51 protein-coding genes, 2 tRNA genes and 1 riboswitch are annotated in these 50,466 nt (G+C 34.7%); of the genes, 12 read left to right on the forward strand and 41 right to left on the reverse strand.

Annotation, left to right across the window (positions count from 1 at the left end):
* Positions 1 to 137: 137 nt before the first annotated feature.
* A complete protein-coding gene (locus ACLTBU_RS13515; RefSeq protein ID WP_412219420.1) occupies positions 138 to 1,739 on the reverse strand; it encodes a hypothetical protein in 1,602 nt (533 codons plus the stop codon).
* Positions 1,732 to 2,445, reverse strand: coding sequence for an ABC transporter ATP-binding protein (locus ACLTBU_RS13520; RefSeq protein WP_412219421.1), 714 nt, complete (start codon positions 2,443 to 2,445; stop codon positions 1,732 to 1,734). Before ACLTBU_RS13520 ends, ACLTBU_RS13515 begins: the two co-directional genes overlap by 8 nt.
* A 134-nt stretch (positions 2,446 to 2,579) precedes the next feature.
* Between ACLTBU_RS13520 and ACLTBU_RS13525 the strand changes: the two genes are divergently transcribed.
* The 6 genes from ACLTBU_RS13525 to ACLTBU_RS13550 all read left to right on the forward strand — a co-directional run bounded on the left by ACLTBU_RS13525 (position 2,580) and on the right by ACLTBU_RS13550 (position 8,261).
* Entirely contained in the window at positions 2,580 to 2,858 is a 279-nt protein-coding gene (locus ACLTBU_RS13525; RefSeq protein ID WP_412219424.1) for an autorepressor SdpR family transcription factor, read from the forward strand.
* Complete coding sequence (locus ACLTBU_RS13530) at positions 2,848 to 3,492, forward strand: SdpI family protein (protein WP_412219427.1); 645 nt, start codon at positions 2,848 to 2,850, stop codon at positions 3,490 to 3,492. The genes ACLTBU_RS13525 and ACLTBU_RS13530 overlap by 11 nt, the downstream gene beginning before the upstream one ends.
* 136 nt (positions 3,493 to 3,628) lie before the next feature.
* Positions 3,629 to 4,642 (forward strand): 3-deoxy-7-phosphoheptulonate synthase, encoded by a 1,014-nt coding sequence (gene aroF, locus ACLTBU_RS13535; protein WP_177668993.1) that lies wholly within the window; start codon positions 3,629 to 3,631, stop codon positions 4,640 to 4,642.
* Entirely contained in the window at positions 4,642 to 5,742 is a 1,101-nt protein-coding gene (locus ACLTBU_RS13540) for a prephenate dehydrogenase/arogenate dehydrogenase family protein (RefSeq protein ID WP_412219428.1), read from the forward strand. The genes aroF and ACLTBU_RS13540 overlap by 1 nt, the downstream gene beginning before the upstream one ends.
* Positions 5,743 to 5,778: 36 nt before the next feature.
* Entirely contained in the window at positions 5,779 to 7,059 is a 1,281-nt protein-coding gene (aroA, locus tag ACLTBU_RS13545; protein ID WP_412219431.1) for a 3-phosphoshikimate 1-carboxyvinyltransferase, read from the forward strand.
* 110 nt (positions 7,060 to 7,169) lie between these two features.
* Positions 7,170 to 8,261 carry a stalk domain-containing protein gene (locus ACLTBU_RS13550; RefSeq protein WP_412219433.1) on the forward strand — a complete coding sequence of 364 codons (1,092 nt, stop codon included), beginning with the start codon at positions 7,170 to 7,172 and terminating at the stop codon, positions 8,259 to 8,261.
* Positions 8,262 to 8,372: 111 nt separating this feature from the next.
* Here the strand turns inward: ACLTBU_RS13550 and ACLTBU_RS13555 are convergent, their stop codons facing one another.
* From ACLTBU_RS13555 to ACLTBU_RS13570, 4 genes are all read right to left on the reverse strand, one after another.
* Entirely contained in the window at positions 8,373 to 8,894 is a 522-nt protein-coding gene (locus ACLTBU_RS13555) for a hypothetical protein (protein WP_177669001.1), read from the reverse strand.
* Positions 8,895 to 9,045: 151 nt separating this feature from the next.
* Positions 9,046 to 10,596: a bifunctional phosphoribosylaminoimidazolecarboxamide formyltransferase/IMP cyclohydrolase gene (gene purH, locus ACLTBU_RS13560; protein ID WP_177669003.1), complete on the reverse strand. Its 1,551-nt coding sequence runs from the start codon at positions 10,594 to 10,596 to the stop codon at positions 9,046 to 9,048.
* A gap of 81 nt (positions 10,597 to 10,677) precedes the next feature.
* Positions 10,678 to 10,757: riboswitch (ZMP/ZTP riboswitch) on the reverse strand.
* Between the two features lie 32 nt (positions 10,758 to 10,789).
* On the reverse strand, positions 10,790 to 12,142 hold the full coding sequence (locus ACLTBU_RS13565) for an NCS2 family permease (protein WP_412219470.1): 1,353 nt from the start codon (positions 12,140 to 12,142) through the stop codon (positions 10,790 to 10,792).
* 147 nt (positions 12,143 to 12,289) lie between these two features.
* Positions 12,290 to 12,703, reverse strand: a complete 414-nt coding sequence (locus tag ACLTBU_RS13570) for a hypothetical protein (RefSeq protein WP_412219435.1) — start codon at positions 12,701 to 12,703, stop codon at positions 12,290 to 12,292.
* A 163-nt stretch (positions 12,704 to 12,866) separates the two neighbouring features.
* On the opposite strand from ACLTBU_RS13570, the gene ACLTBU_RS13575 reads away from it, so the two are divergent.
* Positions 12,867 to 13,478, forward strand: a complete 612-nt coding sequence (locus ACLTBU_RS13575; RefSeq protein ID WP_412219436.1) for a hypothetical protein — start codon at positions 12,867 to 12,869, stop codon at positions 13,476 to 13,478.
* Between the two features lie 54 nt (positions 13,479 to 13,532).
* On the opposite strand, the gene ACLTBU_RS13580 is transcribed toward ACLTBU_RS13575, so the two are convergent.
* The 10 genes from ACLTBU_RS13580 to tgt form a co-directional block, all read right to left on the reverse strand.
* On the reverse strand, positions 13,533 to 14,399 hold the full coding sequence (locus ACLTBU_RS13580) for a DUF4300 family protein (RefSeq protein WP_412219438.1): 867 nt from the start codon (positions 14,397 to 14,399) through the stop codon (positions 13,533 to 13,535).
* A gap of 150 nt (positions 14,400 to 14,549) precedes the next feature.
* Positions 14,550 to 15,209, reverse strand: coding sequence for a phosphate signaling complex protein PhoU (gene phoU / locus ACLTBU_RS13585; protein ID WP_177668417.1), 660 nt, complete (start codon positions 15,207 to 15,209; stop codon positions 14,550 to 14,552).
* A gap of 14 nt (positions 15,210 to 15,223) precedes the next feature.
* The gene (gene pstB / locus ACLTBU_RS13590) at positions 15,224 to 15,976 is read right to left on the reverse strand and encodes a phosphate ABC transporter ATP-binding protein PstB (RefSeq protein WP_412219440.1); all 753 of its coding nucleotides are present in this window, start codon (positions 15,974 to 15,976) and stop codon (positions 15,224 to 15,226) included.
* Positions 15,966 to 16,748: a phosphate ABC transporter permease PstA gene (gene pstA / locus ACLTBU_RS13595; protein WP_337529577.1), complete on the reverse strand. Its 783-nt coding sequence runs from the start codon at positions 16,746 to 16,748 to the stop codon at positions 15,966 to 15,968. The genes pstB and pstA overlap by 11 nt, the downstream gene beginning before the upstream one ends.
* The gene (gene pstC / locus ACLTBU_RS13600) at positions 16,720 to 17,601 is read right to left on the reverse strand and encodes a phosphate ABC transporter permease subunit PstC (RefSeq protein ID WP_177668421.1); all 882 of its coding nucleotides are present in this window, start codon (positions 17,599 to 17,601) and stop codon (positions 16,720 to 16,722) included. The genes pstA and pstC overlap by 29 nt, the downstream gene beginning before the upstream one ends.
* 49 nt (positions 17,602 to 17,650) lie before the next feature.
* A complete protein-coding gene (locus ACLTBU_RS13605) occupies positions 17,651 to 18,538 on the reverse strand; it encodes a phosphate ABC transporter substrate-binding protein PstS family protein (RefSeq protein ID WP_412219442.1) in 888 nt (295 codons plus the stop codon).
* Between the two features lie 262 nt (positions 18,539 to 18,800).
* Positions 18,801 to 19,427 carry a hypothetical protein gene (locus ACLTBU_RS13610; protein WP_412219443.1) on the reverse strand — a complete coding sequence of 209 codons (627 nt, stop codon included), beginning with the start codon at positions 19,425 to 19,427 and terminating at the stop codon, positions 18,801 to 18,803.
* A gap of 419 nt (positions 19,428 to 19,846) precedes the next feature.
* Positions 19,847 to 20,737, reverse strand: a complete 891-nt coding sequence (locus tag ACLTBU_RS13615) for a CPBP family intramembrane glutamic endopeptidase (protein WP_412219445.1) — start codon at positions 20,735 to 20,737, stop codon at positions 19,847 to 19,849.
* Positions 20,738 to 20,769: 32 nt separating this feature from the next.
* A complete protein-coding gene (gene yajC, locus ACLTBU_RS13620; RefSeq protein ID WP_249333488.1) occupies positions 20,770 to 21,159 on the reverse strand; it encodes a preprotein translocase subunit YajC in 390 nt (129 codons plus the stop codon).
* 14 nt (positions 21,160 to 21,173) lie between these two features.
* The gene (gene tgt, locus ACLTBU_RS13625; RefSeq protein ID WP_177668431.1) at positions 21,174 to 22,307 is read right to left on the reverse strand and encodes a tRNA guanosine(34) transglycosylase Tgt; all 1,134 of its coding nucleotides are present in this window, start codon (positions 22,305 to 22,307) and stop codon (positions 21,174 to 21,176) included.
* 175 nt (positions 22,308 to 22,482) lie between these two features.
* Here tgt and aroC point away from each other — a divergent pair, with 175 nt between their 5' ends.
* Entirely contained in the window at positions 22,483 to 23,649 is a 1,167-nt protein-coding gene (gene aroC, locus ACLTBU_RS13630) for a chorismate synthase (RefSeq protein ID WP_249333490.1), read from the forward strand.
* Positions 23,650 to 23,679: 30 nt separating this feature from the next.
* Here aroC and ACLTBU_RS13635 read toward each other — a convergent pair whose 3' ends face one another.
* Positions 23,680 to 24,150 carry a metal-dependent hydrolase gene (locus ACLTBU_RS13635; RefSeq protein WP_177668435.1) on the reverse strand — a complete coding sequence of 157 codons (471 nt, stop codon included), beginning with the start codon at positions 24,148 to 24,150 and terminating at the stop codon, positions 23,680 to 23,682.
* A gap of 85 nt (positions 24,151 to 24,235) precedes the next feature.
* Entirely contained in the window at positions 24,236 to 25,012 is a 777-nt protein-coding gene (locus tag ACLTBU_RS13640) for an HAD family hydrolase (protein WP_412219447.1), read from the reverse strand.
* A 147-nt stretch (positions 25,013 to 25,159) separates the two neighbouring features.
* On the opposite strand from ACLTBU_RS13640, the gene ACLTBU_RS13645 reads away from it, so the two are divergent.
* Together ACLTBU_RS13645 and ACLTBU_RS13650 are read left to right on the forward strand one after the other, a co-directional pair.
* Positions 25,160 to 25,996, forward strand: coding sequence for a hypothetical protein (locus ACLTBU_RS13645; RefSeq protein ID WP_320650115.1), 837 nt, complete (start codon positions 25,160 to 25,162; stop codon positions 25,994 to 25,996).
* A gap of 301 nt (positions 25,997 to 26,297) precedes the next feature.
* Positions 26,298 to 27,011 (forward strand): hypothetical protein, encoded by a 714-nt coding sequence (locus ACLTBU_RS13650; protein ID WP_412219448.1) that lies wholly within the window; start codon positions 26,298 to 26,300, stop codon positions 27,009 to 27,011.
* 44 nt (positions 27,012 to 27,055) lie between these two features.
* Here the strand turns inward: ACLTBU_RS13650 and ACLTBU_RS13655 are convergent, their stop codons facing one another.
* The 3 genes from ACLTBU_RS13655 to ACLTBU_RS13665 form a co-directional block, all read right to left on the reverse strand.
* The gene (locus ACLTBU_RS13655; RefSeq protein ID WP_249333495.1) at positions 27,056 to 27,880 is read right to left on the reverse strand and encodes an undecaprenyl-diphosphate phosphatase; all 825 of its coding nucleotides are present in this window, start codon (positions 27,878 to 27,880) and stop codon (positions 27,056 to 27,058) included.
* Between the two features lie 98 nt (positions 27,881 to 27,978).
* Positions 27,979 to 28,710, reverse strand: coding sequence for an acyl-[acyl-carrier-protein] thioesterase (locus tag ACLTBU_RS13660; RefSeq protein WP_412219450.1), 732 nt, complete (start codon positions 28,708 to 28,710; stop codon positions 27,979 to 27,981).
* A gap of 16 nt (positions 28,711 to 28,726) precedes the next feature.
* Entirely contained in the window at positions 28,727 to 29,503 is a 777-nt protein-coding gene (locus ACLTBU_RS13665; protein ID WP_177668447.1) for an SDR family NAD(P)-dependent oxidoreductase, read from the reverse strand.
* 437 nt (positions 29,504 to 29,940) lie between these two features.
* Here ACLTBU_RS13665 and ACLTBU_RS13670 point away from each other — a divergent pair, with 437 nt between their 5' ends.
* Complete coding sequence (locus ACLTBU_RS13670) at positions 29,941 to 30,729, forward strand: sulfite exporter TauE/SafE family protein (protein ID WP_412219452.1); 789 nt, start codon at positions 29,941 to 29,943, stop codon at positions 30,727 to 30,729.
* Between the two features lie 51 nt (positions 30,730 to 30,780).
* Positions 30,781 to 31,404: a DUF1847 domain-containing protein gene (locus ACLTBU_RS13675; RefSeq protein ID WP_177668451.1), complete on the forward strand. Its 624-nt coding sequence runs from the start codon at positions 30,781 to 30,783 to the stop codon at positions 31,402 to 31,404.
* Positions 31,405 to 31,489: 85 nt separating this feature from the next.
* On the opposite strand, the gene queA is transcribed toward ACLTBU_RS13675, so the two are convergent.
* The 20 genes from queA to ACLTBU_RS13775 all read right to left on the reverse strand — a co-directional run bounded on the left by queA (position 31,490) and on the right by ACLTBU_RS13775 (position 50,412).
* Entirely contained in the window at positions 31,490 to 32,515 is a 1,026-nt protein-coding gene (gene queA, locus ACLTBU_RS13680; RefSeq protein ID WP_177668452.1) for a tRNA preQ1(34) S-adenosylmethionine ribosyltransferase-isomerase QueA, read from the reverse strand.
* Between the two features lie 166 nt (positions 32,516 to 32,681).
* On the reverse strand, positions 32,682 to 34,328 hold the full coding sequence (locus ACLTBU_RS13685) for a SpoIID/LytB domain-containing protein (protein ID WP_412219455.1): 1,647 nt from the start codon (positions 34,326 to 34,328) through the stop codon (positions 32,682 to 32,684).
* A 73-nt stretch (positions 34,329 to 34,401) separates the two neighbouring features.
* Positions 34,402 to 35,391 carry a hypothetical protein gene (locus ACLTBU_RS13690; RefSeq protein ID WP_412219458.1) on the reverse strand — a complete coding sequence of 330 codons (990 nt, stop codon included), beginning with the start codon at positions 35,389 to 35,391 and terminating at the stop codon, positions 34,402 to 34,404.
* A gap of 134 nt (positions 35,392 to 35,525) precedes the next feature.
* Positions 35,526 to 35,744: a (2Fe-2S)-binding protein gene (locus ACLTBU_RS13695; protein WP_177668456.1), complete on the reverse strand. Its 219-nt coding sequence runs from the start codon at positions 35,742 to 35,744 to the stop codon at positions 35,526 to 35,528.
* 176 nt (positions 35,745 to 35,920) lie between these two features.
* Positions 35,921 to 36,187, reverse strand: a complete 267-nt coding sequence (locus ACLTBU_RS13700; RefSeq protein ID WP_177668458.1) for an HPr family phosphocarrier protein — start codon at positions 36,185 to 36,187, stop codon at positions 35,921 to 35,923.
* The gene (gene whiA / locus ACLTBU_RS13705) at positions 36,180 to 37,145 is read right to left on the reverse strand and encodes a DNA-binding protein WhiA (protein ID WP_177668460.1); all 966 of its coding nucleotides are present in this window, start codon (positions 37,143 to 37,145) and stop codon (positions 36,180 to 36,182) included. The genes ACLTBU_RS13700 and whiA overlap by 8 nt, the downstream gene beginning before the upstream one ends.
* Positions 37,146 to 37,175: 30 nt before the next feature.
* Positions 37,176 to 38,141 (reverse strand): gluconeogenesis factor YvcK family protein, encoded by a 966-nt coding sequence (locus ACLTBU_RS13710; RefSeq protein WP_177668462.1) that lies wholly within the window; start codon positions 38,139 to 38,141, stop codon positions 37,176 to 37,178.
* Position 38,142: 1 nt separating this feature from the next.
* Positions 38,143 to 39,015, reverse strand: a complete 873-nt coding sequence (rapZ, locus tag ACLTBU_RS13715; RefSeq protein WP_412219459.1) for an RNase adapter RapZ — start codon at positions 39,013 to 39,015, stop codon at positions 38,143 to 38,145.
* A 3-nt stretch (positions 39,016 to 39,018) separates the two neighbouring features.
* Positions 39,019 to 39,933, reverse strand: coding sequence for a UDP-N-acetylmuramate dehydrogenase (gene murB / locus ACLTBU_RS13720; RefSeq protein ID WP_177668466.1), 915 nt, complete (start codon positions 39,931 to 39,933; stop codon positions 39,019 to 39,021).
* A gap of 79 nt (positions 39,934 to 40,012) precedes the next feature.
* The gene (locus ACLTBU_RS13725) at positions 40,013 to 43,129 is read right to left on the reverse strand and encodes an SbcC/MukB-like Walker B domain-containing protein (RefSeq protein ID WP_412219461.1); all 3,117 of its coding nucleotides are present in this window, start codon (positions 43,127 to 43,129) and stop codon (positions 40,013 to 40,015) included.
* Positions 43,126 to 44,280, reverse strand: coding sequence for an exonuclease SbcCD subunit D (locus tag ACLTBU_RS13730; RefSeq protein WP_412219463.1), 1,155 nt, complete (start codon positions 44,278 to 44,280; stop codon positions 43,126 to 43,128). The genes ACLTBU_RS13725 and ACLTBU_RS13730 overlap by 4 nt, the downstream gene beginning before the upstream one ends.
* Before the next feature lie 97 nt (positions 44,281 to 44,377).
* The gene (locus tag ACLTBU_RS13735; RefSeq protein WP_177668471.1) at positions 44,378 to 44,716 is read right to left on the reverse strand and encodes a DsrE family protein; all 339 of its coding nucleotides are present in this window, start codon (positions 44,714 to 44,716) and stop codon (positions 44,378 to 44,380) included.
* A 50-nt stretch (positions 44,717 to 44,766) separates the two neighbouring features.
* Positions 44,767 to 45,135 (reverse strand): hypothetical protein, encoded by a 369-nt coding sequence (locus ACLTBU_RS13740; RefSeq protein ID WP_249333502.1) that lies wholly within the window; start codon positions 45,133 to 45,135, stop codon positions 44,767 to 44,769.
* Between the two features lie 117 nt (positions 45,136 to 45,252).
* Positions 45,253 to 46,311 carry an ABC transporter substrate-binding protein gene (locus tag ACLTBU_RS13745; protein WP_249333503.1) on the reverse strand — a complete coding sequence of 353 codons (1,059 nt, stop codon included), beginning with the start codon at positions 46,309 to 46,311 and terminating at the stop codon, positions 45,253 to 45,255.
* Positions 46,312 to 46,337: 26 nt separating this feature from the next.
* On the reverse strand, positions 46,338 to 47,129 hold the full coding sequence (locus ACLTBU_RS13750) for an ABC transporter permease (protein WP_249333508.1): 792 nt from the start codon (positions 47,127 to 47,129) through the stop codon (positions 46,338 to 46,340).
* A complete protein-coding gene (locus ACLTBU_RS13755) occupies positions 47,129 to 47,941 on the reverse strand; it encodes an ABC transporter permease (protein ID WP_249333504.1) in 813 nt (270 codons plus the stop codon). The genes ACLTBU_RS13750 and ACLTBU_RS13755 overlap by 1 nt, the downstream gene beginning before the upstream one ends.
* A gap of 5 nt (positions 47,942 to 47,946) precedes the next feature.
* Positions 47,947 to 49,005: a spermidine/putrescine ABC transporter ATP-binding protein gene (potA, locus tag ACLTBU_RS13760; protein WP_249333505.1), complete on the reverse strand. Its 1,059-nt coding sequence runs from the start codon at positions 49,003 to 49,005 to the stop codon at positions 47,947 to 47,949.
* Positions 49,006 to 49,019: 14 nt separating this feature from the next.
* Positions 49,020 to 49,559, reverse strand: coding sequence for a helix-turn-helix domain-containing protein (locus tag ACLTBU_RS13765; protein WP_249333506.1), 540 nt, complete (start codon positions 49,557 to 49,559; stop codon positions 49,020 to 49,022).
* Between the two features lie 692 nt (positions 49,560 to 50,251).
* Positions 50,252 to 50,337: transfer RNA gene (locus tag ACLTBU_RS13770), tRNA-Leu, on the reverse strand.
* A 4-nt stretch (positions 50,338 to 50,341) separates the two neighbouring features.
* Positions 50,342 to 50,412, reverse strand: a tRNA-Gly gene (locus ACLTBU_RS13775).
* Between the last annotated feature and the right edge of the window lie 54 nt (positions 50,413 to 50,466).

A 50,466-nucleotide genomic window follows, 5' to 3' on the forward strand; every position in this document is an offset into this window, starting at 1 on the left:
GACTACCCACTCATTTTACCTATTTTCATTAATATAATCAATATATTATCTTTTGAATTTTATAATGTATTTTAAATAATACTTTTCCTACTTAAAGGGGACACTTCATTTTTAAAGTGTCCCCTTTTTATTTATCATTATAAGTCTCTAAAAAGCTTATCTCCTTTAATAACCATATACCTATATGCCCCATAAATTAAAACTATCATAACAACTAGAAGCATTATTAGCTTCATTACTGTACTCACACCCGGTATTATAATTACAAGTACACCTGGTACAATAATACTTATTAGCGCTACTACCATAACTAATAATGTTGCCATACTTTGCTTAATCACAGCCACTTCATTACTCCATTCTAGATTAGGCCACTTCAGATTAATGATAACCCCCATAATAGCTATAAAAATCGTATAGACTGTAGGTATTACAAAAATTAAAAGTGCCTGCATAAAATGAGCTCTAAGTGCAATAGTCATAAGGATCGCATTCAATAAGATAGCCGGTATATTTATAGCAAGCTGAACTCCTATTTTACTTATGAAAATGGTTCTAGCCTCTATTGGACTCGATTTTAAAATCCATAAATTTTTACCCTCTAGTGAGATCGCACATGCAGTCGTACAATTTAGAGCAATACAAAAACTAGCTATGAGCGGTGCAAACTCTGCAATATACTGATGTACTCCATTAATGCCCAGCATATGTTCTAGTTCTGTAGCATCTAAGAAAAATAAGCTGACAGAAAGTATTAGCATAAATATAATCCCTACACTTGTATTCATTACATATAAAGATGAACTAAAGTATCTTTTAAGGTCCTTATAATAAAGTGCACCTAGTACAGAAGACTCCTTAACTTGCCCGCCTTCATACTGACTACGTCTAGCTGATGTCTGAAGCATAGTATGAATTATCTTAAACTTCCTTCCTATAAATGTAACAAATAACCAAAATGCCAGTATACTAAGTCCTATAAATAAGAGTGCCGCACCTATGCTATACTCACAAACAGCTTGTAAATAAAGCTGTGCAAGTGGATAAATCTTATTAATGGCACTCATTACTACTTCACCTAGCTGCCCCATATGTTCTTCTGATATAGAGTTAGCGCCAAATGACATACATATGACAACTGCAATGAATACAACATTTATCATAAGCGTTATAAAGTTTGTATGCTTAAGTCTCATAGTTATCATTGTAATAATAGCACCTACAAAAGTTGCAATAATAATTGGAATAAGTGGCACAAAGAATAAAGTCATTCCATAAATAAGATAGAATATCCCTCTAGGTCTTACTATAATGCCATAGACAAAACCTGCTGGTATCATAATCACAACTAAAAATAATAAATTCATAAGATAAAGATATAGTACCTGGGCCCCAACAATATGACTTGTTTTAATAGGTAAGGCAAGAAGCATATCATAATCCTTACCTTCAAATAGTACCCCTTTAGCCTTATAAAAAGTAGTTATTAAAATAATAAAGCTTGTTAAACTCATTACCATAGGTAGATAAAACTCTACTAATTCTATTTCTTTAAAAGACACAGCTATTAGGATATTATATAGGATACTCATTCCTATAATCATAATTGCAAGGAGACCTACACCTATCCCCGTCCACATAGCCTTCTTCTTTTCTTTAGGATCCGTCGTATGTAAAAGTTTATTAATTCCAAAAGCACTTAATAGTTGTACACGTAATACATAGCCTATATTATTCATGATTAATCAGCTCCAAAAATAGTTCTTCTAAGCTTTGGTTACCCTTTACTTCTTCTATAGCCCCACTTGTAATAAGCTCTCCATCTTTAATAATAGCAATCTTATTACACAACTTTTCTGCTACATCCAGTACATGCGTTGAGAAAAAGATAGCACATCCTTTATGGCACAGCTCTTTCATAATACTCTTTAAAGTATGCGCAGCTTTAGGGTCAAGCCCTACAAAAGGCTCATCTAAAATAAGTAATTTAGGTTCATGAAGAAGAGCAGAAATAATAGCTAATTTTTGTTTCATACCATGTGAATAAGATTGAATTAAGTCACCTAAACTAGATGTTAGTTCAAACATATCCCCATAAGTTTTAATAGTAACTTCTCTTTTATCCTTTCCTACACTAAAAATATCTCCTACAAAATTTAAATACTGTATACCTGTTAAATGCTCGTACAAATCAGGATTATCTGGTATGTAAGCAATCTTACGCTTACATGCAATAGGATCTTTTTGAATGGAGATACCGTCTATTTCAATATCTCCTTCTTCAAAATCTAGTATGCCTACTATAGCTTTAATAGTCGTAGTCTTGCCAGCTCCATTATGTCCAATAAATCCATAGAGGTCTCTTGCCTCAACTTGTAAGTTCAAATCTTTTACAGCTCTCTTGCCACCTTTGTAACACTTTGAAAAATGTTTAATGGTTAACATATTTATTCTCTCCTCTTGCTTTTTTATGCTTATTGATTTATATTCTATTTAGATATTTAGATATTTATCTAATTAACTAAAAGTATACTCTTATTTTTAGATACGTCAATATTTTGCGAAAGGAAATTTTATCTATGAACGATCTTTTTAAAGCTTTATCAGACCCTTCAAGGCGTAAAATAATTCAGCTTCTTAAAGAAGGTGATTTAACTGCTGGAGAGATTGCTGACCACTTTGATATGGCAAAACCTTCTATTAGTCACCATCTTAATTTACTTAAGCAAGCTAATCTCGTGCTGTCTCAAAAACAAGGTCAAAATGTTATTTATTCTCTGAATACTACAACTTTACAAGATGCACTTTCATTTTTCTTTGATTTAATTAATAAAGGAGATTCTGATCATGAAAACTAAAAATATATTTTTCAAAAGCATATTTATTCTTACTATTTGTTCTATATTTCTAACACTGTACTTCTATCCTAATCTGCCCAATGAAATTCCTATTCACTTTGACTATTTAGGTAATCCCGATAACTATGGCCCACGTAGTTTTACCTTCTTTACCGCTTTTTTACCACTTATAGTCTTAGTACTCTTAAAAATTATTCCTAAATTTGACCCTAAGTCTGCTTCTTATAAAGTGCATCAAAAAGCTTATAACATTTTTATAGCTTTTTTAGTGTTACTTTTTATCATCTTACACTGGGTTAGTCTCTATGTTGCTTTAGGATATAATCTGCCTATTCAAAAGGTTGTTCCTATTAGCATTGGTATGCTCTTTATTGTAATTGGTAATTATATGCCGCAAATTAGACCTAATTACACCTATGGCATTAAATTACCTTGGACACTTGCAGATGAAAATAACTGGCGTGCTACTCATAGAATAGGCGGTTATTGCTATATTGCATCAGGTATTTTATTCCTTCTTACAGGTTTTGCATCTTCTTTACTTATTTCAGCATGTCTGCTAGTCGCTTTTATCTTTCTTTTTATACCGATGCTCTACTCCTATTTTTATTTTAAACGTCATATCAGCAAATAAATATGCAATTTAAGATAAACTAAATTGCATATTTTAAACTTGTGTTGACTTTTTAAACATTGACAGAGCAAAGACCATCCTTGTACAATAAGTTAATAAAATGTAAAATAGGGTTTATACAAGGAGGTTTGTACCTATGATTATTGTCATGAAACATACAGCAACACCTGAAGATATACAGGTCGCTATGGGGGCAATTGAAAGTGCCGGATTATCTGCCCATATATCTAAAGGGTCTGAAGTAACGATTCTTGGGGTAATAGGCGATAAATCCAGGCTAAGTAGTGACTGCCTTTGTTCATTGAATGGAGTAGATAAAATCGTGCCTATAACAGAGACTTATAAATTAGCTAATCTTAAATTTCATCCAGAACCAACTATTGTCAAGTTAAACAACTGTGAGATAGGCGGTAAAAAACTTATTGTCATGGCCGGTCCATGTGCAATTGAAAGTGAATCCCAGCTTCTCGAATCTGCTGAAGCTGCTAAAAATGGCGGTGCCAAGGTATTACGCGGCGGTGCCTATAAACCACGTACTTCACCTTATGCTTTCCAAGGTCTTGAAGAAGAAGGCCTTAAATATATGAAAACAGCAAGAGAAAAAACAGGTCTTTCTGTTATTTGTGAAGTTACCAGTATTAATGCTGTACAAACAGCTATCAATTATGTAGATATCCTTCAAATTGGTGCACGCAACATGCAAAACTTTGAACTTTTAAAAGCTGTAGGTAAAACAAACCTACCTGTTCTTTTAAAACGTGGTCTTTCCGCCACTATTGATGAGTGGCTCAATGCTGCTGAGTACATCATGAGTGAAGGTAACCCTAACGTTATTTTATGCGAGAGAGGTATCCGTACTTTCGAGACAGCAACACGTAATACACTAGACATCAGTGCTATTCCCGTTATCAAAGCAAAAAGTCATTTACCTATCATCGTAGACCCAAGTCATGCATCTGGAAAACGTGCCTATATTTCAAGCCTTTCTAAAGCAGCTATTGCAGCAGGCGCAGATGGACTTATTATTGAAGTTCATCCTAATCCAAAAGTTGCACTTTCTGATGGCCCTCAATCTCTTGATCCCCATGATTTCAGCGTACTGATGGATGAGCTTAAACCTATTGCAACTGCTGTAGGTCGTGAACTCTAATGCATATTGGTATTATCGGACTTGGCCTGATTGGGGGATCAATTGCCAAGACACTTAAGAAAGTTCATGCACAAAATAGCTTCATTATAGGCTTTGATACAGATAGTCTATCGGCTACTAAAGCCTTAGAAGAAGGTGCTATTGACCACATTGCAACTGAACTTGGGGCAGAATTTTCTAAATGTAACGTTATTTTTATTTGTACACCTGTATCTTCTATTGATATGGTAGTAGAAAAGTTATTACCTTTTATAGCATCCGATTGTATTTTGACCGATATTGGCAGTACTAAAGAGAGTGTTATGAAAAAAGTAGAAGATATTTTATCATGTCATACTAAAAAGGCCTACTTTATAGGTGGCCATCCTATGACTGGTTCTGAACAATCCGGTTACGAAGCTTCTACTAATTATTTATTTGAAAATGCATACTATATTTTAACACCATCACCAGGTACACCTGATTTTATTCTATTTATTATGCAGAAAATGGTTGAACGTCTTGGTGCTATTCCTATTACACTTGAACCAGGCTACCATGACTTTGCAACTGCTGTAGTCAGCCACTTACCACATATTATTGCAAGTAGTCTCGTTCATCTTGTAAAAAATCAAGATGGTTGTGAGCATTCGCTACACACATTAGCTGCAGGTGGATTTAAAGATATTACACGTATCGCATCTTCAAATCCAACAATTTGGCAAGACATATGCCTATCTAATAAAGCACCTATTAAAGCTTGCCTTGAAAATTATATTGCATCACTTACAGCTTTCTGCCAGACTTTAGAAAGTGAAGATAGCCAAGCTATTTATAACTTCTTTAATGAAGCAGGACGCTACCGTGATACTTTCCAAGATGGCATTAAATCTGATATTGCAAAAGTATTTACTATTTTTGTAGATGCAGAAGATGAGCCTGGTATTATTGCATGTATTGCAACACTACTTAGCTCTCATAGCATTAATATCAAAGATATTGGTATTGTTAACCAACGTGAATTCGCCAGTGGCGTGCTCCGCATTGCCTTTGGTAAGAAAAGCGAAATGGAAAAAGCTAAACATCTTCTTATAAAACATAACTACACAGTCTATTGCTAAAATAGACTGTTTTTACTAAAGAAAAGGAGTTTGACTATGATTATACAACCTGCTTCTCACTTAAAAGGGACTCTCTCTATTCCAGGTGATAAATCCATCTCTCACCGTAGTATTATGTTTGGTAGTATCGCTAAAGGTACTACTAAAATTCATAACTTTCTTATGGGGGATGACTGCTTATCCACTATTGAGTGTTTCCGTAAACTAGGTATAGATATTGAAATGCATAACAACCATATCCTCGTTCATGGCAAAGGCCTACATGGACTTAAGCCTGCTTCTGAAATCCTAGACTGCGGTAATAGTGGCACAACAACACGTCTTATTTCTGGTATATTAGCAGGTCAGCCTTTTACCTCTACTTTGACTGGGGATGCTTCTATTCAAAAACGTCCTATGAAACGTATTATAGAACCACTTCGTCAGATGCATGCTGCTATAGAAGGTAAAGATGATAACTTCTGTCCTCTTACTATTTCCCCAAGCACTTTAGAGGGTATTTGTTATACCTCTCCTGTAGCTAGCGCTCAGGTTAAATCCTGTGTACTTCTTGCTGGCCTCTATGCAAACACTCCAACTACTGTATGTGAGCCTGCTCTATCGCGCGATCATACAGAACGTATGCTAAGCGCTTTTGGTGCTATTATAGAACGTAAAGATAAATGTGTAACGATTTATCCTAATCCTGAGCTTGAGGCAATGGAAGTCATTGTCCCTGGTGATATTTCTTCAGCTGCTTTCTTTATGGTAGCCGGACTTATTGTCCCAAATAGTAAACTTATACTTCAAAATGTAGGCATCAATCCTACAAGACGTGGTATTTTAGATGCCCTTCTGGCTATGGGTGGACACATTACCTGCTTTAATGAAAGAGAGCTTTGTGGGGAACCTGTATGTGATATGATAATTGAAAGCTCAGACCTTCACGGTATTACCATAGAAGGAGATATTATTCCAACTATGATTGATGAAATTCCTGCTTTTGCTGTAGCAGCACTCTTTGCACACGGAACCACTATTATTAAAGATGCAAAAGAACTTCGTGTTAAAGAATCTAATCGTATTGATACGATGTGCCATGAATTAGGTAAAATGGGTGCTGTTATTAGACCACTAGAAGATGGCATGATTATAGAAGGTAATGCAACGCTTCATGGGGCTATACTTGAAAGTTATGATGATCACCGTATTGCCATGAGCTTAGCTGTGGCTGCTCTTAAAGCAACTACACCATCCCAAATTCTTAATAGCGAATGTATTCGTATTTCTTATCCACATTTCTTTGAGCATTTAAAAGCTGTAAGTACTAAGGCTTAAGCCTTAGTACTTACAGCTTTTTACTTTTATTTTCTGTAACAAATGCAATACTTCGTATATATTTGATTAACAGTTTATTTATATGTTATAATCTACCAAGGAGGTGGATTATGAAAAATTTAGTTAAAATGCTTGTTTTCTTCTTTATATTTTTATCCACAACAACACTTCAAGCATCTACAACTTATTCACTTAAAGTCAACAATATCTTATACAACTTAGAATCTCCACTTATTCAAAAAAATGATATGCTGTACATAACAGCTGATGAACTTGCTGAAATTACTTTTGGTACCCTTACAGAACACAAAGGTACTTATACCCTCTCTGTCCAAGGTAAAGATGTCCTATTTGCTCCAAATAAGCTGTCCTTTAACCTAGAAGGTAAAAGCTATACTTTTTCAGTTAGTCCATTTATTTTAGACGATAAACTTTATATACCTATTGAATTATTAAGTTCCTTAGGCTATTCTCTTAAAACAAACTCTAATACTCAGGAAATTTTTCTAAATATCCCTACCCCTTATTCTCGTAATATGGATGATCCACAAGAACACCGCTTTATTGATTCTTTTTATAACTTAGAGAGGCTGCCAGCACATTTACTTAATCTAAGTAGTGAAGAAGTTCTTCAGTCCGCTATTACATCTGCAGTATCTTCTAAACAGTATATAAGCTTTTTAGATAATACCAATAAAGCAAAGCTTGCTGACTTTATTAGAACACGTGTTACGTATTCTCCTTATAATAATATGAAAGTAAGCTTTAGGGTTATTAATACACATACTTACCCTAATACCTTTGCAGATACAATAACGCTTCCCCTTAAGGTAAGTTTCTCGGGCGATAATCTTATTCTATACATAGGGGATACACGTATTGACTCTCCTATGTACTGGGCTACATTTTATCCTTCTAAAACTCTAACGCAAATGGATCTTCATAAAAGCTTTGATGCAACCCTTATGAGAGCCTTATATGAATATTATCGTAACACATATGGACTAAAAGATGATAAGTACTTTCAGCCGTTTACACTTATTAGTTCAGATCGTACTAACGAGATGGTTCATGATGCCTATAGCCTTTCATTTAAGTCAGATGATTCTTTAACGGAATATGAATCCACTTACACAGTTCGTGTAAACCGTATACATCCTTCAGGTTCTATACACTATATTATAGACCTTCTAGCGGAATAAGCATAAGAAATGAGGCAGCCCTCTTTATGGACTGCCTCATTTCTTATAAAAAAAAGGTAACTGCAATATATTATCGCTGCTACCTATCCATCTTTTTATATTATCCCCTATTTACTTATCTAATAGCATCTTATTTACGCTTTGCACAATATATTCTCTATCTGTAATAACGTCATAAAATCCTTTTCCACAATATAAACGTTGTATATCTACTGTGCGCATATCACTAAGCTGAAGTCTTGTAAGCATGCCATTCTTAAAGTTATTTACTGCAATATCTAATTGAAATTCTGGGTCAGGTGGTAATGAATCTGCTTTCACAGATGTCGTTGGAATTACTACAAACTTACTCTTAAAATACTTAAACACATAGCACCAATGCCCACCATAAAGTTCCTTTGGAAATCCCCTTGTTAAGTTAAAATATGCAATCTGGTGTACTTTTGGTATATGCTTAGGCCTATAAAAAGTAGTTGATGGATCACCCGTCTGCTTTGGTGTGAGCTCATCATAAAAATAGGATAATTGACCTACATGATATTCCAAGTCTGTTACAAAACCTTCAATATCTGTATAGTTTTTCAGCTCTTTTAGAGCATTTGAAATATCATTCATTCTAGCATCAATGTCCATGGTCTCCCCCCTTACAAAATAAACAACTTTAAGATTATTCTATCATGAATCAAATAAAAATTAAAGTATATTTTTATAATTTTCCCATTTTTAACCAATTATCTTCCAAAAAGAACTCCTTAAAGTTTCTCTCTTTAAGGAGTTCTTTTTCTTAATGTTTAAAATGTCTCATTCCCGTAAAGACCATAGCAATACCTGCTTCATTACATGCTTTAATGGAATCTTCATCACGGATTGAACCACCTGGTTGAATAATAGCTGTAATACCAGCAGCAGCTGCTGCTTTTACACAATCATCAAATGGGAAGAAAGCATCTGATGCAAGAACACTACCTTTTACACCTTCTTCTCCTAAGAATTCAATTCCATGTTCAATAGCTTGGTTTGTCGCCCATATACGGTTAGTTTGACCACCGCCAAGACCTACTGACATTCCATTTTTAGCTAATGCAATGCCATTTGATTTAACATGTTTTACAAGCTTCCACGCAAAACGTAAATCTTCCATCTCTTTTTCTGATGGCTCACGATCTGTTACTACCTTAAGATCTTCTTCTACTAAAAGTTCTAAATCTTTTTGTTGTACGATAAGTCCACCATCTACTTTTTTCATTGTAAGTGCATGTGGGTCGAAGTAAGTAATATTGTCTAGTTTAAGGACACGAAGGTTCTTCTTAGTTTTAAATATTTCTAATGCTTCATCAGTATAATCTGGCGCAATAACAATCTCGAAGAAAATCTTAGTCATTTCAAGTGCTGTTTCTTTGTCAATAATTTGGTTTGTTACAATAATACCACCAAAGATTGATACTGGATCTGCTTCATAAGCTTTTTGGTAAGCTTCAAGTACATTAGCCCCTACACCTACACCACATGGGTTAGCATGTTTTACAGCTACTACTGCTGGTTCACTGAACTCACGAAGTAATTCCAATGCCCCATTTGCATCATTAATATTATTATATGAAAGCTCTTTCCCATTAAGCTGAATAGCATCTGCAAGTGTACCTTTTGTTTTACCTACTTCTTTATAGAAAGCTGCTACTTGGTGAGGATTTTCACCATAACGCATATCTTGTACTTTTTCATAAGACATTGTAAGCGTATTTGGTAAGCTATAATCGCCTCTTTGTACTCTTAAGTAATTAGCAATCATTGTGTCATAGTTTGCAGTATGTTCAAATACTTTTGTTGCTAAGTAGAAGTTAGTATCTGTACTTACTTTGCCACTTGCTTTAAGCTCATCAAGAACAACAGTATAGTCTGCTGGGTCTACAATAACGCTTACATCATGATTGTTTTTAGCTGCTGAACGAAGCATTGTTGGTCCACCGATATCGATATTTTCAATAGCTTCTTCTAATTTAACGTCTTCTTTAAGTATTGTTTGTTTAAATGGATAAAGATTTACTACAACAAGGTCAATATTAGACAGGCCAAGTTCCTGCATTTGTTTTTGATGTTCTTCATTCTCACGAATGTTAAGAATACCTGCATGAATAGCTGGATGAAGCGTTTTTACTCTGCCATCTAAGCATTCTGGAAAACCTGTTACTTCTGAAATTCCGATTATATTAAGTCCTTCATTTTTAAGTGTATTATATGTTCCCCCTGTAGAAATAATTTGTACACCTAAGCTTATGAGTTCTTTCGCAAATTCTACAATCCCCGTTTTGTCTGAAACACTAATTAATGCTCTCATTTTTCTCTCTCCTTTTAGGTTTTATAATAAAATAATCTATTTTATGGAATAAAAAAGACCGTCCAGGCTTCTACCGTAATAGTAGAGTGCCCAGACGGTCGGCTTACATTCTTATACTCCTTGCAGTTAATTCTGCTTATCCGTCAGTCATATAAGAACCTTATAGTAAATGTTTAAAACAATAGAATCTGTATTAGGCAATAAGTTTAAGTACAAAAAGTAGTGCCATAATGTACATTACAATACTTACATCTTTAGCTTTACCTGTTAACACTTTTACTGCTACATAAGAGATACCACCAAATACGATACCTTCTGAAATACTTGCTGTAAATGGCATCATAGCAAGTGTTAAGAATGCTGGTAATGCTTCAGTAATATCTTCAAAGTTTACTTTTACAATACTTTCAAGCATTAAAATCCCTACTACAATAAGTGCTGGCGCTGTTGCAAAAGATGGAATAGCAATGAAGATTGGTGCTGCAAAAAGTGCTAATCCAAAGCAAACTGCTGTTGAAAGTGATGTAAGACCTGTACGTCCGCCTGCGATAACTCCTGCGCTACTTTCAACAAAAGTCGTAACTGTTGAAGTTCCAAGAAGTGCCCCTGCTGTTGTCCCTACTGCATCAGCAAAAAGGGCTTCTTTAACTCGTGGAAGTTGACCATTTTCATCTAAGTAGTCAGCTTTTGTTGCTACACCAATAAGTGTACCTAATGTATCAAATAAATCTACAAATAAGAATGAGAATACTACAGTAGCAAAAGTAAGAATGCTTTCCACACTTCCAAATACCTCGCTCATTGCTGGGAATTTGAATGCTACTTCACTAAGTCCACCAAATAATCCTTCTGCCCCCGCAAAGTTTGGAATAAGTGAGTAAACACCTGCATCAGGATTTACTACATACCATCCTGTAAGCTCTGCTACAATGCCTAAAAGATATGTTGCTACGATACCAATTAATACTGCACCTGTCACATTACGCTTCATAAGTACTACGATAAGAATTACACCTACCATACAAAGCACAGCTTGTGGTGATGTCATATCCCCAAGTGCTAAAAATGTGTCAGGATTTGTTACAATTACTCCTGCCCCTTTGAACCCAAGGAAAGCAATGAATAAACCAATCCCAGCACTTACTGAGTATTTCATACATTGTGGAATAGCATTGAATAACGCTTCACGCACATTGAATGCTGTAAGGATTAAAAAGATAATACCTTCTATAAATACTGCAAATAATGCAAACTGCCATGAATATCCCATTACACCGCATACTGTAAAAGCAAAGAATGCATTAAGTCCCATACCTGGCGCTAATGCAAATGGATAGTTAGCCACAAAAGCCATTACTACTGTTGCTATGACAGAAGCAAGTACTGTCGCTACAAACACACCGTGTTTATTCATACCCGCTGCACTTAATATATCTGGGTTAACAGCTAATATATAAGCCATTGTCATAAAGGTTGTAATACCAGCTAGAATTTCTGTTTTAACTGTGGTCTTGTTTTCTTTAAGTTTAAAAAATTTCTCCACAATAAATCCCCCTCTTATTTTTGTAATATAGAGCACGTTGTAAGTTTCTTATATCTGTATCATACATTAGAACTAAGAGGAGGTCAATAGTTTTTTCGAACATTTCACTATCCAGTCATAAATATTGTTCGAAATACCTCCTTTTATTTTCTATTTAATCTCTATATGCAATTTATTCTTTTTATGTTCAACCTTATGAATTTCAATACCTTTTAATGTACCGTATTCTATACGTTTCTTAATTCGACCTGGTTCGATAATATACATACTTGAAACAAATACTCTATATTGTTCATCTATTTTGAGTGCAACTAGTAAAGGATCTTTGTACCATTTCACAAGTTCAAATCGTCCCGTTGCAAGCCCATCTATTCCTATATAATCTGGTTCCCTAAGCACCTCCACTAACTTATCAAAGTAAAGTTTATACGTATAAGGATGGCGTCTTCTAATATGCTTTTTCGTTCTTTCATCAATAAAAATCCCCCTAATCTCACGCTCTGGGCATATGACTTCTCTTAGCTCATCATGTAACCTTCTTAAACATTGTCTAGACGCTCTCATAAGAATCCCCTCCTGCTAAACTTCTTCCCTTCTACTAATACTATACGTGCTATTTTCCCCCCTTGTGCATAGTATAAATTTCATTTAATTAAAAGACATATATTTGTCCCTTATTCCATATATATGTAATAGGACATCTTATATATTAAAAAGGAGGGTAATAATGTCTCATCCTAAATTTTTGGTCTTCAAATTAAAAGACCTCAAGATTCCATTTATTATGCTAGTTGTTGCAGTTGTAGCCTTCTCAGTATTTATGCTGTCAAGTGATGATACTACTGCGACCTTTGCACCAGATGACAGCTATGAAGACGGTATGTACATAGCGAATATTGCTTTTACAGATGCAGACATGGATTTAGTTGTTGAAGTTAAGGACAAACAGATCAAATCTATTTCATTAGATGGATTTGATGAAACAGAAAGAACTCTTTACAAAGACCTTAATGAGAGTATTCCTTTTGTAAACGACTACGTTACTTCAACACAATCTCTTGATTTGCCTGAAACAAGCACTATTTCCGCATCTACCAGTATACTTATGGACGCTATAAAAATCGCTTTATCAGATAATAAAGATGCTGTTCTTACAACGTCCTACGAAGTACCTCTTCTTGAAGCTATTACTGAAGAAACTGCTGATGGTGAATCTCTTAAAGAAGAAACACCTAACGAAGAAGCTCTTCAAGAAGAAGAGGCTACTGAAGATGTCATATCAGAAAATGTTACTTCTGATGATGCTACTGGTACGGAAGATACAACTATTGAAGAATAAAAATAAGAGAAGCAGGCTACTTGAAATAAGCAGTCTGCTTCTTTTATTTTTCTATTAATAAACGACTTTCTCATTTTCTGTAATGATAATATCTGACTCACTATCATCACCGTAGATATCCTCTCTACTTAAAAGATAATCTATTACTTCTTGCTTTTCATTAAATTTAGAAACCTGGAAAGGGTTGCTTGCTGAATATTTTTCAATGAATATAAAACTTTCCTCTAAACTAACTAATATACCACTATGCCCTACAAATCTTTTTTGCTCATAAGGATCATGCATCCATAAGTTCAGCAGAGAAATTCCTTCTACTTCTTCAAAGGAAATTCCTCTATTTTGCCATTCTTCACTAATACTTTTTATATGTTTATCTTTATCTGTAGTATCTTCTACAACTACAGGATTAAATAAAGTTATGAATTTACTTTCATCCCCTTTATCAAATGCCATTAATGGATATTGCTCCATGGCCTCTACATCAAACATTAGATAATTATCTGCTGCTTCTATAGGATGAGTAATACTTACAAAGTCTTTAAAGAGTAAAAAAGCAGTTAATCTACAGTTTATTTCAGAATATGGTATGCCTTCTTCATTCTCACGTAGTTCAAAATCTATTTCTTTGTAGTCTGCCTGTGCTGTGGAAATAGTCTGAAATCCTTTTTTTAAGTTTTCTTTTGCATCAATATGTTCATTGTAATCATTAACCCAATCCCTAAATACCTTCATAGATTGTGCTGGTACTCCTCTCTCAAGCAAATACTCTTCTACTTCTTGCTTGCCTTCCTCATCCACTAAATTTGAATAAGTAAGTACCTCTTCATTTTTTTCTTCAGACTTACTGCTACATCCTGACATAACCATCATAGTGCTACCTAGAAGCATAAGCACTCCTATAAATATTTTTTTGTATTTCATTTAATATTCCTCCCATATTTTAATCATATTTTTATGTCTAATGTGTTATCTATCTATTAGAGTTATTTTTCCTCGAAAAAGTTTCATATTTATTTATGTTTTATGAGTTAATTTTTCCCACAAAAAAAGAAGGCTATAAAAGCCTTCTTCTTATTTACTATATTCGCCTGTCAAATTATAAATAAGCCATTCTGCAATATTAGTAGTATGGTCAGCAATACGCTCAAGATATTTAATAATCATAAGGTATGCTGCTCCACTTGGTGCAAACTCTTGTTTGTTACTCATTTCAAGTACAATTTCTTTAAAGATTTTTGTAAACTCTTCATCAATTTGGTCATCGTAGGAACAAATCTCACGAATTTGGTCTGCATCTTTTTGTACGTAACTATCTAATGTTTTAATGAGCATTTTTCTTACGTTTTGTGCCATTCTTTCAATATGTCGTTTATATGCTACTTCCTTATCCCATGTGCCATCTTCTAATTTTAAGCTATATGTACAAATATCTTCACAGTGGTCTCCTATACGCTCCATATCTGTTACACTTTTTAGAATACACATAATAAGGCGTAAGTCTCTAGCTATAGGTTGCTGATGTGCAATAAGGCTAATGCATTTCTTTTCAATCTCAATTTCCATAGCATCGATTTTATCATCATTGTCAATAATCTTTTGAGCAAGTTCTTTGTTTTGTGTCGTAACAGCTTCAATCGCTTCACCTACAAGTCTTTCAACTTCACTGCCCATTTTAATAACATCGAGTCTTAATTCTTCTAATTCTTTTTCAAATACTCTTCTTGGTGACATCTCCCTAATCCTCCTTAGCCGAATCTTCCAGTAATGTAGTCTTCTGTACGTTTATCTTCCGGTTGGTCAAATAATTTATCTGTTGGGCCTACTTCTACTAATTCTCCTAATAAGAAGAATGCTGTACGGTCAGAAATACGTGCTGCCTGCTGCATATTATGGGTAACAATAACGATTGTATATTGCTTTTTAAGTTCATTAATAAGGTCTTCTATTTTTAGTGTTGAAATAGGATCAAGTGCAGAAGTTGGTTCATCCATCAGTAAAATTTCTGGATTCATAGCAATACTTCTTGCAATGCAAATACGTTGCTGTTGTCCACCAGAAAGGCTAATAGCATTCTTTTTAAGCTTATCTTTAACTTCATCCCAAATCGCAGCCTTTTTTAAACTGTCTTCTACAATAGCATCAAGGTCTGCTTTCTTTTTAATACCTTGCATACGTGGTCCGTAAGCAATATTATCATAAATACTCATTGGGAAAGGATTTGGTTTTTGGAATACCATCCCTACTCCTTTTCTAAGTTCAATAGGATCCATACTGAAAATATCTCGCTCATTATAAGTAATGCTACCTTCTACTTTTGTGCCTTCCACTAAGTCACTCATACGATTTAAAATACGTAAAAAAGTAGATTTTCCACATCCTGATGGTCCAATAAATGCTAAAACTTCATTTTTAACTACATCTATATTTATGTTTTTTAAAGCTTTAAAATCACCATAGTAAAAGGATAAGTCACGTGCTTTAATGATTTTATTTGCCATTTTTCATCTTCCTTCCGATCACATAAGTTAATAGGTTAAGTCCAAGTACTACCATTAATAAAACTATGGCTGTACCATAAGCCTGCTCTAATGAAATACCTTCTTTAGCTAACATATAAAGGTGAACTGATAAAGTTCTACCTGATTCCATTACATTTCCTGGTACTCTAAATACCATACCTGCTGTTAAGTAAATTGCAGCCGTTTCACCAATAATACGCCCTGTACTAAATACAATTCCTGTTAAAATACCAGGTACTGCACTTGGTAAAACAACTTTCATAATAGTTGAAAATTTAGAGGCCCCTAATGCAAGAGACCCTTCTCTATAACTAAGTGGCACTGTCTTTAAAGCTTCCTCTGTTGTTTTTACAACTGTTGGAAGTATCATAAGAGCTACTGTAAGTCCACCTGCTAAGATGGAATAACCAAGTTTAAGTTGTGTAACGAAGAACATCATGCCGAATAATCCGAATAGAATTGAAGGGACCGCCGCTAAACATTCTGTTGAAAATCTAATACCTTTTACAAACTTAGATGGTTTGGCATACTCATTAAGGTAAATGGCTGTTCCCATCCCGATTGGTACAGCTATAACTAAACCAATTACAACCATATATATTGTTGTAATGATAGCTGGCATAAGGCCTATTAAATCCACATTTCCAATGCCTTTAATAAAGATATAAGATAAAATCCAAATCAGCATGCCAAAAGTTGAAAAGGCAATAATTCCTAAGAGACTATAGAGTATTTTTTCCTTTGCTTTCACGGCGTTCTCTCCTTTCTGTACGAGTATTAAGCATGTGCATTGCTAAGTTAATAGCAATAATGAGAACAAATAAAACCATACCTGTTGCAAAAAGTGCCTGTTGATGGACACCTGATGCATAGCCCATTTCTATAGCAATATTAGCTGTAAGCGTTCTAACTGGGTCAGTAATACTTTGTGGGAGTAATGCTGTATTACCTGCTACTAAAATAACTGCCATTGTTTCCCCAAGAGCACGCCCAATGGCTAAAATAATTCCAGCAAGTGTTCCTGAACTTGCCGCTTTAAGCTGTACTTTGAAAATATATTGAAGTCTACTTGATCCCAATGCAAGGGCACCTTCTTTATATTCATTTGGTACAGCTCTTAAACTTACTTCTGTCATACGAATAACAGTTGGTAGTACCATAAGGGCTAAAATAAAGATTACAGCAAGCAAACTACTTCCTGCTCCTTTACCACCCCAAAGATCATTGATAAGTGGTACAACTACCATCAGTCCCCAGAAACCATAAATAACTGAAGGAATACCAGCCAGCAAATCTACTGCTGCTGATAATAATGCTGCAAGTTTAGCTGGTAGGAGCTCCACTAGAACGATGGCTGTACTCACACCTACAATGATTGCAATAACCATAGCGCCTATTGTACCGTATAAACTTGCTACAAGCATTGGGAATATCCCAAAAATCTCACCTGATGGCATCCAGTTCTTGCCTGTTAAAAATGCCCATAAGCTTGTATGTTTAAAAAAAGGGAGCCCGTTAGCTATAATATAGACTCCCATAAATGCAACCACTGTCATAGTCAGTGCTGCAAAACACCAGAATACTTTCTTCATTACTTTATCCATATTTGATCACCTTATCTCTCTCTTTGCAAGGTCTATTACTACAAAGGTCTTATTTTACTGAGATATATTTTTCACTTACAATTTCTTGACCTTCATCACCTAAGATGAACTCTAAGAAGTCTTTTGTTGTTTGTGTACCATCTTTATGTGTAATAACAAGAAGTGGTCTAGAAACACTGTACTCACCATTTTTAACTGTTTCAACTGTTGGCATAACATCATTTACACTGATTGCTTTAACTGTGTCATCAATGAAACCTAATGATACGAAACCTATTGAACCTTCTTTAGAAGCTACTGTTGCTTTGATTGTACCATTACCTTCTGCTACAAGTGCACCTTGAGAGATTGAAGATACTTTTTTACCATCGATTTCTTGTTGAAGACCGAGAATTTCTTCAAATGCACTACGTGTACCTGAACCATCTTCACGTGTTACAACGATGATATCTGCATCAGCACCACCAACTTCACTCCAGTTAGTAATTGTACCTTCAAAGATACCTTTAACTTGTTCACTTGTTAAGTTTTCTACGCCATTTGCTGGGTTAACTACTATAGCAATACCATCGTATGCAATTGTTGTTACTTCAAGGTCATCACTTTGCTCTGAATCTTTAAGTTCACGTGAAACCATACCTATATCTGCAGTCCCATCTGCTGCCGCTTTAACACCTGCTGATGAACCTACACCTTGTACTTCAACAACTACATTCGGCTCAATTTCTTTATATTTATTTGCTAACTCTTCCATTGGCACTGCTACTGTCGTAGAACCAACTGCTACAATTTTGCTGCTTTCTGTTTTTGCAGGAGCTGATCCGTCTGCTACGTTGCCCGCATTTGCAGCTGCATTACCTGCACCTGATGCACATCCTGTTAACATTGCCATTCCGAGTACTGTTATACCTAATATTCTAAATAATTTATTTTTCATTTTTTATTGCCCCCTTATTTAATTTACAAGCATAGGATAGAACCCTAATGTTCAAAACATATTTGGCTTATGTTAAATCTATGTTAAATCTGCTATTTACACACACCAAAAAAGGCGCCTTAGGGAGGCGCCTTGATTTCTTCTGTTTATATTTTATACAATTCTTATATACTTCTTCTTATATTTGTGTCATTAACTAGATTATCAAAATTTTACTAGATCAGACTTTTATCTTTGCCTTGTTCAGCTGTACCACCTGTTCTTATTTCTCCTGCTCCTGTTTCACACTCGTTTCGGATACTTGAACCGGTATCCCTACTTGCACAGGAGTTACATCGGTATCAGGATCTGCATTAGATTTTGAACCACCAACATTAATACGAATTACAAAGTTATTATCTACTTTGCTAGTACTTGGGGTGCTTATACTAGTTCTTTCTGTATCATTTTGTGAAGTTGCTTGCCCCTGAAGCTGAGCTTGAGCCTGAGCAGTAAGCTGTGCCTGAAGTTGAGCCTGGGCATTAAGTTGAGCTTGGAGTTGAGCTTGATTCTGCTCAACTGCTTGTAATTGGTTCTGAAGCTGGGCTTGAAGTTGGGCCTGAGCATTGAGTTGAGCTTGGAGCTGAGCTTGATTCTGCTCAACTGCTTGTAATTGTGCCTGAAGTTGAGCTTGAAGTTGGGCTTGGGCCTGAAGTTGAGCTTGAACTTGAGCCTGGAATTGTTCTTGCCTTTGTTCCATTTCTTGTAACTGAGCTTGAATTTGAGCTTGGAATTGTTCTTGTCGCTGTTCTAATCTAGTAAGTCGGATATCAACATCTTTCACTTGAGAGCAACAATTTCTACTTTCGTAATCATAATCATAGTCATCATAATAACAATCTTTTCTCATTAATAAACCCCTCTCTTATTATATACTAACACTATATACTATTCCTTTTTAACCTATAAGTTTACAATATTCCGATTTTTATTTCAAAACACACTAATATTTTTCAATAAGTTACTTTAAGATCTTTCTCACAAAAATAAAGAATATAGTATGTATTTAATAGACTTACTTATCCCCCATTTAAAAACCAAAAAAGGCGCCTTGGGGAGGGCGCCTTTCTTGCTTCCGTTTATATTTTTATACAAACTGAAAAAGGGATAATAATATGGGGAGATTTTAATTTAGAGTGAGTATGTAGCGTCGATTGTTAGGGAAGATTTCTGCTACATATCTTCTCTTCACGTATTATTATGCCTTGGATATTTTAACAAACTATGACGCACTGTCTAATAAATTAAGAACTTTTTATAAAGAAATCTTTATCTATTATGTTTACTTAATTGTCTTACTAACACCAGACTAGCAAGGATAAAAAATAAAGTAGTAAGTAGGCTCCCTTCAAGTCCAAAGGCTCCTCCTGACCAAATTGTATCCGTTTGTATAACTGTCTTAAAGAGACTTACGTCCATCGTATTACCGCTTATAGAAATCCCAAATACATTCCCTTGTAATAAATTCCATGCCGTATGGAACCCAAAGGCTCCCCATAGATTACCATCTTTTAATACTAACAACATAAGGGCTAAACCACATAAAAGAATGTTAATTAAACTAATGGCATTAATACCATTATTGCCTAAGTGTAGAAGTGCAAAAACAATAGCTGGTATAATAATCCCTTTATAAACGTCATAGCGTACTGTAATAGCCTGAAACATAAAGCCCCTTAGAAACAGTTCTTCTGCCGCCCCTTGAATAATCCAAGCTATTAAAATGATTAAAATAATACCAAATAAGTGAACGCCTCTATTAATTGGAATAGCACTAATCGTAAGTTCTCCTTTAAATTGTAAAAAGCTAATAATCGCTACTATTCCTAAAAAGGCTATACCTGCTCCTTTAAAATAACTTACTACCGCTTTCTCTTTAAATAAGCCTATACTTCTCCAGTTTTTCCCTTGTACCTTGCACATGAATAGTGCTACAACGGCTCCTGCTAATGCAAAAGATGCTGCATATTGAAAATACTGCATATATATCCTAAATAAGCTCTCTTCTAGATTATTAAACAATAATGAGCCTATGAGTTCGCTTACTACATTACCTATAGACAAAGTTAGCGTAAATAAAAAAGGCATCATAATGATAGAAGCTAAGCTGGGCTTATTCCCTTCATAAGATGCTTGTACCATCCTATTGTTCTCTAACATCTCTATCCTCCTTAAGAAAAAGACGAGGATGATTATTCCTCATCCTCGTCTTCGTATTCACCGTCTTCATATTCGTCATCTTCGTATTCATCTTCATCATCTACTGGTTCAGATGCTTTTGCAATAGTAAGGTTTGGCGCTGCTACTGCCGCTACCGCTACTTGTTTAACTGGAATACGAACACTTTTGTTAAGACCAAGTTCAATGATAAATAAGTCGTTGATAATGTCTACAACTTTACCATAAATTCCTGTGTTTAATAAAACTTCATCGCCTACTTTAATAGAGCTTTGCATGTCTGCAACTTGTTTGTCTCTTTTCTTTTGTGGACGAATGATTAAGAAGTACATAATTACGAAGAAAAATCCAAGATAAAGTACTGTTGACATAAGCATTCCGCCTGTTGAAGCTGTTGGTGCCATAATAGTCTCCTCCATTAATTGTTATTTTGTTTATATCCTTCTAGACGCATTTTCTTGTATTTAGCAAATTCACCTTTGTCTAATGCATCTCGAATTTCAGTCATTAAGTTGTTGAAATAGTAAAGGTTGTGAATAACACAAAGTCTCATACCAAGCATCTCTTTGGCTTTAAGAAGGTGTCTGATATATGCTCTACTATATTTCTGACAGGTTGGACATCCACACTCCTCACTAATTGGACTCATATCTTTTTCGAATTTTTGATTGAAAAGATTCATCTTACCGTGGTTTGTATAAACATGCCCATGACGTCCGTTACGTGCTGGAAGCACGCAGTCAAAGAAATCAATCCCGCGATCAACAGCTTCTAAAATATTTTCTGGTGTACCAACACCCATTAAATAAGTTGGTTTATTTTGTGGTAAGTAGGGTACAACTGCCTCTAATACATTGTACATATCTTCATGGCTCTCACCTACTGCAAGTCCACCTACAGCATAACCTGGAAGGTCAAACTCACGAATAACTTTAGCATGTTCAATACGTATATCTGGTAAAATACCACCTTGGTTAATACCAAAGAGCATTTGTTTTTTATTAATTGTATCCTCTAGGCTGTTTAAACGATTCATTTCTGCCATACAACGTTTAAGCCATCTTGTAGTACGTTCTACGGAAGGAATAATATATTCCCTATCAGCAAGTGCTGGTGGACATTCATCAAAGGCCATAGCAATGGTTGAAGCAATGTTTGACTGAATTTGCATACTCTCTTCTGGTCCCATAAAAATTTTGCGTCCATCAATATGAGATGAGAAGTACACGCCTTCTTCTTTAATCTTACGCATAGCCGCTAAAGAAAATACTTGGAACCCACCTGAATCTGTAAGAATCGGCTTGTCCCAAACCATGAATTTATGAAGACCACCAAGCTCTTTAATCACCTTGTCACCAGGTCTTAAATGCAAGTGGTACGTATTGGATAAAGCTACTTGTGTATTAATATTATGAAGGTCATCCGCGCTTAATGCCCCTTTAATGGCAGCTACTGTTGCTACATTCATGAATACAGGTGTTTCAATTGTTCCATGCACAGTATGGAATCTACCACGTTTCGCGCGTCCTTCTACTTTTAGTAATTCGTACATTTTAATTAGGTCTCCTATCTGTCATATACTATCATACAGTTTACAAGAAAAAGACGATGATTACAAGAATTCTATCCTGTATTTTTGTCATTTTTCTATACTTTTAAACGGTCTTATTGAATATAATTACATCATTTGATACAATTAAGAAAAATCTAATAAGGAGGCTTAATTTATGTCTGGTTCAATATTTGGCAAACATTTTACAATTTCCACTTTTGGTGAATCCCACGGCCCTGCTATAGGTGTCATTATAGATGGCTGCCCTTCTAATATACCTCTTTCAAAGGAAGATATTATGAAGAATATGGTAAGAAGAAAACCAGGTAACGCTAAAATCGCTACCTCTCGCAAAGAAGATGATGACGTAGAAATTTTATCTGGCCTCTTTGAGGGTAAAACAACAGGTACCCCTATTTGCCTTATGATTCGCAATACTGATCACCGCTCTCACAACTACGATGCAATTAAAGACATCTATCGTCCTTCTCATGCCGATTACCCTTATAGTATGAAATACGGCAACCGTGATTATCGTGGTGGTGGACGTTCCTCAGCTCGCGAAACAGCAGCTAGAGTAGCTGCCGGTAGCATTGCTATGCGCTTTTTAGAGGAAATGGGAATTCATTTTAAAGCGTACACTAAGGCTTTAGGCCCTATCTCTGTATCTGATGAAGAAATGAATCTTAATGAAATTTCTAATAACCTTCTCTCTATGCCTCATGCGGTAAAAGCTGAGGAGGCTATAAATTATATCGGGCAAATGAAAACTGAAAAAGACTCTATTGGTGGCGTTATTGAATGCCAAATTACAGGTATGCCTGTAGGTATCGGAGAACCTGTTTTTGATAGACTTGATGCCATTTTAGGACAAGCCATTATGAGTATTAATGCCGTTAAAGCTTTTGAAGTAGGTTCTGGCATCGCCTCTGCTCAGATGAAGGGTTCAGAGTACAACGATGCATTCTATACTCACACAGCTCCTCAATATGGCGAAAATGGTCATGAATCGCACGGTTTTGTTGGCACACATTATAAGACTACTCCATCTATACATAAACGTACTAATCATTCAGGTGGTATACTAGGTGGTCTTTCTGACGGTAGTCCTATTGTACTACGTGCTCACTTCAAACCAACACCATCTATTGCACAAACTCAACATACGATCAATACACATTTAGAAAACGTAGATATTGCTATTGAAGGGCGCCATGACCCTACAGTAGTAGCACGTGCAGTTGTGGTCGTAGAAGCAATGGCTGCTCTTGCCATTGCTGACTTATTACTTCAAGGCGCAACCTCTAAACTCGAACAGGTTAAAGCCGCTTATTGCAAATAAAAGGTGAGGACAGTTGTCCTCACCTTTTATTTATATCCTAATCATTACTACACTTATAATAATTAGTAATACGGTAACAATATATTCTCCTGTATCTCCTGTGTGCATCTTTCCTATTTTATATTTTTCCTTAGTAAAAGGATAAAGTAAGGGAACTCCTGTTGGATTAAGCATATCTAATATTAAATGTGATAGGTATCCTAACAAACTCCCTAATGCCACGAAGTTTATACCAAAAGGTAGTGTGAGTACTGCCCATAAAAGTATGGCAGCAAATAAACTATGTGTAGCTTTCCTATGCCCTAGTTTCCGAAAAGGATAATGCAATATAACGGTCTTGCTACTAATCCAGCTTTTAGGATGATCTAAATCTGGTAAAAGCGAACCCACTATAGCACTTCCATAATAATAAACTAATTCTATTCCTTCTATAGGAATAAGATATTCATTAATGGCTATGGCCAGGGCCACTCCACCTATAATGTGCGTCTTGTAAGTCATGTGGATCACTCCTTTTTGGAGTATTATATGCGGCCGCAAACTTGTCCCATACTACTTCTAATGATTACATATTCTTCTTAAAATTTCATAAGCACCTCTCTTTAATAACTTTAAGTACACTCCCCTCATCTAAACTATATTTGCCATAAGCTTTCATTTCCTCTGGTGCATGCTCCATAACATAACTCTCCTCTACTTCAGCAAGCATAGATACATCATTGAAGTAATCTCCGAAGGCCATGCAGTTTTCTTTTTCAATTATTAACTGCTCTTTTAGCATTTTAACAGCCATGCCCTTGCTTGTATATAGGCTTCCAATATCTACCCAATTACGCCCTGATACAGTAATGGAGAAATCTTCTCCCCACTTTTTCCTAAGCCAAGTTTCAAACTCCTTTGTAATACCATCTTTATTATAAAGTGCTAGCTTAATAATGGATGCCTCAATAAGACTTTGGTCCTGTACATAACTTAAGCTATAATAATATTTAGAAACCTCTTCATGAAAAGCCTTATCTTTTGTTATTTTATAAGCAGTATCTTCACATGAAATAATCATCTCTATATTTTCTAGCCTTTTAACTTCTTCTATAACCTCTCTAGCTTTCTCCTGCTCTAAGTAAGTCACACCGACACATTTACCTTTATGTTTAATAAGTGCTCCATTATCTGCAATAACATAAATTTTATCTAAAACAGATTTAAAGTCATTCTCTACTGTAGCACATTGTCTTCCCGTAGCTACAGCAAAATGAATATTCTTCTTCTCTAAATCCTCTATAACAGTAAAGGCTTCTTCTGGTATTTGCCCCTTGTTATCCGCTAGTGTTCCATCTAAGTCAGAAATAATTAGCTTAATCATCTGCTCACCTCGTTTGCATCATTATCTTTTTTTTATTCTATATGCTTCACTTGTATTTTTCTAGTTTTTTATTAAATAGGGAAGTCCTACTTTCTTGTACAATAATCCTTTGCTATAATGTGGATAATGTAATAAGGAGGCTCCTTTATGAAAAAATTAAAACGATCATTTATAATAGTTGGCAGTATTTTAGGTATTGCTATACTTATTTATATCTTATTAGGCTTTCATGCAAGAAGTAATATGTTTTTTGTGCCTGAAGTAGCGTATGTAGACCTTATGCCTATTCTTAAACAAACGAGCTTCTCGGAAGAAGATTATAATACTTTGTATCATCAAACCGGCCTTGCTGCTCCTATGATTGATATACTAAAAAAAGAACCAGATTTTGAAGAGACTATTCTCCGCTTCCAAACCAAGTATCTTAACTCTCCTCGTATTGTCAAGACAGCCATGACTCCTGTAACTAATATCGATGTTGTCCAAGATGAAACAGGCAAACAAGTTGCAGCCTTTGAACTAGCACCTTATGATAACGGCTATATCTTCCTCACTAAATCTACTTATACTTATAACTGGCGCCACGGCCATGCTGGTATCGTTATTGACAAAGTACGTGGTAAAGTGCTGGAATCCTTAGAACCATTTACCGTAAGCATGGAACAAAATGCTTCTAAGTGGACTTTATATCCAACTTTTAAGATGATGCGTCTTAAAGATACTGACCAAGATCAATTAGATGAAATTGCACGCTATGCTGCTGAAAATATGCAAGGTATTCCTTATAATATTTTAGCTATGAAAAATAATAAGCCTGTTCCATCTAGCACACATTGTTCACATATTGTATGGCATACCTTCAATCAGTTTGGTATTGACCTTGATAGTTCTGGTGGTATTTTTGTTTCCCCTGGAGATATAGGACGTAGCCCATATCTTGAAACTTTACAAATTTACGGCTTTAATCCAGATAAGGATTGGTAATATGAAAAAGAAAATTTTTATTTTTTTTCTGGTTTTGGCTGGAGTTATCCTCAACCTTTTTTCTTTTAAGGATGACTTATACACAGAATTAATCGTAAATACACATAATAATGTGGATTTTACTGATATTTATATTATTTACTCAAATATTAACTACAGTAAAATTAAGAGCTATACCTTGACTTCCTCAAAGCCAAAAGTTTCTAATAAAACCTTTGTACCCTATAGCAAAGGCTTTATACCTAATGCTGCTTATAGGCAGTATAAAAAGGCTTTTCTCCAAAACAATGAGGACTTCTCCATGATGTTCCAAGACTATTATGAGTCAGGAGACTTTGTGTATTTTGCCTTTCCTGGTGACTTAAGCTCATTTCGTGTATTAAACCGTACAACGGATGAAATTAAACAGCTGATTATAGATGAGTCTACCCACCTCAGTCCTATGTACGTGTCTCATATGCAGCAAGTAGGTGACCAACTTATTATTCTTGCTGGTCAGGCCCATGCTTATAATGCACTTATTTATACTGTGGATTTACCTACACTAAAAGTGACAAGTTCTAAACAATTAGGAACTCACCCCTCTGCTTTAGGTGGCACCCATTTTACACTTACATCAGATGGCATAGCTCTTTTTATAGCTGGAGACAAACTTCAAGTTTATAATCCTTTTACTGATGTAGAGTCTTTTATTCCTCTACCTTTTACAACAACAGGAGTCATAAGTCAAGCACATACTACTTTAGTATATGGTGAGCAAGATGGCGTATTATATACGAGTGTATTAGATGAATCTTTTAATCTCTCACCTATGCATACCACTCGTTTCCCCTCCTCTTCTTGTAAGTTGATTGACCTAAGTATTAAAGGGGATACACTTTTTATTGCTACTGTAGATCCTTTAGGCCTACGCTTTAGAAATTATATTTCTGGCTATAACTTATCAACTGGTCAGCTTACCTACTGCTTAGGCATTGAAGATGCTTCTCCTTTAATACTTATGGCAATAGAATAGCATTTCTAATGCATCAAAAAAGGCCGCTATGCGGCCCTTTTTTATTATCTCATTAAGAAATAAGCAAGTACAATAATACCTAATACAATACGATAGTATCCGAAAGCTTTAAAGTCATGTTTCTTAATATAACCCATTAAGAATTTAATAGCTAAAACAGAAACAATAAAGGCTACAAACATCCCTACAAGTAGAATGGTTAATTCACTTGCTGTAAATGCTAAACCAAATTTTAATAGTTTTAATAAACTTGCTCCAACCATTACAGGTATAGCTAAGAAGAATGTAAATTCAGCTGCTACAAAACGTGATGTACCAATTAAAATGGCTCCAATAATGGTTGCACCTGAACGTGATGTACCTGGAATTAAGGCAAGTACTTGGAATAAACCAATCATCAAGGCTGTTTTATAAGTTAAGGCTTCAAGTGTCTCAACTTTAGGTACTCTATTCTTATTACGATTTTCGACAATAATGAAGAGTATTCCATAAATAATAAGCATTAAAGCAACTGTTTGATAATTGTAGAAAATAGCATTTAACATATCATCAAATAATAAACCAATCACTGCTGCTGGAAGTGCTGCTACAATTACTTTAAACCATAAATCAAAAATATCCTTTTTAATTTCTAGTTTCTTATCTTTCAAAGAAAATGGGAAAAGCTTATTCCAGAACAGAACAACTACTGCCATAATGGCACCAAGCTGAACTACTACAAAAAACATTTCTTTAAAAGCATCAGATGTATTTAACTGAATAAATTCATCTGCTAAAATCATATGACCTGTACTACTAATTGGAAGCCACTCTGTAATCCCCTCAATAATTCCAAGAATAATGGCTTTTAAAATTTCTATAAATTCCATTTTGTTTTCCTTCCTTACTTCAATCTCTGTTTTATTAAAATAAAACACATACAAGTAGTATAATATATAAGTTGCTTTATGAAAATATTATCTTATGTCTATTTAAATACAATCTTACTTGTCCAATAAGTAATGGCACCATCAGGACTTACTCCTTGTATAATGGTATTACCTTCTTCATCTAGACCCCTTACTACTTTTGCAATGTCCCCTTCTACAAGAGATGTTGTGTAGTTAGTCTGGATACTTTCAATAATCTTTTCATCATACTCACTGCAATCTAACATATCTGTTGCCCATCTTACATAATGTGCATTGTTCATATGTCTATTAATATCAATTTCGCCGCTACGTACTTTTCTTGTATCCTCTTTTATTACTTCTACAGGCGCTTTCAATTTAGGAAGTGATTCACCTTTATAAAGCCAATTTAAAAGACTTGCAACCTCTGGCATATTCTTCACTCTTAATGGTCTATGTGTTTTAAAATCCATTAAGATATAATAGCCTATAATATAGCCAATCTGTCTATCTTCTGTATCAAAAATATCAAAGCGTCTCACTGCAAAAGGCCCTTCAAGTCCTACTGGATAAGTTTCAAGACGAATATAGTCTTGCCATTTTGGATAAGTATCTAAATGCATCTTTGCTCTTGATACAATCCAGTAAGCTTTCTGGTCTTCATCTGTTGTAAAATCTATCCCAAGTGATAAAGCATGTTCTCCACTTACTTCCTGCATGAAATCTACCAGAGCATTCATGCGCAGGTTATAGTTAAAATCCGTATCTCTAAAATTAATTTTAAAGTTCTTACTGTATTTAGTTATCATCTAGCTCCCTCCTCTTTTATTTCTTTTGCGTACTACGTACAAGCTTTGTAGTAATGCTAAGTGGTAAAATAGACATAGCTAAGCATGCCAGCTTATTCGTCCAGCCAGGTATAATAACTGCCTTATGCTTTTTCATCCCTTTATAAGCGACTTTTGCCACAGCTTCTGGTGTCATAGCTGTAAATTTAGCTAGACCAGACTTTTGCATATGAGCCTTCTCTATAAAGGCTGTCTTAGTCGGTCCAGGGCATAAGGTACTTATATAAATTCCTTCAGCTTTCCACTCATCTCTAAGAGCCATAGATAAAGATAATACATAAGCCTTTGATGCATAATAGACTGCCATATAAGGACCTGGTGCAAAGGCAGCCGTTGAAGCTACCTGAAGTACACAGGCTTCTGCTTTCAAATAAGGCTTAATCCGTTTAATCAAATATGTAAAGCCTTTTATGTTCGTATCAATCACACTTAAATCATACTCTGCTTCTACATGACTAAAGAGCCCATATACCCCTATTCCTGCATTGTTTATAAATACATCTATTTTTAAGGCTTGTCCATCTAAAGCCTCTACTAAACACTCTATTTCACCTATCTGCGTTAAATCTACACTAAAAACATGTATTTTTTTATTATACGCCTGTATAAGTATATTTTGCAATTCTACAAGTTTATTTTTATTACGTGCTACCAAGATTAAATGGTAACCCTCCTCGGCTAATAAATAGGTCATTGCCTTACCAATTCCACTTGTTGCACCTGTAATAAGTGCATATTTTTCTTGTTGATTCATCACGTTCTCCCTACTTTATTAGGTGAAATGATTTCATGCCACCCATTCTTTAATCTTGAACTTCTAGCTCAAACATTTTATTTTCAGCCACCCTCTGCTTTCTTATAGCTTTATAGTACGCCTTCATATCTATGTATAACGTGTCGAACTAATTGATGCAAGCCCTTATAACTTCTTTCTCTCTTTTCTTATAGGCTTAATATCGGGTCCAATACCTCTCCACCCTCATGCTCCACTAACAAAAATCGCAGGATTGAGAAGCTTTTTATGATGGCTACACTTAAAGAAGAGGATGTTAGCTCTAAACACTAAGGGTATAACATTTTTTATCTTTTTCAAAAAATATCATAGGCTATTTTTTAAAAAATTTGACATAATCAATAATACATAATAATATATTTTTAGACAATATATTAATAATGTGAGGTAGTATAATTATGTATGTCATTTATTTTCTCATTTGTTTAGGGGCATCTATACTAGGTGCTATCAGTGGTATCGGTGGTGGTGTTATTATCAAACCTGTACTAGATTCTCTAGGAACACTTAATGTTTCAACCATTAGTTTTCTATCAGGATGTACAGTTCTTTCAATGACAACCATGACACTTTACCGTAACAGGCATTCTGAAGTAAAAATTGATAAAAAGAAAGGAACAATACTAGCTATTGGTGCTGCTATCGGTGGATTACTTGGTAAACAAATCTTTGATATAGTTAAAACACTTAGTGGAAATCCGGAAATGGCTGGTGCTGTACAATCTTTCTTATTAGCTATCATTACTTTTGGAATTTTAATCTTTACACTTAAAAAAGCTAAAATTCGTCCACTTCAAGTAGAAGGTATGGTAATGCCTCTTATAATCGGATTTAGTTTAGGTACTATTTCTTCTTTCTTAGGTATAGGTGGCGGGCCAATTAACCTTGCTGTACTTTACCTATTTTTTGCAATGGATAGTAAAACTGCTGCACTTAACTCAATTTACATCATCTTCTTCTCACAAGCAGCAAGTATTCTTCAAACACTCTTTAAAGGTGCTGTACCTGAATTTGAATGGTCTGTATTCTTTATGATGATTGCAGGTGGTATTATTGGTGGAACAGTAGGCCCTGTTATTTCTAAAAAACTTTCTCTCAAAGGTGTAGATAAAATTTATCTTGCTATGGTTGTAGGTATCATTTTAATTAGTATTTACAATGGCATAAACTATTTAGGAATTATTTAATTTAAAAATTGTTTAATTTAAACTTTATTTCATTATAGAAAGGGATACACTATGAGTATTTGCGCAAAATGTCCTTCAAGAGGATGCTTAGAAAAAAATGAAGAAAAAATGCCAAAAAAATTATGTCCTAGTAGAAATATTGAACTTCAAACTAAGGCTAAAGAATTACATACTGGCGATAATTTAACAATCGCTCTTCAATCTGCTTTAGTAGAGTCTGAAGGAAATACAAACTGGACTAGAGTAGAAGAAACAATTCAATTTGCTAAAAAATGTGGTTTTAAACGTATTGGTCTTGCTTTTTGTACAGGTTTACATGAGGAAGCTAAAACCTTTGTTAAAATTTTAGAACACCATGGTTTAGAAGTTGTATCTGTTGTATGTAAAAATGGAGCCATTCTTAAAGGCTTCTTAGGGATTGACCAACCTGAGAAAGAAACTTATGTAAAAAATGATATTATGTGTAATCCAATTGGACAAGCTCTTTTATTAAACGAAGCTAAGACAGATTTAAATATTTTATTTGGTCTTTGTGTTGGTCACGATACACTCTTTATTAAACACTCAGAAGCACCTATTACTGTATTTGCAGTTAAAGATAGAGTTCTTTGCCATAATCCTCTCGGAGCTATCTACCAAGCAGATGGCTACTATAAGAAAAAACTCTTTAAATAAAAAGTCAAATATACTTATTAAATGAAAAAGTAGTGACTAGACATTCTATAAAGTGTCTTCAATCACTACTTTTTTATTGCTTTTATTATTTGATGAACATAGCATCCCCAAAGCTGAAGAAACGATATCTTTCTTTAACAGCTTCATTATATGCATGTAATACATTTTCCTTACCTGCTAAGGCACTTACTAACATAATTAAAGTAGATTCTGGAAGGTGGAAGTTTGTAAAAAGTCTGTCTACGCATTTAAATGTATAGCCTGGATAAATGAAGATATTGGTCCATCCACTGCCTGCTGTTACAAAACCGTTTTCATCTGCATTAGATTCAAGTGTTCTTGTACTTGTTGTTCCTACAGAAATAACTTTACCTCCATTTGCTTTTACCTCATTAATGATTTTAGCGTTCTCTTCATCAATCATATAGAATTCTGAATGCATTTCATGTTCTAATACATTCTCTACTTTTACAGGTCTAAAAGTACCAAGTCCTACATGAAGTGTCACATAGGCAATATGAATACCTTTTGCTTTAATCTCTTCTAAAAGCTCTTTTGTAAAGTGAAGTCCCGCTGTAGGCGCTGCTGCGCTTCCCTCATGTTTAGAATAAACTGTCTGATAGCGCTCTCTATCTTCTAACTTCTCATGGATATAAGGTGGAAGTGGCATTTCACCTAATTGATCAAGTACTTCTTCAAAAATACCTTCATATTCAAAAGTTACAATACGCTTACCATCTTCTATGATTTCTTTAATAGTTGCTGTAAGAATCCCTTCACCAAATACAATACGATCACCAATACGTGCTTTTTTCCCTGGTTTTACAAGGACTTCCCAATCTTTTTCACTCTTTCTTGTGAGAAGTAGGAACTCTACCTTCCCACCTGAGCCTTCTCTTGCACCAAAAAGCCTTGCAGGAATAACACGTGTATCATTAAGCACCAGGCAATCTCCTGGATTTAAATAATGAATCATGTCATAGAAATGTTTATGTTCAATTGCGCCTGTTTCACGATCAAGTACCATTAATTTCGAAGCAGTACGGTTCTTAAGAGGTACCTGCGCAATCAGTTCTTCAGGTAAATCAAAGTAAAAGTCTGATGTATTCATAATATCTCCAATCTATCTCAGCCCATTTAGGTTATTCGAATTTCTACCTATAATACTAAAGTTTATGCCTAAATTCGTCAAGTCATATAAAAGATACAGATATTTAATAAAAAGAGTAGCAGATTAAAACGTATAATGCGTTTAAATCTGCTACTCTTTATTTATTTTATTCTATGATAACGCCATCATAGTAATACATAATAATATCTTCATAATCAAAGCCGGCTTCTGCCATGCCTTTTGCACCATACTGTGACATACCTACACCATGACCATACCCCATTCCATATAAGGTAATATCACCATATACAGTCGTAGCATCTTCTGATGTTATGGCATCCTCTTTAAAATCTAAATCTCTATCCGTATTATCTGCTGCATCACCTATACCAAGTTCTATGCTACTTGTTACACTATCTTGATCCTGTATGTATACTTCTCCTTCTACTTTAGAAAAAGTAGCGTCACTTTCAATCCATAGCCCTTCTAAGTCTAATGTAACCGCCCCATCCGAAGTTAAGATATTCACCTTATTAGAACTTTCTGGCTGAGATGGTTTTTGGATAACAGGTGGCGTAACTTGGTTCCCCTCGTCATAAGGTGTAAACTTATACATACGACTTTTAAGTGAACCCTCATTACTTCCACTAAAGAAAGTTCTTGTAGCTTCATTCTTTACAGTATATTCACCATTTGTTCCTAGTATAGTTAAAGCTTTTACTCTACCACTTGTTGTATAGCCTTCTATTCTAACTCCTTTTACTGTACCTATATTTTGTCCTTGATTAGCTACGCATTTTTCAAGTTCTTTTGTTGTAATTGTACGTGTCCAAGGTACATGATTTGCTGCTGATTCATATGGGTCTGGCTTAGCTTTTAAATAAGGTACTGCATTTCCCCACACATACTGAGAGTCTGCTGTATAACCACCACTACTTGCACTATAAACAGTCTCTGCAACTTTTCCATTATAAGTGGCTATTTCACCACTTGTAGCGTCTACTGCTGCATTTGACCTTGAATCTTCTGCAGTAATCCCTCTATATACCTGGCTAGTTGTTGTATCTACTAAGTTATAACCTCTTGATAAAAATCTATTGTATTGGAATGTAGCCATAGACCTAGCTGCAACAGCCTGAGCCTTTAAGGCCTCTCCATGCCAAGAAGCAGACATCTCACAAGGTACAACTCCATATAAATAATCTTCCATATCTACCTGATTAACTGCTGTAAGACCTTTATACTGTCCTTTTACCACTTCTATTACACCTCTATAGATACGGCTATTCCCTACTCCTGTTGCAGGAAAATCATAGGTATTATAACTTCCTCTAAAACCTAATGGACTATTATTATTCTCACTAATTAAAAGAATTTCACCATAAGAATCTGCAATCTGAATGCGATTATTATTCGTATGTACTTTTGTTTGTGCCTCAAAGTCATCTGTTGTATAAATTTTATACTCACCTGGTTCTACATATGCTACAACTGCTTCACTGTCATAAGCATCTAATACAGCATAGGCTTCCTCTAAGTCACTATAAACTTCATCATAACTATAGTATGTCTGATTTGCTAAAGTAACATTTATTTCTTCGCTCTCTAGATAACCTTCCTGAATCCATCTCTCCTCATCAAAATAACCCACAGCAAGTGGGCTTTCACTTTTAATCTGTATGGTATAAGCATCCTTATATACTGACTCAAGTCCAATTCTAATGGAATCTGGAGATTTAGCATATATGACTGTTGGTAAAACAAGCACCCCTATACCCACTATGCCCTTTATACAATGTAGTTTATTGCTCAAGATGTTCCTCCTTCTTGTACACTTATATCTTTTTATACTTTTCTACATTATATAATGGATAGCTACCAAAAATCTACAATTTATAATAATCTACGCAAGTTTTAAAATCTGTTAACCAAAGTTTAATATTTTTGTCATCAAAGGTAGTATGATACATCTCTACTAAATAATCTTGAAGCTCCTGTTCACTAATAGTCTCTCTCTGCTCAGGGATACATTGTTGTCTAAAGTAAAGTTTAGCATACTGTGTTGGCTTTTCTGGATTTGTATAAAGTACCACGGCCTTATAATTCTCATAGAACTGCCTCCACATTATATGATCTGGACTATCCCAATAACGTCTCCAGCTGTCCATACATTCCTTCCACTTTTCTTGGTCCAACGTCACATAATATCCCGGAAAATACTTATAAAGGACTTCTAAATAATTCTTCTGCTCTAAATAAGTACGCTGTATCCAACATGCAACAGGAAAAATATGCAGGGGTGTCTGCCTTTCATACATAAATAAACTTTTAATATAAGGGTTCTTAGCCAGTACATGAGGTACTTCTATTCCATGCCATATCGGTATATCCATAATCACATCAAACTTTATATGATTACGCTTTCCCAATTTATAAAGGACTTCATCTAATGCTTTATAGGTCAGTTTAGAAGGACGTTCCTCTGTGAAATCCCAAAAAAGCCCCGTTTCATTGCTCTCTCCTATGAGTACTAATGTTATGACTTCTGCCCTCATCCTTTTAATCCCTATTTGCACACATTCTTCAAGAGCCTCCTTATGTGCACTACTTTCCATCCTGAGCTCCTGCCGTTCTACTTTTTCCGCTCCATCATAAAAATACTCATATAATCCCCCTTTTTTGACTTGGCCGAGCTGTTCTTTTAAGGGAGTGAAGCGCTTATACAATGCTAAGCAACTATTTTCTAGGATGTAGCCTCTTGCAAAAATCTTCACTTCTTCAGATTCAACCTGTAAAAGTCTACTTACTTCTGCTTCAATTACAGCTGCTAATTCACAATTTCCACTGCCATAAACTAATAAATTGCATGCTGCCATAACTCCTACTCCTATTCCTATCATTTCTATTAGTATATGTACGAGCTTTCTAAAATAAAACAAAAAAGTGGCTAATGCCATATTCCTTTCTTAAGCGAACGCCTAATTTCCTATATAATAAAAAACAGAGTGGATTAATTCCACTCCGTTCCATAACCTTCAATAATCTCTTGGATTTTAGCATTACATCTAAATCCTTTACAACCACCTAATGTAGCACCTGTATCAGCCGCAATGTCTTCTACTGTTTTTTTCCCATTACGTACACTTGCTTTAATGGCTGCTTTTGTAATGCCACGGCAAATACATACTTTTTCTAATTTATCTTTTATTTCTTGATTTAACTGTTCCATATTAAGCCTCCATTATACTATATAGAATTCATTAAGATACCCATCTATCATCGATTAAAACACTATCTATTTATTTTAGGATAATTATTATCAACTAATATTATAATAAGTCTTCTGTTATTTGTCTACCACCCAAATAAAAAAGTGTAGATTTTCATCTACACTGTTCCTATTCATTATTCAGCTGTTTCTTCTGTAGTTAAGAATTCTTTCAGAGCAGCTACTGCTTCTTTCTCATCTTCTCCATCTACAACAAGTTCAATTTCTGCCCCTTTAATTGTTCCAAGAGACATCATTCCCATAATACTTTTTGCATTAACATTTTTTTCATCTACTACCACTGCAATATGACTTTCAAACTTACTTGCAATTTGTACAAATAATGCTGCTGGTCTTGCTTCTAAGCCGTTTTTAAGACCTACACATACTCTTTCTTTAATCATTTTTACTTAATCCTCCTCTTTGTTCCCTTATTTGACATGCGATTTCACTTAATTTCTTGAGTCTATGGTTAACCCCTGATTTCCCTACTGGAGGAACCATGAGCTCCCCTAACTCTTTAAGTGTTGCACTGGAATACTCTAGTCTATATCTAGCAATTTGCTCAAGGTTTTCTGGAAGTGCTGCTAAGCCAATAGTATCTCTTAGATATTCAATATCTTGAACTTGTCTAACTGCAGCTGAAACAGTTTTCTTAAGGTTAGCTGTCTCACAGTTTACAAGCCTATTAACATTATTGCGTACTTCTTTTACAATTCTTATGTTCTCCAATTGCATAAGTGCAATATGGGCCCCAATAACATTGAGCAAATCTACAATTTGTGAACCTTCCTTTAAGTATACCACATAACTTCCTTTTCGCGTTACTATTTTTGCATCCATTTCTAAATTTTTCATCGTATTTTGTAAATACTCTGCATTCTCATAATAAATCGTTACAAATTCAAAATGGTAACCTTTTTCAGGGTCGCTGACTGAACCTCCCCCTAAAAAAGAGCCTCTTAAATATGCTCGTTTACAACAAATACTTTGTACCATTGTGTAATCCATATGATTACGTAAAATAGGTACATTATGCTCATACTTTAATAGTGTTGTTGCTAATAAAATTTTCTTTGCATCTTCTGGATTATTTATTTTAAGAAGATATGTTTTCCTATTTTTATTCTTATGAGCTATTAATAGGACTTCTGTATTAATATTAAAAGCTTTTTTTATCATTGTAAAGTATTTTCTAGCAATGGCTTCATTTTCTATTTGAATCTGAATACTAAATTTTCCTTTTTCACATTCTATTTTACCTGCAATGAGTAAGAAGCCTCCAATTTCTGCAATCATACAGTGCCTTGCATCACCCGTAAGTTCTGTAAGTTCCTTACGCACCTCTGAAGAAAAAGACATTTTGCCACCTCTTTAGATACTCTTTATTATTTAAATATCTTTAAAAATATATTCAGCTAATTTATTTGGATTATGTCTAATAAACTGCTTTTCATGGTTCACCTGTACAAGAGGTGCTTCAATACGCTTAAGTGTCTGCCAAATAGGATGGGCATCATTTAGCATGAGCATGTGAGCCCCATCTTCTATATATTTTTTAAGATATTCTTCTGGTACATCTTCATTATTTACAATTACTTTATCTAGCGTGTTTTTGCCAATAAATTTTTCAAGTTCCTCTATATGATCTTCTATAGTAAAGCCTGTTGTTTCACCTGGCTGACTCATCATATTTGCAATATAAACTTTCTCAGCCTTAGACTTTCTAGTAGCTTCTGATACTTCTTTAATAAGTAGATTTGGAATAATGCTTGTGTATAAACTTCCTGGCCCTAATAAAATTATATCTGCATCTTCAATTGCTTCTATAACTTCTTCTGCCGGCTTTGGATTATCTGGCTCTAATCTAATATCTTCAATCATAATATGATTAGCTTTACTATAATCTACAATCTGGGTCTCACCTTTTACACATATACCATTTTCAAATGTAGCATAAAGTTGTACATCTTCAAGGGTTACAGGCAATACCTTCCCTGTTATAGCAAGAACATTGCTTGTTACCTGTACCGCCTTTTCAAAATTCCCACTTACATCTGCAAGTGCTGCTAAAAGGAGATTTCCAAAGTTCTGTCCCTTTAAAGAGCCTTCTTTAAATCTATACTGCAACAATTGTTTCATAACCGGTTCTGTATTGGCTAATGCTACAATACAGTTTCTAATATCTCCTGGAGGAATAATATTCATCTCTTCTCTTAATATGCCAGATCCCCCACCATTATCAGACACTGTTACAATAGCTGTAATATTAGGTGTATATTTTTTAATACCTCTAAGCATAGTTGAAAGGCCTGTGCCGCCACCAATTGCTACGACCTTTAAGGAACTTGTATTCATGTTATTTACCTCTCTTACTATCTTTATCTATATCTCTATACTGAATTGTTACTGCATTACCACATTTTTTTAGATAATTATAGAGGGCATTACCAATAACGACCGAACGGTGTTTCCCTCCTGTGCAACCAATCCCTATAACGAGTTGATTTTTGCCTTCTTTAGTATAGTGAGGAATAAGGAAGTCTATCATGTCTTTAAGTTTTTCTGTAAATTGACGTGTTACTTCAAAACTCATAACATAGTCTTCCACTTTCTTATTATTTCCTGTAAGTGGTCTAAGTTCTGATATATAGTATGGATTTGGTGCAAAACGTACATCAAAGACTAAATCTGCATCTATAGGTACACCATACTTAAATCCAAATACAAGGATAGTAATCATGAGATTTTGAAAATCTGCTTTCTGAGTGAAAATATTATAAATCACATCTTTTACATCTTTCGGTAAAAGATGTGTACTATCAATAATATAATCTGCTTTATTCTTAACTTCTGTCAAGATAAGGCGCTCTTTTTCTATTCCTTCCTGAATACGCTCATTACGTGCAAGAGGATGAAGCCTTCTTGTTTCTTTATAGCGTTTAATGAGCACCTCATCTAAACAGTCAAAAAAGATAATTTTGTATTCATATCCTGCTACTTTTAATGCATCTAAACTTGTAAATAAGTCATCAAATAAGATGCCACCTCTTATGTCTATCCCTAATACTACCTTATCATAATGTTGTCTTTTGTCTACGATAAGACTTGCAAAGTTTGGAATAAGTGTTGGTGGTAAATTATCTACACAATAATATCCCATGTCTTCTAAACAGTTAATTGCTGTACTCTTACCTGCTCCAGACATACCCGTAACAATAATAAATTCCATCCTTTATCTTTCTCCTATCATTTTAACCTCTGGCTCTATTTGTACATCAAACTTACTTTTTACTTCTTCTTGAATATAGTGAATAAGATCTAATATATCTTGGCAAGTTGCATGATCTTTATTAATAACAAAACCACAGTGTTTTTCTGAAACTTGTGCGCCACCTAACTGATAGCCACGTAGTCCTGCATCCATAATAAGTTTTCCTGCAAAGTGTCCTACTGGGCGTTTAAAAGTACTTCCTGCACTTGGATACTCTAAAGGCTGTTTATCACGTCTTCTTTGCATAAGGTCCTTCATCTTAGCTGAAATGGCTTCTTTATCACTACCCTCAAGACACATTGTAGCCTTAATAACTGTATAACCTAGTCTGCTTATAATACTCTTACGATATTCAAGTTCTAGTTCTTCTACTGATAAGGTTCTAACCTGCCCCTTATCATCGATTACTGTAGCAGATTCTAAAACTTGTTTCATCTCTCCATCATAAGCTCCTGCATTCATTGTTACTGCCCCACCAAGGGTCCCTGGAATACCATGTGCAAACTCAAGACCTGTTAATCCATGCTCTAAAGCTGTATTTGCAATTTTTGAAAGTAATGCACCTGCATAGGCTGTAATGCAATTCCCTTCTACTGTAATATCTGACATTTGCCTATAAACTTCAATAATGACACCTCTAAAACCTTTATCTGTAACAAGTAAGTTACTTCCATTCCCAATAACATAATAAGGTACATTTTGACTTTTACATACCTCTATAGCATACACAAGCTCTTCTTCCGACCTAGGAATTACATAAAGATCAGCTGGTCCGCCAACTTTAAAAGTTGTATGCTTATTCATCATTTCATCTTCTATAATATACTCACGATTGATTTTTTTCTCTAGTAAATGAATAATATTAGTTCTATTCATTAATTCCACTCCTTGATTTTACCTCTAGTCGGTTATTATTTATAATATACCTTATTTTATAGGGTAATGATAGTATTTTTTATAACTTGAACTGCGCTGAGCTACCTTTACTAGTTCTTGTAATTTCAAGGCGTGCTGGAATTTGTTCCCTAAGTTCTTTTACGTGTGAAATAATCCCTACTAACCTACCTGTGTCTTGTAAACTGAGTAAAGTTTTAATAGCAAGTTCTAGAGATTGCTCATCTAGTGTTCCAAATCCCTCATCAATAAACATAGTATCTAAGCTAGATGCTCCCGCCAGCCTTGAGATAACATCTGCAAGACCTAGTGCAAGTGCAAGTGCTGCCATAAAGCTTTCTCCCCCAGATAGAGTACTGACAGGTCTAGTCTGACCTACATAATGGTCAATAACAGCAATATCTAAACCAGACTGAGCATTTTTACGCTTCATGTCACCTGTACGATATAGCTCATATCTTGAAGTTGTCATAGGACGTAGCTTCTGATTAGCACTTTCTAATACTTCATCAAAGATACTACTTTGAATATAGCGCTCAAAAGATAAACCTTTACTATTTTTCCCTTTTGCCATTTGTGCCATGGTTCCTATAATGTGCTGCTTCTTAGCAACTGCTTTACTTTCCTCATAAAGAGCTTCTATACCTTGCTCAACTTCTTCATAAAGCATAATATGACGCTCTAAATCTGCTCCTTCAAGTTGCAATTTCTCTTTTTCTTTATCAAGTACTTCAAAATGCTCCTTAGCTTCTATAAGCATTTCAATACGAAAATCAGCTACCTTTATTTCTAGTACTTTCTTGTTCTCTTCTAAAATAGCTTTTTGAGTATAATATGCCTTAATCTTCTCTTGTAGCGATTCTAATTCATTAACTTTTAATTTAAGTACCTCATAAGTTTGTAAATCTTCAATTTGTCCTTCATTTAAAGCCTTATTAAAACTGTCTTCAGCTTTTATCACCTTTGCCTTTAAATCACTTAAGACTTTTTCCTTTTCTTCAAGCATACCAATGATTTTAGAAAGCTGTACTTTAACCTTCTCTAATTCATCTTGAAGACGCTGCATACGCGCCTCAAAGGCTTTTCGCTCCTCCTCTAAAGCCTTCATTTGCGCAAGAAGCTGATCTCGAGTTGCCATACCTTCTGGCAACTCACTCCTAATTGCTTCTACTCTACTCTTATGCAGTTCAAGCTGAGTTTGACACGTATAAATGGCTTCTTTTATTTTCTCAAGTGTATTCATTTCAAGTGTCACTTTACTTCTATCTTGTTCAATCATCCCAGTAAGCTTTTCAATTTCTTGAAGTTTTCTTTCATTAGCTCCTAATCTTTCTTCTACTTGCCCTTTATAAGTCGATGTAATCTCTTCTGCTGACTGATTTATTTTCTCTACATAACTATTTATTCTTTTATCTAGATGTGTAATATCTTCATTTAAGCTCTTTCCACGTATGAGAATGCTATTTTGCTCTTCTTCTTTTTTGCTGATTTCTGCAATGTAAGTACTTCTCTTAGTCTCTAACTTTTTCATAATCTCTGGATTTACAAGTGTCTGGCCTGACTTTGCCTTATGTGGATGCTCTGTACTGCCACATACAGGACATGGCTTACCTTCTTCGAGATGTTCTGCCATAATACTTGCTTGTCCATTCATCCATGCTAGTGTAACTTCATCATACTGTACTTTTAACTGCATCTCTTCTTTTTTAAGCTTTTCTAGGTTTTGTGCAATAACTTTATATTGATTACGTAAGGTTATAAGCTCTGCTGATTTTCGCGCTTTTTCACCTTGGCATTCTAATATATATTCTATAGCTTGAAGGGTAACCTTTCCTTCCTGAATGCTTTTTGCTAAAGTGTCTTTATCTTTCAGCTTTATTTCTGCTTCATTGATACGTATTTCATAAGCTTTTATAATCTTTTCTATACGTTCCTTCTCTATTTCTAGCTTCTGCTTATCCTGTTCATATTTTTGCTGAGCACTCATAAGTTCCCCTAGACTATCTATCTTAGGTAAATAACTTTCTAATGCAAGATATCTACCTTTGTCCGCTTCTATTTTAGCGGCTTCTTCTTTACTATCTTCCTGTATTTTTAATAGCTGACTAAGGCTCCCTTCCTCTTTTTCCTTTTCTCTATGCAAGAGTGTAATAGCCTGTATATTTTGCTTTTCTTCTTCCTGTGCCTTATGCCACTGCTCTTCTACAACTAAAATAGGTTGAAGCTTTTGTAAGCTTTTAACTTCTTGTTCAAGCTGTCTATAGCTTGTCTCTTCTAAAACAAATCTGTTTAATTTTTCTTTTACCTCTTGAAGTTGCATGTAAGCTGAATGTTTTTCATTTTGCTGTATTAAAACATTTTGTGCTTTCTCTAGCTCTGTCTTAAGTTCTATTGTTCTAGCTTTATTAGCTTCTTCATAGATTCTATATTCTTTAATAAGGTCGTGTAAAATTTCACTTACCTCTGGTGTATTATTAAGTAGTTTAGTTTGTAAGTAACTGATAAGCCTTTCATCCTTTTCTTCCTTTAATCTACTTAACAGCATCTCATAAGCCATGTTTTTTTCTTTCATGGCTTCAGTAAGTGCATTATTTTTTTCTTCTAGCTGCTTTTCTACACTTTGGTAAATGCCTGTCTCGAAAATATCTTGTAAAATTTTTTGTCGTTCTTTACTATCAGCAGTCAGTAGCTCTCTAAACTTGTTTTGTGCAATCATAATCACCTGTCTAAACTGATCTACATTAAAGACAAGCAATTCTTCTATCTTTCTATCTACTTCTTGAAGTCTTGCCGCTACAAGCTTAAACTCGTCCTCTTCTAGCTTATATAAAAGTGCTTTACCTTCTTCTACAGTAAACCCTTCACCCCTTTTTTTAGGGCGCTCAAATTTAGGGGTACGAATAACCTTATATTCATCCCCTTTTAAGTAGAAAGTCAAGGTAACTTCTGCTGGCTCATCTGTGGTTGCAAACTTACTTCGCATACTTTCTGCTGTACGCTCACCACCATTAGTCTGCCCATAAAGTGCATAACAAATGGCATCTAATATGGTTGTCTTACCTGAACCCGTTGGTCCATGTATAAGAAACATATTAATATCTTCTAATAAAGTAAAATCAATGACCTGGCTCCCACCGTAAGGCCCGAATGCACGCATGGTTAATACTTTAGGCCTCATTTTCTTTCCTCCTCAATCTGCTTAATAACCTCTCCCATATAAGCAGTTTCTTCTTCATCAAAAGTAGTCTCTCCTACATAATCCATGAAATCTATAAAAAGTTCCGAAAGAGACTTCTTCTTTCTTGCCTCAAACTCACTCTGTTTACTTTCTCTGCCTTTAGAAGTCGTTTTATTCATTACAAATTCAGCACCTAGTGTATAAGGATAAATTTGTTTCAAAAGGCCTACTACATCTTCCGTTCCTTTACTTTCTATCTTAGCATACACGTAGTCCTGTCTCTCTTCTTCTCCCAGCTGTGCACCTGCTTTTACAATAGCCTCAATAGGTCCTTGTACAATTTTCAGGTCACGTTTTGGTTTAAGGGATACTTCTTCTAATGTAGTAAGTTTCCCATCTACAATCTCTAGTTTCACAAAACACTTTGGCTGGTTTGCTTCAGATATAGAGTATTTTAAAAGTGAACCACTGTATCTAATATGCTCACTCCCTATAGCTTGTGGCTTATGTAAATGCCCTAGTGCAGTATAAGTAAAAGGCTTAAAACAATCTGCTCCTACCATTTCAGCGGTTCCAACAGCACATAATCTACGCTCAGAATCAGATAAGTCTCCTCCTGCTACAAAAGCATGTACCACTAATAAAGTGGCCCTATCATTTTTTTCTTTTTCTATTTGCCTTGTTAAATAACGCATGGCATCATCATGGCGTTTAATGGTTTCATCTCCTGCTATTTCACGTACATAGGCTGGCTCCATATAAGGAATGAGGTAGACATCTATAGTCTCACTTCCTTCAATAGTTACCTGTTGGTAGCCCTTTTCGCATTCTCCTACTATATAGAGATGCTTACTTGCAAAAAGCTCACTTCCAAAGTGAATACGCGTATTACTATCATGATTTCCAGCAATAATAACTGTAGGTATCTCTAGTCTACCGATGACCTGGCTAATAAAGTGATTAAAAAGAGCTACAGCCTCCTCATTAGGAAGTGATTTATCATATACATCTCCTGCTATAATAAGAAGTTCTATCTTCTCTTGTATCATATATTCTATAAGCTGATCTAAAATATATGCTTGATCTTCAATTAAACTATATCCATGTAATGTACGTCCTAAATGCCAATCTGAAGTATGTAAGATTTTCATTATTTCCACCTCTTTCATTCTCATTTTTGTCCAGTTTTCTTTTATCTATACAAATGAAAAGCAGTAAACCTATATTTAGGTTACTGCCTATAGTCTCTCATAGTGTAATAACAGTCTCTGCATCCAATAGAATATCTGTAATTTCACTCATATTTGTAATTCGACCTGCTAGTAAAGCTTTTTGATTACATACTTTATAAACACAGGTTCCACATGCTAATAGCTCTACACCCTGCTCTTCTAATGCCACTAATACCTCTAAATAACGTGAGCCTTGTACAAGAAGTTTTACTCCAGAGTTATAAAAAATAATAGCATCTGGCTTTTTAAGACTAGCCAGCACTTTTCTTAGGAAAACAGCAAGTAGCGTCTGACCTACTCCCTCATCTCCTTTTCCTAGTGCTTCGCTATTTACGATAATAACCTTCGCATACATATAGACTTCCTCCTATACGCTACTCTATCTATATAGTATGCAAAAAGTTACTATTTGTTCTTTTTAGCTTTTTTTACAAAGTAAATAATTTCAAGTACACCTGCTGCAATTGTTGCTGCTAAAAATACTAAGTTAGTCACAAAGCCTGCAATTGCAATTCCTTTACTACGTTTGTTACGCATACCTGTTGCACCAAGTACTGTGCCTACAATTGTAATTGGAAGACCTATAAGAGGAATAATCCATGCAACTGAGCTAATAATACCTAGAATGAAAGAGGTCCATGCATTCGGATTTGGACGTTGTACTGGTACAATATTAGGCACCATTTCTACACAACTATCTGTATCATTTTCACCTGCTACATACTCTTTAGTATAGAATTCTATTTCTTCATTTTTTGCATGCTTTTTTTTCATTTCTTACTTCCTCCTTTTATTAAGAACTACTTTTTACTTTATTATATAGGAATATTATAAATTTTAAAAGAGCAAAAGAACCTATCTAGATTATAGCCTAAATAGGTTCTTTTATTCTTATTGAGATGCGCTTGATTTCGCTTCCATCCAAATACTACTATATAATTTAATAACATCTGATGGGTCTGTAAACATTTCCATTTTATCTGTCTCTTCTTCTGATGGATAAGCAACTTCACTATTTCTTATCTCTTCTGGAAGAAGTGCACGTGCCTCACTGATTGGTGTTGAGTAACCAATATATTCTGCATTTTTTGCTGCAATGTCAGGACGGCATAAGAAATCAATATATTTATAAGCATTTTCTAAGTTTTCTGCACCTTTTGGTACTACAATTGCATCTACAAAGAAATTAGTTCCTTCTTTTGGAAGTGCAAAAGCTAAGTCTGGATTTTCTTCTGTCATAACCATAGCATCTCCTGCCCATGCCATCATAAGGGCAGCTTCACCGCTAATCATCTTACCTTTACCTTCATCCCCAACATAGCTTAGTACAAGTGGTGCTTGTTTAATAAGTTCTTGTTTTGCTTCTTCAAGTTCTTTAGGATCTCTTGTATTCATAGAATAGCCTAACTTTTTAAGAGCTGCCATAATACCTTCACGTTCACTATCATATACAAAGATTTTACCTGCATATCTTTCATCCCAAAGAGCATTCCAACTATCTACTGGTTCTTCTACCATTGTTGTATTATAGATAATTCCTACCGTTCCCCACATATATGGTATAGAATACTGGTTATTTGGGTCGTATGGAAGGTTTTTAAAACGCTCATCTATTTTAGGATAATTCGTAAGCTTTGTCACATCAATAGGCTCTAACATATCATTATTGATCATTTTTTCTATCATATAATCTGAAGGTATTGCAATATCATAACTTACATTACCTGGCTCAAGTTTTTGGAACATCTCTTCATTTGTCCCAAATTCAGAATAAATAACACGAATACCTGTTTCTTCTTCAAATATTTTATTGACTTCTGGATCAATATAATCTCCCCAGTTAAATACTTTAACTACTGGCTTATCATCATTATTACCGCATCCTGTTAAAGTAATTGCCATAGTTCCTGCTAAAGCCATTCCTAAAAATAGCCTTGATAATTTTCTCATTTTATTTGATCATCCTTCCCTTTGGTTTATAAACTCTTATTAGACTTATTTATTTTTTTTTGTTTTTTACTTGCCATTATATTAGTTGTAATCAGAATAATAATGATAGTCCCAAACATAATAGTTGAAATAGCATTAATCGTCGGAGCTACCCCTTTACGTGTCATAGAGAATACCTTTATTGACAAAGTATCTACTCCCGGACCTGTATTAAAGAAACTAATGATAAAATCATCAATAGACAATGTAAAAGCTATAAATAGCCCTGCAAGTACACCTGGTAAAATTTCAGGTAAAATAACTTTTCTAAATGCATAACTTGGTTTAGCTCCTAAATCTAAAGCTGCTTCATATATGTTATAGTTAAGCTGTTTAAGTTTAGGCATAATAGATAGAATCACATAAGGTATACTAAATGTAATATGTGACAAAATGAGAGTTGAAATACCTGGTGTCATCCCAAGCGCCCCAAAAAGTAACATTAATGATACCCCTGTTACAATCTCTGAACTTAATAATGGAATATAAGTAACGTTCATTACAAGACTTTTTTTCCAGCCTGTCATACGTTCAATCCCAATAGCTGCAAAAGTTCCAATTATGGTCGCTATAATCGAAGATACTACTGCAACTAATATAGTATTTGAAAAAGCTTGCTGAATACTATAATCTTTAAATATTTCTTCATACCATCTAAGGGTAAACCCCTTCCAAATTGGTAGTTTAGAATCGTTAAAGGAGTACACCATTAAAATGGCTACAGGCGCATACATAATAAGCAAAATAAATGCTACATATGACTTTTTTATAAATTTCATCAAAATAGGCCGCCTCCTTTATCAAATGAATCTTTCTTAGACATAAAGACAAGCGTAATCAATATAATAATCATTAAAATAACAGATAAGGCTGAACCAAATGCCCAATCGCCTGTCTTGTTAAATTGTTGCTCAATAAGGTCACCTAAAAGCGTTGTTTTACCACCACCTAATAATCTAGATACTAAGAATGTTGTAAGTGCTGGCATAAATACCATTACAATACCTGTTATAACACCAGGCATACTTAATGGTAAAATAATACGCTTAAAGGTTGTAAATTTATCTGCTCCTAAATCATAGGAAGCTTCAATAACATTTTTATCAATTTTACAAAGTACATTATAAATTGGTAACACCATAAATGGGAAGAAATTATACACATTCCCAAATACAATAGCACTTTTTTTATATAAAAATTGCATTGTTGGCAGTCCCATACTACTTAATAGGCTATTTACTACACCTGTATCCTGTAATAAATATCCCCATGCATAAGTACGAAGTAAAGAATTCATCCACATTGGCAAAATAACAAGAAGTAAAATAATCCCTTTTGCTGACATTTCTTTACTACTTAAAATCATTGCTAATGGATAAGCTAATACAAGACAAATTACTGTACTAATAAAAGCAATGCCTATAGAATCCATAATATTTCCTAAATATCTTGGATTAAGCACTTGCTTATATCCTTGTAAAGTGAAAATACCTTTATCAAAAAAACTATAATATACAATGATAAGTACAGGTACGACAACGAAAATACTCGCCCATATTACATAGGGTAGTGCTAATCTTTTTTTATCCAATTTTCTTACCCCCTCTTCATGATATGAATATCTTCTGGTGTCAATACCATTCCTACTTTTGCTCCTACTGGTGCCATAGCTGTAGAATGTACAGCCCATGTGTAATTATTACTCTTAACCATCATCTCATAATGTACCCCCTTAAAAGTAACAGATTCTACTGTACCCTTCAGCATACCTTCTTCTTCTTTTACAATACGAATATCTTCTGGTCTAATTACAACATCTACTGCTACATTTTCTCCGAATCCTGTATCGACACATACAAAATCTACACCATGGAAAGATACAAGATAATCTTTAATCATTGTAGCTTGAAGGATATTACTTTCCCCAATGAAATCTGCAACAAATGCATTTTTAGGTTCATTATAAATATCTACTGGTGTACCAATTTGTTGTACACGTCCTTCATTCATAACAGCAATTGTATCAGACATAGTAAGTGCTTCTTCTTGATCATGTGTTACATAAATAAATGTAATCCCAAGTTTTTGCTGAATCTTTTTAAGTTCCATTTGCATACCTTTACGAAGCTTTAAATCAAGTGCTCCAAGTGGCTCATCTAGTAAAAGTACTTCTGGCTCATTAACAACTGCCCTTGCAATAGCGATACGTTGTTGCTGACCACCGCTTAAAGATTCTATACGTCTATCTTGAAATCCTTTAAGATTAACAAGTTCAAGCATCTGTGCTACTTTCTCATCAATTGTTTTTTGGTCTACTTTTTTGATTTGAAGTCCAAAAGCAATATTTTCTCCAACTGTCATATGAGGGAATAAAGCATACTTTTGGAATACTGTATTGATACGTCTTTTATACGGTGGTAACTTTGCAATGTTACTGCCCTCAAATAATACTTCGCCACTACTGGCTTCTTCAAATCCACCAATAATTCTAAGTAAAGTTGTTTTACCACATCCACTAGGGCCTAGTAATGTAAGAAACTCATTGCGTCTAATATACATATTAATATCTTTTAAAATTTGAGCGCCATCATCAAAGGTCTTAGATATATTTACAAGATTTATAATAGGTTCTGTCTGTTGTTTGGTTTCTTTCATTAATCCCATCTCCTTTAAAAACTTGGTGGTGTGGCAACCCAAAGTACAGTAGCTTTAGTCTTGCCTGCATTCTCTAAATAATGATCTCCTGTTGGTCTAAAGTAAAAGCTATCACCTTTTTTAGCTTTAAACTTTTTATTACCCAGGTGTATATAGATAGTTCCCGATAGCACATAGCCAAATTCTTCACCTTCATGAGGCGCTTGTTCCATTGCCTTGCAACCTGGATCAATATTAATTAAAATAGGCTCCATGTCATTTTTTTGAGCATTTGGAATAAGCCATGTAATCATATTTCCGAGTTCTTTATCTTCTTTTTCAAAAACATCTTGCTTCGTAAATACAATCTTCTCTTGACTTGTTTCATTGAAAAAGTCCTTAAGATTAGTACCTAAACACTCCAATATATCTATTAAAGTAGCAATAGAAGGTGATGTTAACCCTCTTTCTACCTGAGAAATAAACCCTTTTGATAGTTCACATCGGTCAGCCAGTTCTTCTTGAGTCAAGCCATTCTTCTTCCTAAGCTGATTGATCTTGCTCCCAATATCCATTGTTCTGCCTCCCTCTTGATTGTTTCTATGTATCTAATAATAAACTTTTTGTTTACACAAATTAAACTTCACCATACGAATTATACTTACTTTTTTAGCAATCGTCAATCATTTTTAGTAAAAAATTTATTTTTATGAAACCATAAGTTTAGTATATATGTGTCTATTTTTTTATTTTTTTATAATACCAATCCCTTGTAATTGTTGATTTTATTATTTTTTATTAAATATAAAGTATACCTAGAGTCTCTTTAATAATTGTATTTCTCATAGATTGCTAATATTAATAAAAAAGTTTAGTAAAAAGTGACTGAAAAATATGCTTATCTTTTTATCCTTTACTTTTGCAAACACATTTATTCCTAAACCATCTAATAGTTGTAAATATCCCTTCATATTAGAAGTTTGTAACATAACTACAATCTCAGTGAAACACTCTTTCGAAGCTTCCATAAGATTTATATCTCTATTACAATACAATTTATAATGCTCTCTATTTTAGTTTAAATAATTGTTCTGTAGCCTTTGTTAACCTGCCTTTTGGAATATATGAATCTAATAACTCATTTTGTTAATTAGTCAAAAGTCTATTCTAAAATATTTTTTTCTATATAACCATTTTTATATGAGTATTGCTAAAAATAAAAAAAGAGAGTAACTATAAGTTATTATAGTTACTCTCTTTTTTGTTATGCCGGAGACCGGAATCGAACCGGTACGGGAGGTAAGTCCCGCAGGATTTTAAGTCCTGTGCGTCTGCCAGTTCCGCCACTCCGGCATGAAGCGGGTGATGGGAATCGAACCCACGTGGCCAGCTTGGAAGGCTGGTGTTCTACCATTGAACTACACCCGCATAAATTTGGCAACCACCTACTCTCCCAGGCCGTCTCCAGCCAAGTACCATCGG

Origin of the sequence: Zhenhengia sp. (genome assembly GCF_046966505.1) — a bacterium.
In the GTDB taxonomy this organism is placed as follows: Bacteria; Bacillota; Clostridia; order Lachnospirales; family Cellulosilyticaceae; genus Zhenhengia; species Zhenhengia yiwuensis.

Excerpts from the sequence above, each read along its gene's own strand:
- ACLTBU_RS13555 (WP_177669001.1), bottom strand. The coding sequence starts at position 8,894 with ATGGACATTGATGCTAGAATGAATGATATTTCAAATGCTCTAAAAGAG.
- ACLTBU_RS13730 (WP_412219463.1), bottom strand. The coding sequence starts at position 44,280 with ATGAAAATCTTACATACTTCAGATTGGCATTTAGGACGTACATTACAT.
- ACLTBU_RS13735 (WP_177668471.1), bottom strand. The coding sequence starts at position 44,716 with ATGTATGCGAAGGTTATTATCGTAAATAGCGAAGCACTAGGAAAAGGA.
- ACLTBU_RS13575 (WP_412219436.1), top strand. The coding sequence starts at position 12,867 with ATGTCTCATCCTAAATTTTTGGTCTTCAAATTAAAAGACCTCAAGATT.
- ACLTBU_RS13690 (WP_412219458.1), bottom strand. The coding sequence starts at position 35,391 with ATGGCAGCATGCAATTTATTAGTTTATGGCAGTGGAAATTGTGAATTA.
- ACLTBU_RS13700 (WP_177668458.1), bottom strand. The coding sequence starts at position 36,187 with ATGATTAAAGAAAGAGTATGTGTAGGTCTTAAAAACGGCTTAGAAGCA.
- ACLTBU_RS13580 (WP_412219438.1), bottom strand. The coding sequence starts at position 14,399 with ATGAAATACAAAAAAATATTTATAGGAGTGCTTATGCTTCTAGGTAGC.
- ACLTBU_RS13660 (WP_412219450.1), bottom strand. The coding sequence starts at position 28,710 with ATGATAACTAAATACAGTAAGAACTTTAAAATTAATTTTAGAGATACG.
- ACLTBU_RS13530 (WP_412219427.1), top strand. The coding sequence starts at position 2,848 with ATGAAAACTAAAAATATATTTTTCAAAAGCATATTTATTCTTACTATT.
- rapZ (WP_412219459.1), bottom strand. The coding sequence starts at position 39,015 with ATGGAATTTATTATTGTTACGGGTATGTCTGGAGCAGGTAAGAGTACA.
- aroF (WP_177668993.1), top strand. The coding sequence starts at position 3,629 with ATGATTATTGTCATGAAACATACAGCAACACCTGAAGATATACAGGTC.
- ACLTBU_RS13515 (WP_412219420.1), bottom strand. The coding sequence starts at position 1,739 with ATGAATAATATAGGCTATGTATTACGTGTACAACTATTAAGTGCTTTT.
- ACLTBU_RS13520 (WP_412219421.1), bottom strand. The coding sequence starts at position 2,445 with ATGTTAACCATTAAACATTTTTCAAAGTGTTACAAAGGTGGCAAGAGA.
- ACLTBU_RS13635 (WP_177668435.1), bottom strand. The coding sequence starts at position 24,150 with ATGACTTACAAGACGCACATTATAGGTGGAGTGGCCCTGGCCATAGCC.
- purH (WP_177669003.1), bottom strand. The coding sequence starts at position 10,596 with ATGAGAGCATTAATTAGTGTTTCAGACAAAACGGGGATTGTAGAATTT.
- ACLTBU_RS13745 (WP_249333503.1), bottom strand. The coding sequence starts at position 46,311 with ATGAGAAAATTATCAAGGCTATTTTTAGGAATGGCTTTAGCAGGAACT.
- phoU (WP_177668417.1), bottom strand. The coding sequence starts at position 15,209 with ATGTCACCAAGAAGAGTATTTGAAAAAGAATTAGAAGAATTAAGACTC.
- ACLTBU_RS13725 (WP_412219461.1), bottom strand. The coding sequence starts at position 43,129 with ATGAGGCCTAAAGTATTAACCATGCGTGCATTCGGGCCTTACGGTGGG.
- ACLTBU_RS13570 (WP_412219435.1), bottom strand. The coding sequence starts at position 12,703 with ATGAGAGCGTCTAGACAATGTTTAAGAAGGTTACATGATGAGCTAAGA.
- potA (WP_249333505.1), bottom strand. The coding sequence starts at position 49,005 with ATGAAAGAAACCAAACAACAGACAGAACCTATTATAAATCTTGTAAAT.
- ACLTBU_RS13655 (WP_249333495.1), bottom strand. The coding sequence starts at position 27,880 with ATGGAATTTATAGAAATTTTAAAAGCCATTATTCTTGGAATTATTGAG.
- ACLTBU_RS13765 (WP_249333506.1), bottom strand. The coding sequence starts at position 49,559 with ATGGATATTGGGAGCAAGATCAATCAGCTTAGGAAGAAGAATGGCTTG.
- ACLTBU_RS13750 (WP_249333508.1), bottom strand. The coding sequence starts at position 47,129 with ATGAAATTTATAAAAAAGTCATATGTAGCATTTATTTTGCTTATTATG.
- ACLTBU_RS13540 (WP_412219428.1), top strand. The coding sequence starts at position 4,642 with ATGCATATTGGTATTATCGGACTTGGCCTGATTGGGGGATCAATTGCC.
- murB (WP_177668466.1), bottom strand. The coding sequence starts at position 39,933 with ATGAATAGAACTAATATTATTCATTTACTAGAGAAAAAAATCAATCGT.
- ACLTBU_RS13605 (WP_412219442.1), bottom strand. The coding sequence starts at position 18,538 with ATGAAAAATAAATTATTTAGAATATTAGGTATAACAGTACTCGGAATG.
- ACLTBU_RS13710 (WP_177668462.1), bottom strand. The coding sequence starts at position 38,141 with ATGAATACAAGTTCCTTAAAGGTCGTAGCAATTGGTGGCGGCACAGGC.
- ACLTBU_RS13610 (WP_412219443.1), bottom strand. The coding sequence starts at position 19,427 with ATGAGAAAAGATTGTTATTATGATGACTATGATTATGATTACGAAAGT.
- aroC (WP_249333490.1), top strand. The coding sequence starts at position 22,483 with ATGTCTGGTTCAATATTTGGCAAACATTTTACAATTTCCACTTTTGGT.
- ACLTBU_RS13615 (WP_412219445.1), bottom strand. The coding sequence starts at position 20,737 with ATGTTAGAGAACAATAGGATGGTACAAGCATCTTATGAAGGGAATAAG.
- ACLTBU_RS13645 (WP_320650115.1), top strand. The coding sequence starts at position 25,160 with ATGAAAAAATTAAAACGATCATTTATAATAGTTGGCAGTATTTTAGGT.
- pstC (WP_177668421.1), bottom strand. The coding sequence starts at position 17,601 with ATGGATAAAGTAATGAAGAAAGTATTCTGGTGTTTTGCAGCACTGACT.
- ACLTBU_RS13525 (WP_412219424.1), top strand. The coding sequence starts at position 2,580 with ATGAACGATCTTTTTAAAGCTTTATCAGACCCTTCAAGGCGTAAAATA.
- ACLTBU_RS13675 (WP_177668451.1), top strand. The coding sequence starts at position 30,781 with ATGAGTATTTGCGCAAAATGTCCTTCAAGAGGATGCTTAGAAAAAAAT.
- ACLTBU_RS13650 (WP_412219448.1), top strand. The coding sequence starts at position 26,298 with ATGATGTTCCAAGACTATTATGAGTCAGGAGACTTTGTGTATTTTGCC.
- ACLTBU_RS13640 (WP_412219447.1), bottom strand. The coding sequence starts at position 25,012 with ATGATTAAGCTAATTATTTCTGACTTAGATGGAACACTAGCGGATAAC.
- tgt (WP_177668431.1), bottom strand. The coding sequence starts at position 22,307 with ATGTACGAATTACTAAAAGTAGAAGGACGCGCGAAACGTGGTAGATTC.
- ACLTBU_RS13665 (WP_177668447.1), bottom strand. The coding sequence starts at position 29,503 with ATGAATCAACAAGAAAAATATGCACTTATTACAGGTGCAACAAGTGGA.
- whiA (WP_177668460.1), bottom strand. The coding sequence starts at position 37,145 with ATGTCTTTTTCTTCAGAGGTGCGTAAGGAACTTACAGAACTTACGGGT.
- pstB (WP_412219440.1), bottom strand. The coding sequence starts at position 15,976 with ATGGCAAATAAAATCATTAAAGCACGTGACTTATCCTTTTACTATGGT.
- aroA (WP_412219431.1), top strand. The coding sequence starts at position 5,779 with ATGATTATACAACCTGCTTCTCACTTAAAAGGGACTCTCTCTATTCCA.
- ACLTBU_RS13695 (WP_177668456.1), bottom strand. The coding sequence starts at position 35,744 with ATGGAACAGTTAAATCAAGAAATAAAAGATAAATTAGAAAAAGTATGT.
- ACLTBU_RS13550 (WP_412219433.1), top strand. The coding sequence starts at position 7,170 with ATGAAAAATTTAGTTAAAATGCTTGTTTTCTTCTTTATATTTTTATCC.
- ACLTBU_RS13740 (WP_249333502.1), bottom strand. The coding sequence starts at position 45,135 with ATGAAAAAAAAGCATGCAAAAAATGAAGAAATAGAATTCTATACTAAA.
- queA (WP_177668452.1), bottom strand. The coding sequence starts at position 32,515 with ATGAATACATCAGACTTTTACTTTGATTTACCTGAAGAACTGATTGCG.
- ACLTBU_RS13670 (WP_412219452.1), top strand. The coding sequence starts at position 29,941 with ATGTATGTCATTTATTTTCTCATTTGTTTAGGGGCATCTATACTAGGT.
- yajC (WP_249333488.1), bottom strand. The coding sequence starts at position 21,159 with ATGGCACCAACAGCTTCAACAGGCGGAATGCTTATGTCAACAGTACTT.